Below are 56,280 nucleotides of genomic sequence, written 5' to 3' on the forward strand. Positions count from 1 at the left end.
GCTCGATTGGCGAACGAATCGAAATTCCTTTTGACCGGCTGAATTCGTGAATTCGCCATGACGCAATCGAAAAAAGGGCCGTCCAAAAGCGAAAACGTCCCGCACTTTCCCTGTCGGGTCAGGCCACCATCACCCGGGCCGAGCCGCGACGAGAACCCTGCGGCCGGTCGCGTACGACGGACCACGCGGTCGCGATCCGGCGCACGGCCTCCTCGAGCTCGTCGCCTGAGCGGGTCCAGGGGATCCGCACGAACTGGTCGAGCCCGCCCTCGGCTGCGAAGACCGGGCCCGGCGCGATGATGACGCCGCGGCGCTCGGCCTCGTCGGCGAGCGCGGTCCCGAGCGGCCCGGGCAGCTGGCACCACAGGGCGAGCCCGCCGCCGGGGAGCCGGAAGCGCCAGTCGGGGAGGTGCTCGGCGACCGCCGCGGCGAGGCGGTCACGCTGGGGGCGAAGCCGGTCGCGCTGCGCGTCGACCACCTCCTCGCCCCGGGCCAGCAGCCGGGCGAGGACGAGCTGCTCCATCACCGGCGCGCCGAGGTCGAGGCCCACGCGGGCGCCGGTGAGCCGCTCCATCTGCCCCTCGGGCGAGCGGATCCAGCCGAGCCGCAGACCGCCCCAGAAGGTCTTGCTGGCGCTGCCGATGGTGATCGTGTCGGGCGCGAAGGCGGCGAAGGGACGCGGCATCGGCTGGCCGTCCAGCGCCAGCGCCTGGTGCGCCTCGTCCACGACCGCGACCGTGTGCGCGCGCCGCAGCAGCGATGCGTACTCCTCGCGCTGCGCCTCGCTCATCAGGTGTCCGGTGGGGTTCTGGAAGTCCGGGATCAGGTAGGCCAGTCGCGGCGCGGTCTCGCGCAGCGCGGTCGCGACCGCCCCGAGGTCCCAGCCGTCGGGGTCGACGGGCACGCCGGCGAGTCGCGCCCCGCTCTGCCGGATCGACAAGGTGGCGTTGGGATAGACGGGCGACTCGACGAGCACGCGGTCGCCGACCCCGGTGAAGGCCCGGGCGACGATCGCGGCCGCCGAGAGCGCACCGGGCGTCACCATGACCTGCTCGGGCGCGGTCGGCAGCCCGCGGGCGTCGTACGTCGCCGCGATGGCGGCCTGCAGCTCGGGGAGCCCGGCGGGGAAGTAGCCGTGACCGCCGAGGTACGCCGGCAGCTCGGCGGCCGCCTCGGCGTAGGCCTGGGCGACTCCCGGCGGCGCGGAGGCCGCGGCGCAGTTGAGGTCGATGGCCTCGCGGTCGCCCGAGCTGGGCAGCAGGGACCGGTCGTGGGCGCGGGCCCGGCCACCAGGCACGCGGGTGAAGGTGCCGGAGCCCTGACGGGCCTCGGCGTAGCCGCTCTCACGCAGCGCGGCGTAGGCGCGGGTGACCGTGGTGCGCGAGACGCCGAGTGCCTCGGTCAGCTCGCGCTCGCTCGGCAGCCGAGTGCCCAGCCCGATGCGACCGTCGCCGATGAGCAGCCGCAGCGCGTCGGCGAGGCCGGCGTAGGCCGGGGAGCGGTCGAAGTGGCCGACCAGGGTGGCCGTGCGCGCGGCGGAGATGGTGGACGTGCTCATGCAGTCCACTGTCTCACGATTGGCTATTTGATCAAGGGCCAATCTGGCGCAGGCTGGACTCATGACACTCAGCCAGACACCTGCCGCCACGGTGCCGCTCGCCGAGCTGGGGCCGATCGCCCAGCTGCGCGCCGGCCGGCTGGCCGTGCGGCTGCCGCTGCTCTACGTCGGCCTGGTGGTCTACGGCGCCTCGCTGGCGATGATGGTGCAGGCCGACCTCGGCCTCGCGCCCTGGGACGTGCTGCACTCCGGACTGATCCGGCACGTGCCCATCACCCTCGGCCAGGCCGTCGTCCTGATGAGCTTCGTCGTGCTGGTGCTCTGGATCCCGCTCAAGGAGATGCCGGGTCTCGCGACGATCTCCAACGCGGTCGTCGTGGGCCTCGCTGCCGACGCGACCCTGCTGGTCCTCGACCGTCCCGACGCGATGGCGTTGCGGATCGCGCTGATGGTGGCGGGCGTGCTGACCTGCGGGCTGGCCACGGCGCTCTACATCGGCGCCCAGCTCGGCCGTGGCCCGCGCGACGGTCTGATGACCGGCCTGGCGCGGCGCACGGGACTCTCGATCCGGTTGGTGCGCACGCTGCTCGAGGTCGGCGTGGTGCTGATCGGCCTGCTCCTGGGCGGGGTGCTGGGCATCGGGACGGTCGTCTTCGCGCTCGCCATCGGTCCGATCACGCAGGTCCTGCTGCCGATCTTCGTCGTCGACCTGAGGCGATAGGGCGCGCTGGAGACGTCTCCTTCTCCGCCGTGACAGACTGCCGCCGACGGTCCAGTCGGCCAGTCCAGTCCGAGCACGCGGAGGCAGCATGACGACTTCACCCGGTCCCGAGAACGACGCTGCTGCCGCGGCGCCCGCGCCCCTGGCGCCGCCCGACGCGGTGCTCACCCTCACCGCCCCCGCACCGCCCGCCCTGGTGATCGAGACCCAGGCACCCAAGATGGCGCCCCAGGTCTCCGCCGAGGCGATCCCCGAGCTCGACACCAAGGTCGACACGTTCATGACCGCCCTGACCAGCGCCGCGAGCCGCAGCCCGGAGTTCGCCGCGCAGGCCGAGAGCGTGCGCACGATGGGCGACGCCGACATCCGCAAGGCGGCCGAGACGTCCAACCGGATGCTCAACCAGCCGGTCCGTGCCCTGAAGGAGGGCGGCCTCTCGCAGGGCTCCGAGGTCGGCAAGACGCTGCTCGAGCTGCGCCGCACCGTCGAGGACCTCGACCCCAGCGAGGCCAAGGGCGCCCGCAAGTTCATGGACTGGCTGCCCTTCGGCGACAAGGTCGAGGACTACTTCCGCAAGTACCAGTCCAGCCAGAGCCAGCTCAACGGGATCCTGCACGCCCTGCGCAACGGCCAGGACGAGCTGACCAAGGACAACGTCGCGCTCAACCTGGAGAAGACCAACCTCTGGGCGGTCATGGGCCGGCTCAACCAGTACGTCTACGTCGCCGAGCGCCTCGACGCCAAGCTGTCGGCCAAGATCGCCGAGCTCGAGCTCTCCGACCCCGAGGCCGCCAAGGCGCTCAGCCAGGACGTGCTGTTCTACGTGCGCCAGAAGCACCAGGACCTGCTCACCCAGCTGGCGGTGTCGATCCAGAGCTATCTCGCGATCGACATCATCATCAAGAACAACATCGAGCTCATCAAGGGCGTCGACCGCGCCTCGACGACGACGATCTCCGCGCTGCGCACGGCGGTCATCGTGGCCCAGGCGCTGGGCAACCAGAAGCTGGTGCTCGACCAGATCACGGCGCTCAACACCACGACGTCCACCATGATCCAGCGGACCTCGGAGATGCTGAAGGAGAACAGCGCGGCGATCCAGGAGCAGGCCGCATCCTCGACGATCGGCATGGAGCAGCTGCAGGCGGCCTTCGCCAACATCTACGCCACGATGGACTCCATCGACGAGTTCAAGCTCAAGGCGCTCGACACCATGTCGGCGACGATCGGCGTGCTCGAGACCGAGGTCGTGAAATCGCGCTCCTACCTCGAGCGGGTCCAGGCCCACGACGCCCGCAACGCCACCGGCACCCTCGACCTCTCCTCCGTCCCGACGCTCTGAGCAACCCCCACCCCCGAGGCCCGAGGACAGCGTGAGTCTCAAGTCATGGCTCCAACGACGACGCAGGAGCGACGAGCCGGTGTCGTCGGTGCCCGCCGCGCCGACCGAGCAGGACATCCTCGCCTCGCTCAACCGGGTCAACGCGATGCTCAGCGAGGGCAACGCCCCGCCGGTGGTCACCTCGCGCGTCATCCGGATCGCTCGCACCATCAACGACACGCTGCCGCGCCTGCGGCACCTCGGCCTGGGCAGCATGGAGAGCTACTCGGTCGTCGCGACGGCGACCGACTACCTGCCCGAGGCGGTGGGCGGCTACCTCCGGCTGCCGCGCGAGTGGGCCGACACCCGCCCGATCGACGGCTACAAGACCTCGTTGATGGTGCTCATCGACCAGCTCGAGCTCCTCGGCGCCACCATGGACCAGATCTTCGACGCCGCCAACCGCGCCGACGCCCAGGCGCTGCTGGCGCATGGCATGTTCCTCGAGAGCAAGTTCGGCCACTCGGGTGGCACCGACCTCACCCTGGGATCCCCGCATGACTGACGCCCTCAGCCTCTCCTCCGCCCTCGACGCGCTGGCCGCGGTCGCCGCCAGCGCCGGCGTCGACGCCGCGACGGCCCGCCGCGAGGGGGAGTGCCTGGCCGCGACCATCGCCGAGCCTGCTCGGGGCGCCTTCGTCGACTGGTGCGAGCAGACCGGGCGCGCCCGCTCGTCGGAGGACTTCATGGACGCGGCGTCGCGGGGGCGGCGCTACCGCTCGGCTCCCACCCCGGCCATGAACGGCCTCGCGCTCGGTCGCTCACCTCACGCTCCGTCGTACGCGAAGGCGCTGGCGGACGTCGCCCTGGCTGCTGCCTCGCTGGGCGAGGAGAACCCGCGCACCGTCGGCAACGCCGCAACGGCTGCGGCCGCCCAGCTCGGCGAGGCCGCGCCCACCCCGGTGCCGACCACGACCGACGGCGCCGGTCTCGACCTCACGCAGCCGCACGAGCAGGCGCGCGCCGGTGACCACTTCCTCGCGCAGATGATGGACCAGCTGGAGAACGTCCAGGACAAGCTGCTCAACCTCGACCTCCAGCAGGACGACGTCCGCCCCCCGCTGGTGGTGCCCGGGACGCCCGACAGCGACCCCGTCGCCACGCAGCCGCCTCCCGCCGAGCCGGCAGAGCCCGAGGAGCCTGCCGAGCCTGCCGAGCCCACCGAGCCGGAGCCCAAGAGTGTCGAGGAGCTCCTCGCCGAGCTCGACACCCTCGTCGGCCTGACCGACGTCAAGGCCGAGATCCACCGCCAGGCAGCCATCCTGCGCGTCGAGGGGCTGCGCAAGGACGCCGGCCTCACCTCGCCCACCATCACACGGCACATGATCTTCAACGGCAACCCCGGCACCGGCAAGACCACGGTGGCCCGGCTCGTCGCCGGCATCTACCGCGCGCTGGGCCTGCTCTCGAGGGGTCAGCTCGTCGAGGTCGACCGCTCCGAGCTGGTCGCCGGCTTCCTCGGCCAGACCGCGATGAAGACCGCCGAGGTCGTGAAGTCCGCCGAGGGCGGCGTGCTCTTCATCGACGAGGCCTACTCGCTCGCCGGGGACCAGTACGGCCAGGAGGCCGTCGACACGCTGGTCAAGGAGATGGAGGACAAGCGCGACGACCTGGTCGTGATCGTCGCGGGCTACCCCGTGCCGATGGAGGTCTTCATCGCGCAGAACCCCGGGCTCGAGAGCCGCTTCCGCACCCAGATCGACTTCGCCGACTACACCGACGACGAGCTCGTGAAGATCTTCGGCGTCATGGCCGCCGGTGCCGAGTACGACGCCGGCGAACCGGTCCTCGACCGGCTGCGCGAGCTGCTCGGTGCCGTCCAGCGCGGCCCGCAGTTCGGCAACGCGCGGTATGTCCGCAACGTCCTCGAGGCCGCCATCGGCCGCCACGCCTGGCGGCTGCGCGACATCGACGCCCCGACCCTCGAGCAGCTGCGCACGCTCGAGGCCGACGACCTCGACCCGGTCGTCGCCGACGGCCCGAGCGAGCCCGTCGACTGGGACCCCGCACCGGAGGCGACCGACGTCGCACCGGTCGAGGCCGCTGAGCCCACCGTCGAGACCACGCCCGTCGAGACCACGCCCGTCGAGGAGGAGCCCACATGAGCCAGGCCCAGGCCCCGAGCCCGGCCCCCGTGCCCCGGGCGGCCCCGATCCCGGCACCCCCCGGTGTCGCGACCCCGGCCACGCGCGCCCAGGCGAGCGCCGGCCTCGCCGGTCGCCCGACCCCCACGACCGAGGACGTGCCCCGGCTGCTCAACCGCTGGCAGGCGATCGCCGTCGCCACGTGCGTGGCCTTCGGGGTGCTCGCGGCGCTGTTCCAGCTGCTCGCCTGGCAGGCCACCGGTCGCGCCGCCGACAACACCGAGCAGCTGGTGCGGGTCCAGCAGATCCAGTCCTCGCTGTTCCGCGCCGACGCGCTCGCCACCAACGCCTTCCTCATCGGCGGCCTCGAGCCGGCCGACCAGCGGGCGGAGTACGACGCCGCGCTCGACCAGGTGCTGCGCCAGATCACCGACGCCGCGGAGGCACAGCCGGCCGACCGCGAGGCGCTGGCGGCCCTCAACACCGAGGTGGCGGCGTACGCCACGACCAACGCGCAGGCCCGTGACAACAACCGGCAGGGCTTCCCCGTCGGTGCTGAATACCTCAAGGGCGCCAGCGCCGGTCTGCGCACCGACGCGGTGCGGATCCTCCAGTCGCTGGTGCGCGCCAACACCGAGCGGGCCGACACCGAGCTCGACGGGCAGAACACGCTGCCGCTCCTCCTCACCGGTGCCGTGGCGATCCTGCTGCTGTGGTGGGTCAACCGCCAGCTGGCGCGCCGCTTCCGCAGAGCCATCAACCGGGGCCTGGCCGCCGCCGCGCTGATGATCCTGGTCGTCACGCTCCTCGGCACGTTCGTGAGCGCCCAACGCTCGGGCAGCAACGACGACCTGCGCGCGGGCGACTTCGCCCTCGCGCTCGACGAGGCGTCGGCCCGCACGGCGGCCAACGACGCCAAGGCCAACGAGAGCCTGCGCCTGATCGCCCGCGGGTCGGGTGACGCCTACGAGTCGGCCTGGACGACCGCCGCCGACCAGGTCGACGGGGCGGCATCGCCGGAGACGCTGCCGTTGTGGGAGGCCTACGTCGCCCGCCACGAGGAGGTCGTCTCCCTCGACGGGGCCGGCAGCTGGGACGACGCCGTGGCGGAGGCCACGACGACGGAGGCCGGCGGATCGTCGCAGGCGCTCGACGCCTTCGACAGCGCGTCGCAGCAGGTCATCGACGACGCCGCCTTCCGCACGACCGACAGCCTGCGCTCCGGTGCCTTCACGGCGCTGATGCTCGTCTCCGTGAGCCTGCTGGTCGGGCTCGCGGCCGCGGGAGCCGCGACGTGGGGCATCGCCCAGCGACGCAGGGAGTACGCATGAGCGCGCGCCGATCCACCCGGGCCCCGATCCTCACCGGGCTGCTGCTCCTCTCCGGTCTGCTGGCTGGCTGCGGGGGCTACGACGCCACCCGCGTGCCCGAGCCCCCGGCCGCGGAGGGCACGCCCATCACCCAGCCGACCACGCCGCCGGAGTGTGGCGAGGCCACCGCCTCCTACGCCCCGACCGGCGCACTGCCCGGACCCAGCGAGCTCCCGGCCGGCTCCACGATGGCCGCCATCCGCGAGCGCGGCCGCCTCATCGCGGGCGTCTCGGCCGACACCTACCTGATGGCCTCGCGCAACCCGTTCAACGGGCAGATCGAGGGCTTCGACATCGACTTCGTCCAGCAGGTCGCTCGCGCGATCTTCGGCAGCGACGACCCGAGGTTCATCCAGCTGCGCGTCATCACCGCCGGCGACCGGATCCCGCTGCTCCAGGCGCAGGACGTCGACATCGTCGTGCGCAACATGACGATCAACTGCTCACGCTGGGAGGACATCGCGTTCTCGGCCGAGTACTACCGCTCCGGCCAGAAGCTCATGGTCCGCCAGGACCTGGCCGACGAGGGCGTCGACTCCGTCGACGAGCTCGACGGCGTGCGGGTCTGCGCACCGTCCGGCACGTCGAGCCTCGACAACATCGAGCGCCTCGCCCCCGGGGCGGTCGTCGTGCCGGCGGGCAGCCACACGGGCTGCCTGGTGAAGTTCCAGCAGGGCGACGTCGACGCCATCACCGGCGACGACACCGTGCTCGCCGGTCTCGCGGCCCAGGACCCCTACGCCGTCGTGCCCGAGCAGGAGACCTTCACCGACGAGCCCTACGGCATCGGCATCAACGCCGACGACGTCGACCTGGTGCGCTTCGTCAACGGCATCCTCGAGCGGATGCGCACCGACGGAAGCTGGCGGGCGAGCTATGTCCGGTGGCTCCAGCCGACGCTGGGCCAGGGCGCCGGGCAGCCCCAGCCGATCTACGGACGCACCCCGTGAGCGTCCCGACGACCCTCACCGCGCCCGTCGCTCCTGGTCGGATCGGCCAGGCCGTCGAGCCGGCGCTGCTCCAGCACTACCTCGGCGACCTCGAGGCCTGGGTGCGCGGACGGCGTACGGAGCTCGACGACCTCGACTCCGCCGCGCTGGCCGCCAACCGCGGCGCCGACGTGGCGGCCGACATGGCCCTGTCGCTGGCGCTGTGGAAGGCCGTGTCCGACCGCTACCAGCTGGTCTTCGCGACCTGGGACGGCGGCCGCGTGCTCGAGGCCGAGCGGGCCAAGATCGCCACGCTCATCTGGGGACGCCTCGACGGTGCCACCACACTGCCCGGCGACCTCGTGGTGTCGCTGCCCGAGGCGTGCCGGCTCTCCGACGCGCTTGCGGGACAGCTGCGCACCCGCCTCTCGCTGGTGCCCGGTGCGGACGCCTCGGCGGCCCGGATCAAGCAGCTGCGCGCGCAGGTCGAGCGGCTGCGCGACCAGGTCGGCCTCGAGCCGGCCGCCCAGCGCGACGCGGCCGTCGACGAGCTCGCGAGCCTGATGGCCCGGCTCGAGGAGATCGCCGACAAGGCCTCGCGCGGAGCCGACGTCGGAGGCCTGCTCGGACCGATCGAGATCGACGCCACCCGCTTCGAGCGCGACCTGATCGTGGGCAACGCCCGCCGCCGCGACGCCCGCGACCAGGTGCAGAAGGCCCGCGAGCTGCGCGCCGACCTCGAGGCCCGCGAGGCCGCGCTCACCCACCTCGCCGACACCTGCGTGCGCACCGTCGACCCGGCCCCGCGCTACGCCGTCCCCGACGTCGACATGCTCGGACCGATCCCCAACACCCCCGAGGCGATCGGTCCCTACCTCGACCGCCTCGACCGTGTCGGCCAGGCCATGTCGCTCGCGCAGGAGAAGTACGCCGCCGCGCTGGCCGAGCGCACCGACCTGCTCGAGCTCCTCGACGCCTACGTCGCCAAGGCGACCGCGCTGGGGCTCGTCGACCGGCCCGACCTGCGCGACAGCGAGCAGCGGGCCCGCGACGTGCTCGCTCGCGAGCCGGCTCCGATGGCGGTGTGCCGTCAGCTCGTCACGACCTACCAGACCTGGCTCACCCAGCTCGGCGACGCCGCCGCGAGATCGAGGGAGACCGCATGAGCGCCCCCACCTGCACCCAACCCGGTTGCACGGGCACGATCGCCGACGGCTACTGCGACGTGTGCGGCATGGTCGCCGCACCGGGTGCGGCCGCAGCCTCGGCCGCCCCCGCCTCCTCCTTGCCGTCGCCGGGGATCGCCCCGGTCGCGGTCGCGGCGAGCGACGGCGCTCGGTGCACCCAGCCCGGATGCAGCGGCACCATCACCGACGGCTACTGCGACACCTGCGGCATGGCCGGCGCGCCCGGCGCCTCGGCCTCCGTCGCGGCGGCGGCGGGGGAGAGCCAGCCGCTGTCGGGTGGTGAGGTGTCGGTCGCGACGTCGGCCAGCAAGGTGCAGTCGGCCGCGATCGGGTCCGCCCGTGCCCGCGGCACGTCGTCCACGCGGCGCACCCGCGCCGGCTCCCAGCGCATGCGTGCCGCCCGCCTCGGGGCCGGCCTGACCGTCGTACCCCCGGCACCGCCGGTCGACGCCAGCAAGGCGATCAACCCGGACCCTCAGGTGCCCGAGGACAAGCGCAGCTGCTCCAAGTGCGGCACCAAGATCGGCCGCTCGCGCGACGGCCAACCCGGACGCACCGAGGGCTTCTGCCCCCAGTGCGGCCAGGAGTTCTCCTTCTCGCCCAAGCTCCAGCCCGGCGACCTCGTCGGCGGTCAGTACGAGATGGTCGGTGCCATCGCCCACGGTGGCCTCGGCTGGATCTACCTCGCCAAGGACCGCAACGTCTCCGACCGCTGGGTGGTGCTGAAGGGCCTGCTCAACTCCGGCGACCCCGACGCGCTCGCCGCGGCGATCGCCGAGCAGCAGTTCCTCGCCCAGGTCGAGCACCCGCTGATCGTCGAGATCTACAACTTCGTCACCCACGAGGGTGCCGGCTACATCGTCATGGAGTACGTCGGCGGCAAGTCGCTCAAGCAGATCCTCAAGGCGCGCATGACCGCCAACAACGGGGTCTACGACGCGCTGCCGGTCGACCAGGCACTCGCTTTCATCCTCGAGGTGCTGCCCGCCTTCCAGTACCTCCACGACCTCGGGCTGGTCTACTGCGACTTCAAGCCCGACAACCTGATCCAGGTCGGCGACGCAGTGAAGCTGATCGACCTCGGCGGCGTGCGTCGCATCGACGACGAGGAGTCGGCGATCTACGGCACCGTCGGCTACCAGGCGCCCGAGGTCGCAGAGGTCGGGCCGAGCGTGGCCTCCGACATCTACACGATCGGTCGCACGCTCGTGGTGCTGTGCATGGAGTTCCGCGGCTACCAGGGGACCTACCTCCATACCCTGCCTCCGCCGGCGACCACCCCGCTCTTCGCCCGCTACGACTCGTTCTACTGGCTGGTCGCCAAGTGCTGCGCGGCCGACCCGGCCGACCGCTTCGCCTCGGCCGACGAGCTGCGCACGCAGCTGCTCGGCGTGCTGCGCGAGGTCGTCGCGTCGCGCACCCAGGGCACCGCGCTCACCTCGGCCGCCTCGCTGCTCTTCGAGCCGCCGTCGTCCTCGACGTCCGCCCTGTCCTGGGCGCAGCTGCCGGCGCTGCGCGAGGACACGACCGACGACCAGCACGCCTGGCTGGCGACGATCGGCTCCGACGACCCGGCCCAGCGGCTGGAGGACCTCCAGGACGCCCCCGAGAGCAGCGCCGAGGTGTGGCTTGCCCGGGCGAAGGCGTCCCTCGAGCTGGAGCAGCCGGCCCAGGCCCGTGGCTACGCCGCCGACCTGCTCGCCCAGGACCCGTGGGAGTGGCGGGCGCTGTGGGTCGACGGCCTCGCGGCGCTGCAGCTCGAGGACTGGGACACCGCCACGTCGTCGTTCAACGCGGTCTACCAGCAGGTGCCCGGCGAGCTCGCCCCCAAGCTCGCGCTGGCGGTCGCCTGCGAGCGCGGCCAGCAGGGCGACGTCGCCGAGGGGCTCTACGCCACGTGCGCCGCGACCGACGCCAACTACGTCGCTCCCGCGGCGTTCGGCATGGCCCGGGTGCGCGCCCGCCGCCACGACATGACCGGCGCGATCGCGGCCCTCGACCAGGTGCCCTCGACCAGCCGCGGCTTCCCCGAGAGCCGTCAGCTCCGCGCCGACGTGCTGCTCAGCGGCGGCTCGGGCGACCTCGCCCTGCTCGACCAGGCGATGGGCAGCATCGGCTCGGTGCCCATGGATCCACGCACGCGCGAGACCTACACCGTCAAGATCCTCACCCAGGCGCTCGACGTGGTGCTGGCCGGCAGCCCACGCCCGGATGCGAAGGTGGGCACCCACCCGGCCACCGAGGCCGGGCTGCGCGACGGGCTCGAGCGGTCCTACCGGGCGCTGGCGCGCGACGCGACCGACGTCAAGGCCCGCGTCGAGCTCGTCAACCAGGCCAACGCCGTACGGATGTGGACGCTGACATGACCCCGACCCCGACCCCCGCTGCCGCTCCGGTGCCCGGCGGGCAGACCTGCCCGTCCTGCGCGGCCGCCATGCCGGCCGGCACGCTGTTCTGCGAGAACTGCGGCGCCGCCCTCGGCGCGCCGGCGCCGGTCGACCCCAGCGCCCGCCCGGTGTCGCTCCAGGGCGCTGCCCCCGACGGCCCGAGCCCGATCGACGAGCTCGCGCCGATCAGTGCGGTCACCCGCCCGGTGCCTGCGTCGCCCGCCGCTGTCGCCGTGCCGGAGCGGGTGCCGTGCCGCAGCTGCGGTGGAGTGGTGGGGGTCGAGGGCTACTGCGAGCAGTGCGGGACCAAGGCGCCCACCGAGCGGGACCACTTCCGGGAGCAGCCCGCCGCCTGGGTGGCCGGGGTCTGCGACCGCGGCATCCGGCACACCCGCAACGAGGACGCGATGGCGCTCTCGGCATCGGCCACGGCGGGGGAGCGGGCCGTGCTCGTCGTCCTCGACGGCGTGTCCAGCTCGCTCGACTCCGACGTGGCGTCGCTGGCCGGTGCCCGGGCCGCCCGTGACCACCTGCGCAGCCCACTCCCGCAGGGGATGGGCACGCCCGACGGTCGGCTGGCCGCGGTCACCAAGGTCTTCGCCGACACCGTCGGTGTCGCCAACGCCGCGGTCATCGCCGCCACCGCCCCCGACTCGCCCAACCCGGCCTCGGCGACGTTCGTCGTGGCCGTCCTCGAGCACGGCCTGGTGTCCTACGCCAACGTCGGCGACTCGCGTGCCTACTGGCTACCCGACGGCGGTCCCGGCGTGCAGCTCTCCGAGGACGACTCGGTGGCCCAGCAGATGATCGCCGCCGGCATCCCACGCGCGCAGGCCGAGACCTCGCCGCAGGCCCACGCGATCACCAAGTGGCTCGGGCGCGACGCCCGCGACCTCGCCCCGCGCGTGGGGCAGCTCCAGCTCCCCGGGCCAGGGTGGCTGCTCGTCTGCTCCGACGGCTTGTGGAACTACGCCTCGGAGCCCGAGGCGCTGCAGGCGCAGATCCGGATCAGCGGCGCGACCGACCCGGCCTCCCTCGCCCTCGCCCTCACCGACTTCGCCAACGCCCAGGGCGGGATCGACAACATCACCGTCACGCTCGCACGCGTGGACGGGCCCGCTGCTGGGCAGCATGTCGAGACCGCCGACCCTGCCGTCGTACCCGCACCCCAGGAGGAGACCCATGGCTGAGTTCACCGCCGCCGTCTACCAGAACGAGTTCCTGCCCGACGGGGGCACGGACGTCAACGCGATCGTCACCGTGACCTGTGCGGGTGCGGGGACGGCCGGTCAGTCGGGCGGGGGAGCAGCCGGCGAGATCATCATCGTGGACACCTCCGGCTCGATGGGTCCGCAGACGATGGCCGCCGCCAAGCAGGCCGCCCAGGCCGCGCTCGCGGAGATCCTCGACGGCACCTGGTTCGCCGTGATCGCGGGCTCCGACCGCGCGATGCTCGCCTACCCGCAGGTCTCCTCGGGTCCCGGTCTCGTGCAGATGGACGCCCGCACGCGTGAGGAGGCGAGGGTCGCCATCGGTCGCTTCGTCGGCAGCGGCGGCACCGCGATCGGCACCTGGCTCGACCTCGCGGGCACGCTCTTCGCCTCCGTCCCCGGGGTCACCCAGAAGCACGCCATCCTGCTCACCGACGGCGAGAACCGCGAGCAGCCCGGGGCTCTCGACGCCGCCATCCGGCGCGCCACCGGCGTCTTCCAGTGCGACTGCCGCGGTGCCGGCACCGACTGGCAGGTCGAGGAGGTGCGCCGCATCTCGCAGGCGCTGCTCGGCACCGTCGACATCATCCCGGAGCCCTCGCAGATGAAGGCGCAGTTCGAGGAGATGATGCGCAGCTCGATGGCCCGCGGCGTCTCCGACGCGCAGCTGCGGGTGTGGGCTCCCCAGGGCGCCGAGGTGCTCTTCGTCCGCCAGGTCTCTCCGACCGTCGAGGACCTGACCGACCGCCGGGTCGTCGTCAACCCGCTCACGGGTGGCTACCCCACCGGTGCGTGGGCCGACGAGTCCCGCGACTACCACGTCGCGGTCCGGGTCGCGGCCAAGGCGATCGGCCAGGAGCAGCTGGCGGCGCGGGTGCAGGTCGCCCTGGGCGACAACGTCGCGGCGCAGGCGCTGGTCAAGGCGACCTGGTCCAACAACTCCGAGCTCACCGCGCGCATCGACCAGCAGGTCGCCCACTACACCGGGCAGACCGAGCTGGCCTCGATGATCCAGGAGGGGCTGGCCGCCAAGGCCGCCGGTGACGCCGCGACCGCGACCACCAAGCTCGGGCGCGCCGTCCAGCTCGCGGCCGAGACGGGCAACGACGAGGCGACCTCCAAACTGCGCAAGGTCGTCGACATCGACGACGAGAGGGAAGGCACCGTCCGGCTGAAGGCGGCCGTCGAGAAGGCCGACGAGATGGCGCTCGACACCGCGTCGACCAAGACCACGCGGATCAAGAAGTGAACGTCTGTCCGGCGGGCCACGACACCGCAGCCACCGACTACTGCGACGTCTGCGGCATCGCCATGGGCGTGGCACCGGCCGCCTCCTCGACGTCGGCCGAACCCGCCGCTCCTCCTGTGCCGGGTGAGGCGACGGCGACCCTACCCACCTCGTCGTCGACCTGCCCGCACTGCTCCACGGTCAACCCGGTCAACGCCCTGTTCTGCGAGGCGTGCGGCTATGACTTCACCACCGGCACCGTGCCGCGGCCGCTGACCCCGCCGAGCGGCACGGCTCCTGCTGCTTCGACCGATCCTGCTCCGGCCGCGCCCGTGGCGCAGCCTGCGGCACCGGCGGATGCCAACCCGGCGCCGAAGCTGGCCGACGCGTGGGTGGCGGAGGTCTGGATCGACCCCGACTGGTACACCGACCAGAAGTCGACCGACCCGCTGCCCTCACCCGGTCTCCCGGTCGTGGTGGCGCTGAAGCACACCTCGATCCTGGTCGGGCGGGCCTCCCGCAGCCGCAACATCACCCCCGACATCGACCTCTCCTCCGACAACGGCATCAGCCGTCGCCACGCCCAGCTCACCACCGACGGCACGCGCTGGTGGGTCGAGGACCTCGGCTCCTCCAACGGCACCTATGTCGGCAGCTCGGTCGGCCCGCTCCCCGGCACCCCGGTGCCTCCGGGGCAGAAGAAGGAGATCGCCGGCGACGACCGGATCTACGTCGGCGCCTGGACCCGGATCGTCGTACGACGGGCGACCGACGGCGAGGTCTGACGCCGACTCGGCGCGATGTTGCACCGCGGGGGCCGAGTCGGCGCGATGTTGCACCACGCCGCGGACTGCGTCAGCGGCGGGTGGCGATGAGGGTGGAGGCGTCGGAGGCGACCATGACCTCGACGGTGGTGAAGCGGTCGTCGGTGAGCCACTGCTCGCGCAGGGTGTCGACGCGGCCGCTGGTGATCGGGGGCCACACCTCGCACGGGGTGAAGTCGTCGAGCACGACGATGCCGCCCGGCTCGACCAGGTCGGCGACGGCGTCGACCCCCACCTCCCCGGGCTGACCCGAGTCGAGGAAGAGCAACGAGAACGGGCCCTTGTCGAGGAGCGTGGACCAGTCGGCTGCGAGCACCTCGACCTGGGGGTCGTCGACGAAGATCTCGGCGGCCGCCGTGGCCAGCTTGGCGTTGAGCTCGGCGCTGATGATCTTGGCCTCCCCGCGCACGCCCGAGCGCAGCCATGCAGTGCCGACCCCGCAGCCGGTGCCGAACTCGGCCATCGTGCCTTCGCGGGTGGCGGCCAGCGTGGCCAGCAGACGGCCGGTCTCGTTGCGGCAGAAGGAGACGTATCCGGCCTTGCGGGAGACAGCGAAGGCGCGGTGCACCACGTCGGGGAGGTCAGGCGGGGCGCTCATGGATCGAGTCTTTCATCATGGGACGCGCGTCTCGACATGCGGACACATCGTGAAACCCATGGCCGGGGTGTGTCGGGTGCCCCTAGGCTGACGCCATCATGCGGAGCGTATTCGTACTCATCGAACGCCGCGGCGAGGCCCAGCAGTAACCACTGCTCACAAGAGGCCACCTCGTCGCGGTGAGCGGCGTCGTTCGGTCTCTTGCCCGGTTTCGGGCTCAGTCTCTCGCTCCGCCGCAGGATCCCGATCAGCCACCGCGCGATCCGCATCCTGCTTCGGTCTGCTCCTCTCACGCGATCCGTGAGCCCGCACCCACCTGCGGCGGGGCGAAGACGACCTTCCCTTCACGTCTTCCGATCACGAGATCCCCAGGAGATCCGCCATGTACGACATGTACCCCGAGTGGGGCCCGGCCAGCCACGACCCCGAGAACCCGCGCAGCCACGAGGCCGTCCAGGCGTCGCTTGACCTGCGAGACAACGGCGGCCAGCGCCCCGACGACAACTAACGTCTCCGTCCATGACCACCTCTGACTCTCACGCGCCCCTCTCGGAGGGCACCCTCAAGCTCGCCGTCATCCCGGGCGACGGGATCGGTCAGGAGGTCACCGCCGAGGCCCTCAAGGTCCTCGAGGTGGCGGCTCCGGCTGACGTGAAGTTCGAGCCGACCCGCTATGACCTCGGTGCCGAGCGCTACCTCGCGACCGGTGAGGTGCTGCCCGACTCCGTGCTCGCCGAGATCCGCGAGCACGACGCGATCCTGCTGGGGGCGGTCGGTGGCAAGCCCAACGACCCCAACCTGCCGCCGGGCATCCTCGAGCGCGGGCTGCTGCTGCGCCTGCGCTTCGAGCTCGACCACTACGTCAACCTGCGACCGTCGCGCATCTTCCCGGGCGTTGTGTCGCCCCTGGCCAACCCCGGGGAGATCGACTTCGTGGTCGTCCGCGAGGGCACCGAGGGCCCCTACACGGGCAACGGTGGCGCCCTGCGCGTCGGCACGCCGCACGAGATCGCCACCGAGGTCTCGGTCAACACCGCTTTCGGTGTCGAGCGCGTCGTGCGTGACGCCTTCGCCCGGGCGCAGCGCCGACCGCGCCGGAAGCTGACGCTGGTCCACAAGACCAACGTGCTCGTCAACGCCGGGGCCGTGTGGTGGCGCCTGACCCAGGAGGTCGCCCGAGAGTTCCCCGAGGTCACGGTCGACTACATGCACATCGACGCGGCCATGATCTTCATGACGACCGACCCGTCCCGTTTCGACGTGATCGTCACCGACAACCTCTTCGGCGACATCATCACCGACCTCGCCGCCGCCATCACCGGTGGCATCGGGTTGGCCGCCTCGGGCAACGTCAACCCCGACCGCACCTCGCCGAGCATGTTCGAGCCCGTCCACGGCTCGGCGCCCGACATCGCCGGTCAGCAGAAGGCCGACCCCACCGCAGCCATCCTGTCGGTCAGCCTGCTGCTCGACCACCTCGGTCACGTGGGTGCCGCCGCGGTCGTCGAGGCGGCGGTCATCGCCGACCTCGCCGAGCGCGAGGCCGGGACCACTCGTCGTACGTCCGAGGTGGGCGACGCGATCGCGGCCCGCGTAGGCGGCTGACGCCTGCCCCCACCCCTTCGTCGGACGCCGGGCACGCACCGCGTGCTCGGCGTCCGCCATTTCCGGAAAGGTCGACTAACGTTGCCTCCCATGCAGATCAGCACGACCCTCTCCAGCGACCTGACCAGCGACGACCGGCTGTCGGAGATCCTCGCCAACCCCGGTTTCGGCCTGCACTTCACCGACCACATGTTCCTGGTCGAGTGGACGCCGGAGACCGGGTGGGCCGACGCCCGCATCGAGCCCTACGGGCCGCTGAGCCTCGACCCCGCGACGGCCGTCCTGCACTACGCGCAGGAGACCTTCGAGGGGATGAAGGCCTACCAGCACGAGGACGGCTCGGTGTGGTCCTTCCGCCCCGAGGAGAACGCCGCGCGCATGGTGCGCTCGAGCCAGCGCCTCGCCCTGCCCGAGCTGCCCGTCGAGGAGTTCGTGCAGGCCGTCGACGCGCTCGTCGAGGTCGACCGGCGCTGGGTGCCGGACGCGGCGGGGGAGAAGAGCCTCTACGTGCGGCCCTTCATGATCGCGAGCGAGAAGTTCCTCGGGGTCCGTCCCTCGCAGCACGTCACCTTCCTGGTGATCGCCAGCCCTGCCGGGTCCTACTTCAAGGGCGGCATCAAGCCGGTCTCGCTGTGGCTCACCGAGGACTACACGCGCGCCGGTCGCGGCGGCATGGGCGCGGCCAAGACCGGCGGCAACTACGCCAGCTCGCTGGTCGCGCAGCAGCAGGCCACCGCTCAGGGCTGCGACCAGGTCGTCTTCCTCGACGGCCAGGAGGGGACCTACGTCGAGGAGCTCGGCGGGATGAACATGTACTTCGTCTTCGACGACGGCACCATCGTCACCCCGCAGACCGGCACCATCCTGGAGGGCATCACCCGCGCCAGCGTCATCGAGCTGGCCGGCAAGCTCGGCCACCAGGTGGTCGAGCGCAAGATCTCCATCGACGAGTGGCGCGAGGGAGTGACCAGCGGCCGGATCACCGAGATCTTCGCCTGCGGCACCGCGGCGGTCATCACGCCCGTCGGCTCGCTGAAGTGGGACGGCGGCGAGGCACCCGCTCCTGCGTCGACCGACCTGACCATGCAGGTGCGTCAGGCGCTGGTCGACGTGCAGTACGGCAGGGCCGAGGACACCTTCGGCTGGATGCACCGCATCTGCTGAGCCTCACCGCTGGCTGGTCCGGGTGAGCCACGTGTCCGCGCCTGCTCGACACGGCCGGCCGGCTGCCGGAGCGGGCGACGTCCGCGCAGGTAATCTCGTGGCGTGACGACCCAGCCCGGAGACGCGATGCGTGCTGCTCCCTCACGCCCGCGCACGGTGGGCGACTACACGCTGCTCTCCAAGATCGGCGAGGGCGGGATGGGCGTGGTCCACCTGGCCCGCCGCGAGGGTGGCGACCGGGTGGCGCTCAAGGTGCTACGTCCCCACATCGTCGGCGACGACGAGGGGCGCGCCCGCTTCGCCCGGGAGATCAGCTCGCTGCAACGGATCCGCTCGCGGTGGGTCGCCGAGATCGTCGACGCGGACCCGTGGGCGGAGGTGCCCTACGTGGCGACGCGCTACGTGCCCGGGCTCTCGCTGCACGACCACGTCATCGAGGAGGGCCCGATCGAGGGGCGCAACCTGACGTGGTTCGCCGGTTGCCTGGCCGAGGGGCTGGCGTCGGTCCACGAGGTCGGCGTGCTGCACCGCGACGTCAAGCCCTCCAACGTGCTGATGGAGGGTCGCACCCCGATCCTCATCGACTTCGGCCTGGCCCGGGTCGCCGACGACCCCAAGCTCACCCACACCGGCTGGCTGCTCGGCACGCCGGGCTACCTCGCGCCCGAGATCCTCTACGGCGACGACGCGACCACGGCCTCCGACATCCACTCCTGGGCGGCCACCGTCGCCTACGCCGGCACCGGGAGCCCGCCCTTCGGCCGCGGCCCGAGCATGGCCGTGATGGACCGCGTGCGTCGTGGCGAGCACGACCTCTCGGGCCTGCCCCACGACCTGCGCCAGCTCATCGAGGCGGCGCTGGACCCCGAGCCGTCCCAGCGCCCCGACCTCGCGTCGATCCTGGCGTGGCTGCGCCCACAGACCACCCAGCCGCACCCCGTCGTGCCGCCGGTGCCCACCGGCCCCGAGGACATCTTCACGATCCCGCTCGCCCTGGCGGGGTCGCACGCCGCCGATGCCCTGACCGACCGGTTCGCAGAGCCGCCGACCCAGCGGCTGCCCGAGGACCCGCCGACCCGGCCCTACACCGAGGTCGCGCGGGCCGCGCCGCCCGTAGCTCCACCGGTCACTCCGGTCGCTCTGGTCCACCCGTCACCCGCGCCGTCCCCGGTGGGGCCGGTCGGGCAGTGGGAGCAGGACTGGGACGAGCGGGTCGCGGCACCGCAGCCGACGCCGTTGGTCGAACGACTGCGTCGCGGCACGCTGCTGCTCGGCGCAGCGGGGGCTCTCGGCGCCGCGCTCACCGCCGCGCCGTGGGTCGCCTGCGCGGTGATCTTCGTGGCCGTCTGGCTGCTGCGCAGCGGCTCGTTGGCCGCCAGTGCGGCCGGTGGACGTCGGCTGCGCCGCGGCCGCAAGTGGTACGACGGCGCCCAGTTCCTGCTCGGCGCCCCGTGGGACCTCGTCCGCTCCATCCCCGGCACCCTGATGCTGCTGCTCTGGAGCGCCGGGCTCGGTGTCGCCGGCGCCCTGGTCTGCTACGCGGTGGCCGCCAGCGTGCCGACCACGCTGTTCGTCAGCGGGCTGGTCTTCGCGGTCTCGCTGTGGTGGGGCCCCGGCGGCACCCGCGTGCGCGGCCCGGTCTCGCGGGTCGTGGTGCCGATCTCGCGCAACGTCGGTCCGTGGCTCGTCGCGGTCGTGGCCGTCCTCGCGCTCGGTGCGCTGCTCGCGCTTCGGGTCTCGGGCAGCGGCGTCAGCTGGACGCCGGACGACCAGCGTCCCTTCGCGGGCTTCACTCCGCCGACCACGGGCATCACCGGGCGCTGAGCGCCTCTGTACCGTCGGGAGCACCATCGAGCGGGAGGACCTCACGTGATCGAGCTGAGCAAGGGCCAGGAGCTGGCGCTGACCACCGAGGACGGGCGCCCGCGCACCCTCCTGCGGCTGGGCCTGGGCTGGGACAAGGTGCCGACGGCGGGGATGATGGGCACCGGCGCCCCCGACGTCGACCTGGACGCCTCGGCCCTGCAGTTCATGGGGCAGCAGCTCTTCGACCTGGCGTTCTACAACAACCTGCGCACCCGCGACGGCTCGACGGTCCACCTCGGGGACAACAAGACCGGCAGCGGTGAGGGTGACGATGAGACCGTGACCGTCGACCTGGCGAAGGTCTACTCGAAGGTCGACACGATCGTCCTGCTGGTCAGCAGCTACCAGGGTCACAGCCTGACCTGGGTCGACCGCGCCTACGTGCGGCTTCTCGACACCGACGACGTCGAGGTCGCCCGCTTCCGGATCACCGCCGGCGTCGACGAGACCGGGCTGGTCATGGCCACGCTGGTCCGCTCGGGCGAGCACTGGGTGCTCCGCGCGATCGGCGACGGGATCGCGGTCCGGAAGCCGACCGACTCGCTCGCGGCGCTGACGCCCTACCTCTGAACGAGCCCGTCGTACGACGGCGGCCGGTCGCCCGGAGCCGTGCCCCACTCCGGGGCGGGGTCGTCGGTCGTGACCACCCTGAGGAGTGCTGGTCGGGCCCCCGGGCCGAACGGGAGCCACGACGCAGACCGCTCCGCACCGTCGATGAGGACCGTGGCCACGTGTCTCCCCGACCCGACGCGCTCGATCACCGTGGCGGCCCCGATGGAGGGGTGCACCTCCACCCGGTCGAACGCCGGTGTGGTGAGGCCGACGTCCGAGGTGCCGGGTGTGAGGGGATAGAGACCGAGCGACGCCCAGACGTACCACGCCGAGAGGGAGCCGAGGTCGTCGTTGCCGGGCAGACCTCCGGGTGCGACCGACCAGAGGTCGTGTCGTGCTCGGGCGACGACCTCTGCCGTCCGTGTGGGCCGCCCGAGCCACAGGTACGTCCAGGGCGTGAGGAACGAGGGCTGGTTGCCCAACCAGGCGTGGGGGCTACCGGCCCCCGCCGACAGCGATGCGTGGAACTCGTCGAGACGCTGCAGCACCGCGGCAGGGGTGCCGAGCGAGGCGAGGAGTCCAGCCACGTCCTGCGGCACGCCGCCGAAGGTGTACTGCGTCGGGTTGCCCTCCTGGAAGCCGTCACAACAGCCGCCGGGATCGAGGTCGGGCCCCGGGAACGCGCCGGCGCCGTCGCGCGGCAGGAGCAACGCGCGACCCTCGTCGAGGAGGTTGCGCCAGGACCGGCTGCGCTCACCGAAGCGAGCCGCCAGGTCGTCACGTCCTGCCGCGCTCGCGAGGCGAGCGACGGCGAAGTCGTCCACCGCGTACTCCAGCGTGGTCGACGCCCCATGGGGTTGCGGCCAGCCACGCTCCGCCGTGGTGTTGGGGACGTAGCCCAGACGGAGGTAGTCCGCGAGCCCGGGTCTCGGCCTGAACCAGCCCTGCCCCGGCAGGCCGTCGGTCTGCTCGCCCTGCCGAGCCAGGCGCGTCACCAGTGGCCCGAGTGCGAAGTCTCGTGCTCCGAACGCATGGGCCGCCGCGATCACAGGCGCAGCCGAGTCGCCGTTCATGACCCCCGTGTAGGACGCCACGAGCGGCCATCGGGGCAGCCAACCGCCCTGAGCGGCCATGCGAGCCAGCGAACGGACGACCGCCGAGGCGATGTCGGGGCGCAGCCAGGCGAGCAGCGGCAGGTGTGTGCGGTAGGCGTCCCACCCGGCGAGAGCGCTGTAGTGCCGCTCGTTCGTCGGCAGCCGGTGGACCTCGCCGTCGAAGCCGGGATAGCGGCCATCGGCATCGCTGACCAGGCTCGGGTGCAGCAGCGCGTGATAGAGCGCGGTGTCGAGAAGTGTCCGCTCCACGGCTGTTCCGCCGCTCACGCTCACCCTGTCCAGCTCACGGGCCCAGGCAGCCGCGGCCCGTGCCCGAAGCGCGGTGAACGACCAACCGGGACGCTCTGACGCAAGGTTGCCCCGGGCGCCAGTCTGATCGACGAACGAGACGCCGACCTGCACCTTGCTGGTGCCACCTGCACGATCCAGGGTCACCCAGGCGCCGGGGCGGGCGCCGCCCCAGGTGCCGTGCGCGACCATCGGACGGTCGAGCCGGAGCACGACGTGCACGCGATACGTCCCCGGTGACCCGCAGAAGCGGCCACTGGTGGTGGACACCGAGATCTCGCGACGACTCGGGAACGTGATCCGGGTGTCGCGCGCCCCGGTCAGGCTGTCGCTCCCCTTGACCAGAAGCCTCGCCGTTCGGCCGCGTGGGAAGTCGAGGACGGCGAGCCCGGAGCGAACGTCAGCTGCCAACGAGACCCGGATCCCGTTGCCCAGCCTCGCGCGGTAGGAACCGGGGGCGGCCGTCTCGTCGGCATGGTCGAGCCCGGCGGTGGCGCTGGCCGGGTCGGCGGGGAGCCGACCTGCAACCGGAAGGAACGGCACGTCGCCCAGGACCGGGCACCCGGCCCCCGAGAGGTGGGTGGCCGAGAAGCCTCTGACCCGGTCGTCTCCCCACCCGTAGCCCGAGGCGGTCGTCGAGGGGTGGCCGTCGCGAGAGGACGTCGTGTCGGGGCCGAGCTGGAGGAGGCCGAACGGGCGGGCGGCCGCGGGGGTCGTGTTGCCGCTGTGCCACGGTGCGTCACCGCCCGTGCCGACGAAGACGTCGACGTCGCGCTGTGAGGCGGCCGGGTCGACGGTCGTCGGAGCGGCAGCGGTCGCTGGTATGCCGCCGGCAAGGGTCGCCGCCAGCGCCGGCCCCACGACGTACCTCGCCCAGCGCCAGCGTCTCCGGACCGTCACCCACCGACCGTACGCCGACACGGGCCCAACTGCCGCCCGGATCGCGAGACCGCTGTCCACCTGCCGGTCGCCGTGGCACGATGGGGACATGCAGCACCGCAGCATCGTCATTCGCTAGCGCATCGAGCCTCGCTCGATGCGCCACCTCTCGTACTCCGAGAGGTTTTTTTGTGCCCCGATGTTTCCAGTCGTCCCCAGAACGAGAGATCCCCGATGGACCTGCACGGCGCCTTCCACGTCTACGACACGACCCTGCGCGACGGCGCGCAGCAGGAGGGGCTCAACCTCTCCGTCGCCGACAAGCTGTCGATCGCGCGGCAGCTCGACGGGCTCGGGGTGGGCTACATCGAGGGCGGGTGGCCGGGCGCCAACCCCAAGGACACCGAGTTCTTCCGGCGTGCGACCCGGGAGCTCGAGTTGCGCCACGCGAAGCTCGCGGCCTTCGGCGCGACCCGCAAGGCCGGCGTGCGCGCCGCGGACGACCCGCAGGTGGCCGCCCTGCGCGACAGCGGCGCCGGTGTCGTGACCCTGGTCGCCAAGTCGCACGACCGCCACGTCGAGCTCGCGCTGCGCACCACCCTCGAGGAGAACCTCGAGATGATCCGCGACACCGTCAGCCACCTCAAGGCCGAGGGCCAGCAGGTCTTCCTCGACGCCGAACACTTCTTCGACGGCTACCGCGCCAACCGCGACTACGCCCTCGAGGTCCTCCGCACGGCGTACGGCGCCGGCGCCGAGGTCATTGCGCTCTGCGACACCAACGGCGGGATGCTGCCGCCCTGGGTCTCCGACGTGGTCCACGACGTCATCGACTCGACCGGCGTGCGCGTCGGCATCCACTGCCACAACGACACCGGCTGCGCCGTGGCCAACACGCTGGCCGCCGTCGACGCGGGGGCGACCCACGTGCAGGGCTGCATCAACGGCTACGGCGAGCGCACCGGCAACGCCGACCTCGTCACGGTCGTCGCCAACCTCCAGCTCAAGCTCGACCGCCAGGTCCTCCCGGCCGGCCTGCTCGGTGACTCGACCCGCATCGCGCACGCGGTCGCCGAGGTCACCAACTTCCCGCCGGCCTCGCGCCAGCCCTACGTCGGCACGTCGGCCTTCGCCCACAAGGCCGGCCTGCACGCCAGCGCGATCAAGATCGACCCCAACCTCTACCAGCACATGGACCCGGTCGGCGTCGGCAACGACATGCGCCTGCTGATCTCCGACATGGCCGGGCGTGCGTCGATCGAGCTCAAGGGCAAGGAGCTCGGCTTCGACCTCTCCGACGACAGGGACCTGGTGGCCCGCGTGACCGGTCGCGTCAAGGAGATGGAGCAGCGCGGCTACACCTTCGGGGCGGCCGACGCCTCCTTCGAGCTGCTGCTGGTCGAGGAGGTCGAGGGCGCGCGCCCCTCCTACTTCGAGGTCGAGTCGTGGCGCGTGATCACCGAGACCCTCACCCACGCGCAGGCGGGGGAGGAGGCGGTCTCCGAGGCGACGGTCAAGCTCAAGGCCGCCGACGTGCGCTACGTCGTCACCGGCGAGGGCAACGGCCCGGTCAACGCCCTCGACTCCGCGCTGCGCTCCGCGATCGTGCAGGCCTTCCCGGAGGTCGCGAAGTTCGAGCTGATCGACTACAAGGTGCGCATCCTCGACCAGGGTCACGGCACCGACGCGATCACCCGCGTGCTCATCGAGACCAGCGACGGGGCGTCGTCGTGGGTCACCGTCGGCGTGGGCCACAACGTCATCGAGGCGTCGTGGGGTGCGCTCGTGGACGGGCTTACCTACGGGCTGCGGCGTCACCACGCGGAGTAGGCCGGGCCAGGACGGCGCTCGTCCGGATTGCCGGGGCGGGCCCGTGGGCGCTTGTGAGAGGGGTCCACGTGGCCCCTTCTCCCTAGCGTGGAGAGGGTGTCGTCAGGGTCGGGTGGGGCGCGCGGTCATCGAGGCGCCGTGGGGTGCGTTCGTGGGCGGGTTGACTTACGGCCAGGAGGGCGCTCATCTCGATCGCCGGGCGGGCCTTTCGGGCGCTTGTGAGAGGGGTCCACGTGGCCCCTTCTCCCTAGCGTGGAGAAGGTCAGGGTCGACCGGGCGCGCCTGGCTGGGCATCGGCGGCTACGACCCGCCGCACGAGGTCGTCCCAGGCCCGCTCGATCCGGTCGACCGGGATCTGCTCGATGTGGGTCTGCTGCTGGAGGATGACGATCTCCAGGGGCGCCAGCAGCGACGTCGCCAGGATCGGGACGTCGCCGCGGACGCCGAGCTGGGTGAGCAGGTAGCGCACGTGCATGGCCGCGAAGCTCATCGCGGCATAGGCCCGTGCCCCGGAGTGACCGGCCGCGTTGATCAGGTCGCCGTGCTTGAGGTTGGTCTCGATGCGCGAGCGACCGAAGGCGAGGAGCCGCTCCATCGCCGGTGCTCCCGGTCCGAGCGGCGCAGGACCCGAGAGGACGGCTGCCTGCCACGCGGTCTCGGAGTGGTTGAGCAGCGCGGCCATCAGCCCCTCGCGGCTCTCGAAGCGGCGGTAGACGGTGCCCTTGCCGACACCGGCGCGCGCGGCGACCGCGTCCATCGTGACGGCCTCGACCCCACAGTGGTCGACGAGGTCGGTGGCCGCGCGCAGCAGGGCCTCCCGGTTGCGGGCGGCGTCGCTCCGCTCGGGCGGGGGACCGCCCAGGAGGGGCAGCGACCGGTGCTCGCTCATGGCCGAACTGTAGGGGTCGGAGAAAGTCCGGATCTCCGGGAATAGAAACCGGACTGCGGTCCGTTTAGTCTCCTATGACCACTCAGACCCGCATCGTCGCCCTCGTCGGCAGCCTCCGCGCCGACTCCCTCAACCGCCGCATCTCCGAGGCCCTGCGCGACCAGGCGCCCGAGGGTGTCGTCGTCGAGATCGCGGAGGGGCTCGACTCCCTCCCGTTCTACAACGAGGACCTCGACGGCGAGGCCGTCCCCGCAGCCGCCGCGACCCTCCGCGAGCTCGTCGGCAACGCCGACGCCGTCCTCGCCGTGACGCCCGAGTACAACGGCACCATGCCGGCCGTGCTCAACAACGCCATCGACTGGCTCTCGCGCCCCTACGGCGCCGGTGCTCTGGTCGCCAAGCCGTTCGGCGTCGTCGGCGCCACCCCCACGCCGTACGGCGGCAAGTGGGCGCACGCCGACACCGCGCGCTCCGCGGGCATCGCCGGCGCGATCGTCGTCGACGGTGCCGTCCACTCCCAGTCGGCCCTCGAGGTCGACGTGCTCGAGGACGTCGAGGTGCTCGAGCGCCTCCAGGCCGTCGTCGCGTCGCTCGCGGCCTTCCAGCCTGCTGCTGCCTGACGCGCCGGTCAGCCTAGGGCGCGCCCACGGGTGGTGACCCGTGCCGGGCGGCGTACTCCTGTGCGTACGCCGCCACGGCCACCGGCAGCGTCGGGTAGACGTGATCGGCGCCGATCGCCTCGGTCAGCCCGACCCGGTCGAGGTCCAGCCGCAGGTCCTGCTTGACCCGGGCCAGTGCGAGCACGACCCCGCGGGCGGCCAGCTCGCCCCGCACGTCCTCGAGCGAGTCGAGCGCGGTGAGGTCGACCTCGACGTTGCTCTCCATGTTGACCAGCAGCCACTCGACCGGCTGGTCGAGGGTCCCAGCCTCCTCGACGGCAGCGAGCGCCCGGTGCCGGAAGTCCTCGGCGTTGGCGAAGAACAGCGGGGAGTCGTAGCGGTAGACCACCAGCCCGGCCACCGTCGTCGCGTCCGGGTGGTCGTCGACGTCGTGCATCCCGGCGAGCCCCGGCACGAAGCCCAGGATCCCGTCGTGGCCCCGCGCCACGCGCCGCAGCAGGTCGAGGATCGAGAGCCCCACGGCCAGCGCGATGCCGGGCAGGATGTCGAGCAGGAGCACGCCGCCCACGGTGGCCAGCACCAGCACCAGCTCGCTGCGGCGGAAGCGCCCGATCCGCCGGATCTCCGCCCCGTCGACCAGCCGGATGGCGGCATAGGTCACCACCCCGGCCAGGGCCGCGTCGGGGAAGGCCTCCAGCACGGGTCGCAGGACGAACATCGCGACCAGCACCGTGGCCAGGGCGACCAGCGAGTGAAGCTGGGTCCTGACCCCGAGCGAGTCGCCGATGACGGTGCGGCTGCCGCTGCTGCTGACCGGGAAGCCCTGGGTCAGTCCGACCGCGACGTTGGCCGCACCGAGTGCGAGCAGCTCCTGGTCGGCGTCGACGTGCTCGTGGTGGCGCGCCGCGAAGGCGCGTGCGGTCAGGACGTTGTCGGTGTAGCCCACGACGGCGATGCCGACGGCGGGCAGGGCCAGCTGGAGCAGCACGTCGAGGTCGACCGACGGGAGGCCCGGCACCGGCAGCCCGGCCGGGATGGCGCCCACGGTCGAGATGCCATGGGTCTCGAGCGAGAAGAGCGCGGTGACCCCTGCCGCCAGCAGCATCGCGATCAGCGGGTGCGGCCAGTGCGGACGCAGACGTTGCGCGACCAGCAGGCTGCCCGCGACCACCAGCGCCATCGTCAGGGTGGGAGGCGCGACGTCGTCGAGGTGGGTGAGGACGAAGCGCACCTCGCTCACCGGGTCGCCGCCCTCGACGTCGATCCCGGTCAGCCGGTCGAGCTGGCCGACGACCATCAGGACGGCGACCCCGGCGAGGTAGCCGATCAGCACCGGCCTGCTCAGCAGGTCGGCGACGAAGCCCAGGCGCACGAGCCGGCCGACCAGGCACACGACACCGACGAGCACCGCCAGGGCGGCCGCGGCGCCGGCGTAGGTGGCGGGGTCACCAGCGGCGATCGCGCCCACGCTGGCCGCACTCATCAGGGCGGTGGTCGACTCCGGCCCGACCGAGAGCCGCCGCGACGAGCCGAGCAGCGCATAGACCAGCAGCGGCGCCAACGCTGCCCACAACCCGGTGACCGGAGGGAGTCCGGCCACGGCGGCGTAGGCCATCACCTGGGGGACCAGGTAGGCCGCCACGGTGATGCCGCCGAGCACGTCGCCGCCCAGCCAGGCGCGGTCGTAGTGGCGCAGGTCGTGCAGCCCCGGGAGGAGCCGGCCGTGCTGCCCGCGGTCGCGGGAGAGCTCGTGTGCCACGGGCACAGTCAAGCGTGACGAGCGGGCCAGCGGGGTGGAACGTCCCAGAGTGGGTCCCGGTCGCTAGGTTCGACCCATGGCCGAGCTGCACGACCTGACCGCCCTGGAGCAGGGTGCGCTGGTCGCCTCCGGGGAGATCACGTCTCGCGAGCTGACCGAGCACTACCTCGAGCGAGCCGCCCGACTCGACGACGTCGGTGCGTTCGTCACGCTCATCCCCGACCTGGCGCGCGAGCGGGCTGCGTCGCTCCCGGCGGGCACGGGCCCGCTGCACGGCGTACCGACCGCCATCAAGGACCTCAACCTCACCGCCGGCGTGCCGACCTCCTTCGGCTCCCCGGCCTTCGCCGACTTCGTGCCCGAGGTCTCCGACGCGGTGACGCTCGCGATCGAGGCCGCCGGGATGGTGAGCATCGGCAAGACCAGCACGCCCGAGCTCGGCTCGCCCTGCTACACGGAGCCCGAGGGCCTCCCACCGGCCGTCACGCCGTGGGACCGCACTCGCATGGCTGGCGGCTCGTCGGGCGGTGCGGCCGCGGCCGTCGCCGCCGGGCTGGTCCCGGTCGCGCAGGGCTCGGACGGCGGCGGGTCGATCCGGATCCCGGCCTCGTGCTGCGGCCTGGTCGGGCTCAAGCCGACCCGCGGTCGCATCTCCGGCTTCCCGACGTACGGCGACCCGGTCGGGCTCTCCACCTCGGGCTCGATCGCCCGCACGGTCCGGGACGCGGCCGCGCTGCTCGACGTGCTGGCAGGTCGCCGCGCGGGCGACCCGACCTGGGCGCCGTCGCCGTCCGGGACCTTCCTGGAGGCCTGCGACCGCGAGCCCGGCCGGTTGCGGATCGCCCGGTTCGTCGAGCCGGTCATCGCCGACGTGGTGGTCGACCCCGAGTGCGTGACCGCCTGGGAGATGGCGTCACGAGCGCTGGAGGCGATGGGCCACGAGGTGGTCGACGTGCCCGTCCCGCTGCCGCCGGAATCGGTGCCCGTCTTCGAGACCTGCTGGGCGGTGCTGACCGCGCTGTCCGTGGTCCCGCCCGAGCGCGAGCACCTGCTGCGGCCACTCACCCGCTGGCTCTCCGGTCGCGGCCGGGCCGTGAGCGGCCCCGACTTCGGGCTGGCCATCGGGGCGATGCGGCGCTTCGCGGCGCAGGCGCTGGTCGCGCTGGCGCCGTACGACGCGGTGCTGACGCCGACCCTCGCCGCACCGCCGCTGCCGGTGGGCGCCCTGCGCGACGACGCGGACCCGGCCGCGGACTTCGAGGCCCAGAAGGCCTTCACGCCCTGGACGTCGGCGTGGAACGTGACCGGCATGCCGGCCGTCTCGCTCCCGCTGCACTGGACCCCGGACGGGCTACCCGTCGGCGTGATGCTCGCCGCGCGCCCGGCCGAGGAGGAGCTGCTGCTCTCGCTCTCGGCGCAGGTGGAGGCGGCGGTGCCGTGGCAGGCGCGGAGGCCTCCCCGATGGTGACCCAGTGGTGACCCGATGGTGACCCAGTGGTGAGCCGGCTGATCCTGTGTCACTCCGCCGAGCTCGCCGCCGACGAGCTGGCGGCGGTGCGGGCCCTGATGGACGCGGCGTTCGACGACTTCACCGACCACGACTGGTCGCACGGGCTCGGCGGGATGCACGCGCTGGTGGTCGACGGGGACGATGTGCTGGCCCACGGCTCGCTGGTGATGCGCCGGCTGCTGGTGGAGGAGAGGTCGCTGCGGTGCGGCTACGTCGAGGCGGTCGCCACCGCGCCGAACCGGCGCAGGGTGGGACACGCATCGACGGTGATGACCGCGCTCGAGGGCCTCGCGCCCGCCTACGACCTGCTCGCCCTGTCGACGTCCGCGGCGGGGCAGGTTCTCTATGCCGGCCGGGGCTGGCAGCCTTGGCGCGGGCCCAGCGCGGTGATGACGCCCGAGGGCACCGTGGCCACGCCCGAGGAGGACGGCACGATCCTGGTGCTGGACCGGACGGGCTCCGGGCTGGACCTGGATGCCCCGATCACCTGCGACTGGCGCGACGGCGACGTGTGGTGAGCGCTCGCGGCGTCAGGCGATGCCCCACCGCGAGCGAAACTCGTCAGGCGCCTGGGTCTCCAGCTGCTCCCTGATCTGGTCGAGCGCCAGCGCCGCGTCCTCGCCGGGGACGAGCGGGACCCGCAGCTCCTCCACCCCGTCCGAGCGTCGTCGTACGACGATGTCCCCGGCGCGGGTGAGCTCCAGCAGGCCGCCCTGGGTGGCGCACCACAGGTCGAGCGCCCCCAGCAGCACCCGCCGCACGGGGCCACGACGGCGCGGCTCGAGTCGGTGCACGTAGACCTCGTCGGCGCTCACCGGCTCGAGGGGCGGCTCGAGGGTGGTGGTCATGGGTCCAGCGTAGGACGGTGTGGCAACGTGCGAGCCACAGCGACCTTGTCGATCGACGACTGAACCCCTGGGACGCCGGGCAGCGTCACCAGGGCATGGGTCCACGACAGACGGGAGGCGCCGACGTGCGTGACGAGTCGCGCGCGGGTGCCGCGGAGACCACCTACGAGGAGTTCGTGGTGGCACGTTCGCCTGCGCTCTACCGCACCGCCTACCTCCTCACCGGGCAGCAGGCCGACGCCGAGGACCTCCTCCAGACCGCGCTGGTCAAGGTCTACGTGGGGTGGCGCAAGGTCGCAGCGGCCCGCTCGCCGGAGGCCTACGCCCGCCAGGTGCTCGTCAACGCCTTCGTGTCCGGCCGTCGCCCGGCGCGCTTCACCCGGGAGCGGCTGGTCACCTCGCTGCCCGAGCGGGGGACCGAGGACCTGGACCCCACGGACCGGCTGAGCCTCTGGCCGCACGTGGAAGCCCTGCCGCCGCGGCAACGAGCCGTCGTGGTCCTGCGTTACTACGAGGGCCAGAGCGAGGCGGAGATCGCCGAGACCCTCGGCTGTGCCCGCGGCACCGTCAAGTCCACCGCGTCGGCCGCCCTGGCCACCCTGCGCACCCGGATGGGAGAGTCGTCATGAGCATCGAGGACCGCCTCGCCGCCGAGCTCGGCTCCCGCGCCGACCGGCTCGGCACCCCGCACGTCGAGGTCTCCGGCCTCGAGCGGTTGGGACGGCGCGAGCGTCGACGCCGTCGTACGGCGTGGGCCTCGGCCGGCGCTGCCGTCGCGGCCGCCGTCGTGATCGGCGGCGTCGCCGTGCTGGCCCAGCCGGACGCCCGCACCGCCCCGGGGCCGGATCCCGCCACTGACCCGCCGTCGCAGGTGGTCGAGGAGCCGGGGGCGCTGCCCTACCTCCTCGACGGGACGCTGCACCTGGGGGACCGCCGCATCGCGGTCGACCCCGACTGGCAGATCGCCTTCGCAGGAGGCACGACCCTCGTCGGCCGTCAGTGGGAGGGGCCGTGGGCCGTCGTGGAAGGTGACCGGCTGGTCGGGCTGCCGACCGGGATCACCACCCCCGTCGGTGTCATCCTCTCCGACGACGGGACGTTGGCCGCGTGGGTCAACACCCTGGGCCGCACCGCCCAGCGGGTCGTGCTGTGGGACCTGGTGGCCGACGCGGAGATCGACCGTGTCGAGGTGGAGGTGGAGCCCGACTTCCGCGACCAGCTGTCGCTCACCGGGATCGACCTGCTGGGTCGGGTCACCTGGTCGACCAACGTCCTCGAGAACCTCACCGTCTGGCGACCCGGCTCGGAGCCGGTGCTGGTCACCGGCCTGCCGGGTTTCTACCAGCGGGCCTGGCCGGGTGGGGTCGTGGCCGGAGGACGCTATGGCGGGATCGGCGACGACGGGCGCTTCACCGTCGTGGGTCGCGTCGAGGACGCCAACGGCTCGTCGTCGCTGTGGTCACCCGACGGCACCACCCGGGTGCAGGTGAGCGGCACCAGTGCGGTGCTCCTCGACCTGCGCCAGGACGCCGTCATCCAGTTCCCCGACCTCGGCGTGCGGCTGAGCTCTGTCAGTCCCCGCGGGTGGGTGTCCCCGACCCAGGTGGTGCTGGCGGGGCCGCTCGCCGACTCCGACGACGGTCAGCAGGCACTGGTGCTCTGCGACGTGACGACGGTCCTGTGCGAGCCGGTCGACGAGGACGTGCCCGGCGATGCGCAGCTGCCCGACCGCTGGTGGTGAGGCGGTCGTCGGCGCTGTGCTCCGCGGGCAGTCTGTCGCTTGGTGGGTGTTGCAACACCCCTCAAGCGCCAGGGTCCCCGGACATCCGGGGACTCATGCACCCCTCGGCCAGCCCCACGAACTCCGCCGGCGACACGGAGCCGGCGCCAGCCGGCAGCACGCCGAGCAGCGGCAGGCCGGTGACGCGGGGCAGGTCATCGAGGTTGCAGGTCTCGGCGAGGCCGGGGCCGGCGGGCCAGGAGCCGATGACCAGCCCGGCCGGCTCGAGGCCCCGGGCGCGGAGGGCGCCGACGGTGAGCTCGGTGTGGTTGAGGGTGCCGAGGCCGGCCGATGTCACCACGACGAGCTCGACCGTGTCCGTCGGGAGCGCCTCGGTGAGGAGCGATGCCAGGTCGAGCAGCGTCTCGCCGTCGGCGTCGAGCCGCACGAGCAGCCCGCCGGCGCCCTCGACGATCACCGTGTCCCATGCACCGCAGCGCGCGAGCTCCACGACCCGCTCCGCGTGCTCTGCCACCGACGGGATCGCGACCCCCTGCCGTCGCGCGGCGGTGTCGGGTGCGAGCGGCTCGTCGAGGCGCACCCACTCCTCGACGGCACAGCCGCTCAGCGCGGTCACCACGTCGACATCACCCGCCGAGCCGTCGCCGATGCCGGTCTGCACGGGCTTGACGACCACGACCGACCCCGACGCACCCGCCAAGACCGCGAGCGCCGCGGTGACGATCGTCTTGCCGACGTCGGTCGACGTGCCCGTCACCACCACGACCTTCATGCGTGCTCCTTGACGACCGCCACCAGGATCTCGGTCGCCCGCTCCCACGCGTCGTCACCGACGCCGGCGTTGACCGTGATGCGCAGCCTCGAGATCCCGTCGGGCACCGAGGGCGGGCGGAAGCACCCGACCCGCAGGCCGTGCTCGAGCGCGGCGGCCTGGGCCGCGACCGCGACCTGCGGCGAGGGCATCGGCACCGACAGCACGGCACCGGCCGGCGGCTCGACACCGAGGGCGGCGGCGAGGTCCACCACGCGGCGTCGTACGACGGCAGGCAGCTCGGGCCGCGCCCGCAGCACGCCCAGCGCGGCCAGCGCCGCGGCGGTCGGGGCAGGTGCCAGCGCGGTGTCGAAGATGAAGGGGCGGGCGTTGTTGACCAGGTGCTCGACCAGCGCGGGCGAGCCGAGCACGGCGCCGCCCTGGCTGCCCAGCGACTTGGACAGCGTCATCGTGACGACCACCTGCTCCAGCCCGGCCAACCCACGCTCGTGCACCAGCCCGGGGCCGTGCACCCCGAGCCCGTGCGCCTCGTCGACGACGAGCATCGCGCCGTGCGCGGCGCAGGCCTCTGCGAGCTCGACCAGCGGAGCCTCGTCGCCGAGCACCGAGTAGACCGACTCGGCGAGCACCAGCGCCCGCTTGTCCGACCCCGCGAGGGCGGCCGACACCGCGGCCACGTCGCTGTGCGGCACGACGACCAGCTCGGCGCGGGAGAGCCGCACGGCGTCGACGAGGGAGGCGTGGATGTGGGCGTCGGAGACGACCAGGGTGTCGCGGTCGGCCAGTGCGGTGACCAGGGCGAGGTTGGCGTGGTAGCCGGTCGACATGACCAGCGCCGCCGGCTGCCCGGTGTAGGACGCCAGCTCGGTCTCCAGCTTCTCGTGCAGCCGCAGCGTCCCGGTCACCAGCCGCGAGGCGCCGGCGCCGGCCCCCCACATCAGTGCCGCGTCGGCGGCCGCAGCGGTGACCACGGGGTCGCGCGACAGCCCGAGGTAGTCGTTGCCGGCCAGGTCGATCGTCTCGTCGGTCGCCGGCCGCGGCCGCAGGACCCGCCGCAGCCCGGACTCCTCGCGCGCCGCCGCCTGGTGCGCCAGCCATGCCGACCAGGTGCTCACGACACCTCCGCCGCTCGGGTGACGGCGGCGCAGATGCGCGCGAGGTCGTCGTCGTCGGTGACGTAGGGCGGCATCGTGTAGATCAGGTCGCGGAAGGGCCGCAGCCACACGCCCAGCTCCGCCGCCGCGTCGGCGGCCTTCGCCGTGTCGACCGGGTGGTCCAGCTGCACGACGCCCACGGCACCCAGGGTGCGTACGTCATCCACGCCCGGCAGGTCGCGTGCCCCGGCCAGGCCCTCGGTCAGCCCGGCCTCGATCCGCGCGACGTCGGCGGCCCAGTCGCGGGACGTCAGGAGGTCCAGCGACGCCAGGGCCACGGCGCACGCGAGCGGGTTGCCCATGTAGGTCGGGCCGTGCATCAGCACGCCCGACTCGGAGGCGGAGATGCCGCGCCCGACCGCCGCGGTCGTCAGGACGGCCGCGAGGGTCAGGTAACCACCGGTGAGCGCCTTGCCGACGCACATGATGTCCGGGGAGACGCCGGCCGCGTCCGCGGCCCACATCGTGCCCGTGCGACCGAAGCCGGTCGCGATCTCGTCGAAGACCAGCACGAGGCCGAGATCGTCGGCGACCTCGCGCATCACGCGCAGGCAGGCGGCAGGATAGGCGTGCATGCCGCCGGCGCCCTGGAGCAGCGGCTCGACGACGATCCCCGCCAGCGACGACGCGTGCTCGCGGGCCAGGGACGTGAAGGCCTGTGTCCACGCGGCGATCTCGTCCTCGCCCGCGCAGCGATCGGGCGGCCGCGGCGCGAAGACGTGCTCGGGCAGGGCGGCGGAGAACATCGAGTGCATGCCGCCGACCGGGTCGCACACGCCCATGCAGCCGAACGTGTCTCCGTGGTAGCCGCCCTGCACGGTCAGCATCCGCGTGCGCTCGGGGCGACCGAGCCCACGCTGGTGCTGCAGGGTCATCTTGAGCGCGACCTCGACCGACACCGAGCCGGAGTCGGCGAGGAAGACCTTCTCCAGACCCTCCGGTGCCAGGGCGACCAGCTTCTCCGCCAGCCGGATCGCCGGTGCGTGGGTCAGCCCGCCGAACATCACGTGCGCGAAGTCCTGCGCCTGCTCCGCGAGCGCCGCGTTGAGGACCGGGTGGTTGTAGCCGTGGATCGCGGCCCACCACGACGACATCCCGTCGACCAGCACGCTGCCGTCGGCCAGTGTCAGCCGCACGCCCGAGGCGCCGGTCACCAGCCGCACCGGCGCCGGCGCGGTCATCGAGGTGTAGGCGTGCCACAGGTGCTCGCGGTCGAAGGCGAGCAGGTCCTCGGGGGTGGTGAGCGGCGGGACGGGCACGGTCAGGGGATCAGGCGTTGGGGCGCTCGGTGGTGCCGGCGCCGCGGCGGCGCTTGGCGGGGTCTCGCGAGCCCTCGGTCCCGACGGGGCGGGGGTCCTCCTCGGCGCCGAGGACGACGAAGCCGTTGTCGCGGATCATCTCGAGGTCGGCCTCGGCGGCCTGGCCCTCGGAGGTGAGGTAGTCGCCGAGGAAGATCGAGTTGGCGACGTTGAGGGCCATGGCCTGGAGGGAGCGCAGGTGCATCTCGCGCCCGGCGGCGATCCGGATCTCGCGGTCGGGGCACACGAAGCGCGCCATCGCGAGGATCTTGAGGCAGCGGGTGGGGGAGAGCTCCCAGGTGTTCTCGTAGGGCGTGCCGTCGAAGGGCATCAGGAAGTTGACCGGGATGGAGTCCGACTCCATCTCGCGCAGCGCGAAGAGTGCCTCGACGAGCTGCTCGTCGGTCTCGCCGAGTCCGGCGATCAGGCCACTGCACGGGGAGAGGCCGGCGCTCTTGGCCTTGGTGACGGTGTCGACGCGGTCGGCGTAGGTGTGGGTCTGCACGATCGTGTCGTGGTGGGACTCGGCGGTGTTGATGTTGTGGTTGTAGGCATCGACACCGGCCTCGCGCAGTCGCTCGGCCTGGCCGTCCTTGAGCAGGCCCAGGCAGGCGCAGATCTCGACCTGCGGGTTCTCGGCCTTGATGGCACCGACCATGTCGGCGACGCGCTCGACGTCCTTGTTGGTGGGGCCGCGGCCACTCGAGACCATGCAGACGCGGGTCGCGCCACCGCGCAGGCCGGCGGCGGCCTGCTGCATCGCCTCGTCGGTGTTCAGCCACTTGTACTTCAAGATGTCGGCCGTGGAGCCCAGGGCCTGTGAGCAGTAGTTGCAGTTCTCGGGGCACAGGCCGGACTTGAGGTTGACCAGGTAGTTGACCTTGACGGTGTTGCCGAAGTGCTCGCGGCGCAGGCGACCGGCGGCGGCGACGAGGTGCACCAGCTCGTCGTCGTGGGCACGCAGCACGGCAAGGGCGTCGTCCTCGGTGGCGGGCTTGCCCTCGAGGATCGAGGTGGCGAGCTGGTCGAACGACGTGGTCATCGGGATCTCCTGGCGGGTCGACATCGGGACTCAGTATGAGGCCGGATCCGCGGATGCTGGTCCTCGGACCGCCACCTGAACGGTGGTCAGGTGAACGGCGTTCAGGTTAGGGTCCGGAGCGATCCCGGTCAACGTGACCCGGCCCGCCTCAGGAGGGACATGCGCTATCAGCGCCACGACGTGGTCGAGCGGGCGGTCGACGTGCTCGACCGCTTCGGGTTGGCCGACCTCACCATGCGACGCCTCGGCAGCGAGCTCGGCGTCCAGCCCAGCGCGCTCTACCACCACTTCAGCAACAAGCAGTCCCTGCTCGCTGCCGTTGCCGACGAGCTACTGCGCCGCGGCGAGCGGCCCGTGCCCGACGGCCCGTGGGACGTGCGGGTCGCGGCGGTGTGTGCCCAGCTCCGTGACGCGATGCTGGCCTACCGCGACGGCGCCGACGTGGTCGCCACCGTCCACGCGTTCGGGCTGGGCGCGAGCGCGCCGTACGACGCCCTGGTCGGTGCGCTGGCCGATGCCGGCTTCCCCGCGGAGCTCTCCCGCACCGCCGCCCGGACCCTGCTCCACTTCGTCTTCGGCCACGCCGCCGACGAGCAGACCCACCTCCAGGCCGGCAGCGCCGGCGCGATCTGGGACGGGCCCCGCGGCGTCTCCGACTTCGAGGTCGGCCTGTCGCTGGTCATCGACGGGATCCGGCTGCGGCGGCCGGCCGACCTGCACCGGGTCTGACGTCCAGCGCCCTCCTTCCTGCACTACCGAGAGGGGGCCACGTGGCCCCCTCTCGGTAGTGCAGGAGCACCCCACTCTCGGGCCCCGTCAATCGACCCGACGTGCGACGTGCAGCATCAGGTCGGCGCGCAGCTCCACCTCGTCGGGCAGCACCGCGAGGATCGCCTCCAACGCCTGCTGGCGGTCGTCGGCGGGCAGCATCAGGTAGGCCGAGACCGTGGCGAGGTGGCCCAGGTAGTCGGCGGCCGAGACGACCGGCCGACGCCGAACGACGTGCTGGACGACGTCGGTGAAGAGGTCGGAGCGCTCCAGCTCGCTGCCGGGCCACCGCATCGGAGCATCAGCAGGCGTGCCGTCGGGGGAGGGGAAGCCGTCGTCGAGCAGCCACGGCGACTGCGCCTCGTGCGCCGCAGCCTGGAGCGCCGGGTCGGCCAGGTCCAGCGGCCCGCCGAACGACGCGAACACGCCGCGCGGCTCGAGCAGTGCCGCGACCCGCTCCCATCGCTGCGTCGGCTCGGTCCAGTGCAGGGAGGCGGCCGCGAAGACCACGTCGTACGACGAGGAGGCAGGCAGCTCCTCGAGCGTCGCCTCGACGGTGGTCACCGTCGGCGGCACGTGCCGACGCAGCTCGGCCAGCATGGCCGGGTCGGGGTCTGTCGCGGTGACGGCGATGCCACGCGCGGCGAAGACCCGGGTGGCCTTGCCGGTCCCCGCACCGATCTCCAGGGCCGTGCTCACCGGCAGCACGGCGTGCGCGAGCACGAGGTCGACGACAGCGTCCGGATAGCCGGGGCGGTGGCGCTCGTAGGCCTGGGCGACGGAGCCGAACACGAGGGCGCGCCCCGGCTGGTCCGCGGCGCTCACGGCACGTCCACCACCGCGCCGTGCAGCTCGGCGAGCAGCAGCGCTCCGGCGAGGTCGAGCTGCGTGCGTCGCAGCCGGGCCGCGGCGAGGTCCACGCCGTCGAGCGTCGCCCCGCGCAGGTCGGTCGCGCTGAGGTTGGTCTCGCGCACGGACGCCCCGGACAGCTGGGCGCCGCGCAGCACCGACGACGTGAGGTTGCACAGCGACAGGTCGGCCTCGCGCAGGTCGAGGTCGGCGAGGTCGAGCTTGCTCAGGTCGGTGCCGCGCAACGACACACCGCGCCACTGACCACCGCTCACCTTCATCGGCCGCATCGTGCACCGGACGAAGACCGAGCCGGTCATCTTGCAGCCGTCGAAGGTGGCGTCGAAGAGGTTGCTCCCCTCGAACTCGCAGGTGACGAATGCGCTCGCTCGGTGGACCGAGGAGTTGAACCGCACACCCGCGAAGACGCACCGCTCGAAGACCGCGCCCGACGAGCGGGCCTCGCTCAGGTCGACGTCGATGAAGGTCGACTCGACATGGCGTGCGCCGCCGAGGTCCTCGGCATACCAGTCCTCGCCGCGGAAGGTCGCGCCGTGCGAGCCGTCGGGTCCCTCAGGCATCGACCGACCCTCCGCTGCGCCAGTAGGAGCCGTCCTCCCGGGTGAGGAACCCGTCCTCGACGAGATAACGACGCAGCGCGGCGCAGTCGGGGTGGAAGCGCTTCAGCACCTCGTTGACCTCCTGCTCGGGATAGGTGCGCCCGAGGTCGAAGGACTGCGCGAGGTGGTCGAGGACGACCAGCAGCTTGGCCCGTTTGCTCGGGATGGTCCTCAGGCTGCCGTCGGCGGCGAGGAAGTTGGCCAGCACGCGTTCGTCCACGGCCCCACCCTCACACGAGGCTCGACGTGAGCGCGATGGGGTTGTGCCGTCAGCAGCGACGACCACGTCCGCCAACGTCTCGGGGCGCACCAGCCGCGCGTAGTCGTGCCCCTCGGGGACCCACTTCGTCCGCCACAGGTCGAGCTCGTCGGAGGAGTCGCCCTGCTGGCGGTTGCGCGCGACGGCACGGCGACCGGCGACCTCGGGCGACAGATCGATCCAGACCGCCAGGTCCATCAGGCCCAGGGTCTCGGGGCGGAGCAGCCGGATGCCCTCGACGACCACCACCGGCGGCATCGGCACGTCGCAGGTGCGCTGCGCGCCGTCGTAGGCGCGCACCGGGTAGGTGAGGCGTCGCGCAGGTGGCGTGGCGCGCAGGCGCCCGAGCAGGTCGAGCAGCACAGCCCAGTCGTGGAGGTCGAAGAGCCCGGAGCCCGGGCCGGCCCCGGCGGCGTAGAAGCAGTCGGTGCGCACCACCTGCTCGGAGGTGCCGCCCAGGTCGGTCATCAGCCGAGCCGCGAGGGTGGACTTGCCGGCGCCCCCGTGGCCGGAGATCGCGACGACCGGCGGTCGCTCCGCGCCCGTCAGCATCCCCACGACCCGGCCGCGCAGGTCGTGGTAGGACGTCACGGGCACAGCAGGCGCTCGCACTCGGCGATCAGCCGCGAGCGGATCGGCGCACCCCGTTGCGCGAAGTCGCGCTGCGCCTCGACGTAGACCGCCTTTCCCTCGGGCGTCTCGATCGGCACCGGCTCGAAGCCCAGGTCGGCCAGGTCGTAGGGCGCGGCGCGCATGTCGAGCTCGCGGATGTCGCGGGCCAGCTCGAAGGCGTCGGCGACGAGGTCCGAGGACACCATCGGCGAGAGCCGGAAGGCGTGCTTGTAGAGGTCCATGCCGGCGTGCAGGCAGGCCGGCTGCTCGAACGCCGGCCGGTCGTCGCGGCCGGGGGAGAGGGTGTTGAGCGGTCGGGCCGGGTCGGTGAAGAACCGGAAGGCGTCGAAGTGCGAGCACGCCACCTTGTGCGACTCCACGACCGCGTCGGTGCCGTCGGGGCCGAGGCGCAAGGGCCAGTCGGCGTGGCGGGTCTCGTCCTCGGCCAGCCGGTAGACCATCGCCCACTCGTGCAGCCCGAAGCAGCCGAAGTGGGCGGGTCGTGCGGCCGTGGCGGTGAGCAGCGCGTGCAGCGAGCCGACCAGCGGCCGCTGCTTCTCGACGTACGACGACGCGACGGTGACCACGTCGCCCACCTGCTCGTAGCCCTTGAGCCCGGCATGCTCGGCTGCCCCCACCAGGGCGACACCGAAGCCGGGGTGCCAGCGGCGCAGCTGGGCCGGACGCTGGGAGTAGTAGGTGAAGAGGAAGTCGTGCACGGGGTGCTTGATGGCGGCGTCGCGTCGCGCGAGGTGCGGTGCGGTGAAGGCGTCGACGCGCGCTGCGTGCGCGTCCGAGCGCGAGCGCCAGGTCGCCTCGTCCAGCACCGCGTCGAGCGCGTCGACGTCCTCCCGGGTCTCCACCCGCCCAGGGTAGGTGCCGCGTGCCTGGCCGATAGGGTCGAGGGCGTGCGCATCGCAAGGTTCACCACCGGATCAGAGCCCTCCTACGGCGTCGTGACGGGGGAGGTCGACGAGTTCGGCCAGCCCGCCGAGGACAGCGTCGTCGTCGCCCTCGCGGGCGACCCCCTCTACGTCGGCATCAAGCTGCTCGACCAGGAGCACCGCCTCGCGGACGTCAAGCTCCTCGCGCCGGTCCTGCCGCGCAGCAAGGTCGTCGGCATCGGCCGCAACTACGCCGCTCATGCCGCCGAGATGGGCAACGACCTGCCCTCCGAGCCCCTGATGTTCCTCAAGCCCAACACCAGCGTGGTCGGTCCGCTCGACCCGATCTTCTACCCGTCGCAGACGCAGGACCTCCACTACGAGGGCGAGCTGGCCGTCGTGATCGGCCGGATCTGCCGCGACGTCCCGCCCGAGCAGGCGACCGACGTCATCCACGGCTACACGATCGCCAACGACGTGACCGCCCGTGACCTGCAGAAGTCCGACGGGCAGTTCACTCGTGCCAAGGGCTTCGACTCCTTCTGCCCGCTGGGTCCCTGGATCGAGACCGACCTCGACCCGCAGCACTTCATCGACGGCGTACGCCTCCAGACGCACCTCAACGGCGAGGTCGTCCAGGACGGCTCCACCGCCGACATGATCTTCGACATCCCGACGCTGATCGCCCACGTCTCCAGCGTCATGACGCTGCTGCCCGGCGACGTCATCCTCACCGGCACCCCCGAGGGCGTCGGTCCCATGGAGGTCGGTGACGAGGTCGAGATCTCGATCGCCGGTCTCGGCACTCTGACCAACAAGGTGGCCACCCGATGAGCACCCCCCCGACTGCCGGCCCGACTGCTGGCACGACCGACCCCTCCGTCCGCGTCCGCTTCTGTCCGTCGCCGACCGGGTCGCCGCACGTCGGCCTGGCGCGCACGGCCCTCTTCAACTGGGCCTTCGCGCGCCACCACGGTGGCACGATCGTCTTCCGCATGGAGGACACCGACAAGGAGCGCAGCACCCAGGAGTCCTACGACGCGATCCTCGAGCTGTGGCGCTGGCTCGGCCTCACGTGGGACGAGGGCATCGAGGTCGGGGGCCCGCACGGCCCCTACAAGCAGAGTGAGCGCGGCGAGATCTACGCCGACGCCCTGGCCAAGCTGCGCGAGTCCTCCTACACGTACGAGTGCTTCTGCACCAACGAGGAGGTCGACGCCCGCCGCAAGGCGTCGGGCTCCAAGATCATGGGCTACGACGGCTTCTGCCGCGAGCTCTCCGACGAGCAGCGGGCGGCCTTCGAGGGCGAGCAGCGCAAGCCGATCGTCCGCTTCCGGATGCCCGACGGCTCGATCACCTGGACCGACCTCGTGCGCGGCGAGATCTCCTTCGAGTCCGAGAACGTCCCCGACTACGCGCTCTGCCGCGCCAACGGCGACCCGCTCTACACGCTGGTCAACCCGGTCGACGACGCCCTCATGGGGATCACGCACGTGCTGCGCGGCGAGGACCTGCTCTCCAGCACTCCTCGCCAGCTCGCCCTCTACGACGCGCTCGTCGCGCTCGGCATCGCCCAGGCGACCCCGCAGTTCGGCCACCTGCCCTACGTGATGGGTCAGGGCAACAAGAAGCTCTCCAAGCGCGACCCCGAGGCGCACGCCCTGGCCTACCGCGACCAGGGCTTCCTGCCCGAGGGCCTGATGAACTACCTGGCCCTGCTCGGCTGGGCGATCTCGGGCGATCGCGACATCTTCTCGCTGGAGGAGATGGTCGAGGCGTTCGACATCAAGGACGTCAACCCCAACCCCGCCCGCTTCGACCTCAAGAAGGCCGACGCGATCAACGCCTCCCAGATGCGCCTGCTGTCGGTCGAGGACATCACCCACCGGGCGCTGCCGTTCCTCAAGAGCGCCGGCGTCGTCTCCGACCCCGTGTCCGACGCGGACGCCCAGCTCCTCGAGCTCGCCATGCCGCTGGTGGCCGAGCGGATCAACAAGCTCACCGAGGCCGTCGACATGCTCGGCTTCCTCTTCGTGCAGGAGCAGGACTTCACGCGCGACGAGGCCGACGTCGACAAGCTGCTCACCGAGGACGGCAGGGCCATCGTCCAGGCGTCGCACGACGCGGTGGCAGGCCTGCACGAGTGGTCCACCGCCGCGATCCAGGAGGCCCTGCAGCAGGCGCTGGTCGAGGAGCGCGGGCTCAAGCCGCGTGTGGCCTTCGGTCCCGTGCGCGTCGCGATCACGGGCCGTCGCGTCTCGCCGCCGCTGTTCGAGTCGATGGAGCTGCTCGGGCGCGAGCGCAGCCTGGCCCGGCTGCAGAGCGCGCTGGGCTGAGAGGACGCACGATGGGCCACGGCTACGACGAGATCCTGCGGGGTGCCCCGCGGCGCGGGTGGGGCTGGACGCTGCTCGGCGTGACGACGTACGCCGCCGGCTTCATCCTCGCCGCACCGCTGCTGCTGCTCGGGGTCTTCGCGCTCTACTTCGCGGCGATCGGTGACCTCAGCGCCGACCGCATGACGGCTCTGGGCGATCTCGACGACGTGACCCCGGCGATGCTGGCCTACCTCAACCTGTCGCTGGCCGCCGCGATCCCGATCGGCTGGTTCGTCATGCGCTGCGTGCACGGGCTCAAGCCGCGATGGCTCTCGTCGGTCATGCCGCGCATCCGCTGGCGCTGGATGGGGGTGTGCTTCGGGCTCTCGGTGCTGGCGCTGATCGCGACGGTGCTCGTCTCGGCGGTGCTGCCGCAGCAGGAGGCCGGCCTCACCGGTGACGTCAACGCCTTCACCGACACCACGCGCGACTTCCTGCTCGTCGTGGTCCTCCTCACGCCGCTGCAGGCCGCGGGGGAGGAGTACGCGTTCCGCGGCTATCTCACCCAGGCCTTCGGTGGTCTCCTGCGCAGTCGCACGGCAGCGGTGCTGGTGCCGTCGCTGCTCTTCGCGCTGGCGCACGGCGCCCAGGACCCGCCGATCTTCTTCGACCGCTTCGCCTTCGGCGTCGTCGCCGGCATCCTCACGATCGCCACGGGGGGCCTCGAGGCCGCGATCGCGATGCACGTGCTCAACAACTGGCTCGCCTTCGGCTCCGCGCTGGCCTACAGCGACATGACCTCGGCGATGAACCCCACCGGCGGCACGTGGTGGAGCCTTCCGGTGACCCTGACGCAATCGCTGAGCTACCTCGCGCTGGCCGTGTGGGCAGCCCGCAGGCTGGGCGTCCGGAGCACCATCGACGGGGCCGTTTTGGAACCCGTCGGGCCACGCGTGTAACGTTTCTCCTCGGCCGCCGGACCTCGGTGCGGAGGGCCTAAGAAGAGTAAGACCATTGGGATATGGTGTAATTGGCAACACGACTGGTTCTGGTCCAGTTATTCTAGGTTCGAGTCCTAGTATCCCAGCCAAGATGCCGGTGGAGACCGGGATTTTGTGCGGCAGAGGGGCTTTCGCTAGTCTGTCGCAGCACCAAATAGCAACACCAGCACCATCTCTTGCCCCCGTTGTGTAGCGGCCTAGCACGCCGCCCTCTCACGGCGGTAGCGCCGGTTCGAATCCGGTCGGGGGTACAGATCACGCAGGGCCGGTCCACCAGGACCGGCCCTGCGTGCATTTCTGCCGAGTCGGCGCGATGGTGCCACCGGAGAGGCAGTCGTCAGGCGCAGAGCCCGGCGGCGAGCCGCGCGGTGGCCTGCTCCTGGGCGGCAGCGGTCTCCTCCGGGGTGGGCGAGGTGCCGTCGGTGGGCGATGCGCCGTCCGACGGCGAGCCGCTCGCCGTGCCGACGGGGTCGTCGGCCTTGATGCTCTCCTCGCTGAAGTCGCGCCCGAGACGGCGGTCGTTGCGGATCCGCTCCCACAGCCGGTCGGCGTCCTCGGTCCACACCAGCCGGTTGGGGTCGGGCTCGTACTCCGCGAACGGCACGGTGATGAAGCGGATGTCGTCGAGACCGGTGTTCTTGAACTGCATCGCCAGGTCGACGAGCGCCGGCAGGTTGGCCAGCTCCTTGTCCAGCTTCAGCGAGCTCGTGGCGGCGTCGAGGAAGGAGAAGACCCGGTCGGGTCGCGACAGCGTCCCCGCGGAGACGACCTTGTTGATCATCGAGGCGATGAAGGCCTGCTGACGCGTCATGCGGCCGATGTCGCCGGTGACCGAGAGCACGGATCGCTCGCGCACGTAGTTGAGCGCCTGCTGCCCCGTCAGCGTCTGCGTGCCGGCGTCGAAGAAGATGTTGTGCTCGGGGTCGTCGACGTCCTTGGGGAGGCAGACCTCGACCCCGTCGACCGCGTCGACCATGTCCTTGAAGCCGTTGAAGTCGACCACCACCTGGTGGTCGACGCGCACGTCGGTGAGCGCCTCGAACATCTGGGTCGTGCACAGGGCGCCGCCGAGCGTGAAGGCCTCGTTGAACATCACGAGCTCCTCGCCCGGGATCTGCTCGCCGTCGGGCATCATGCAGTCGGGACGGGTGACCAGGGCATCTCGAGGCAGGCTGACGCCATAGGCATCCTTCCGGTCCGCCGAGATGTGCAGCAGGATCGTCGTGTCCGAGCCCTCGCTCGCCTGCGCCCCGTCGATCCCGTTGCCCTCGCCCTCGCGGGTGTCGGAGCCCATGATCAGGATGTTGATCGGCTGCTTCGGGCCCTCGACCTCGACGACGTCCGGGCGATCCACCTCGTCCGGGATGCCCGGCAGGGTCTCGATGTTGCCGTTGAGCTGGTGGAAGGCGACCGAGACGCCGATCCCCGTGAGCAGGGCGAGCACGAGGTGCGTGACCAGGATGACCCGCAGGACCGTGCGACGGTGCTCGCGTGCCACAGGGCGCGTGCGCGCCACCGGGGTGGGGTGGGTCGCCGGCTCGGCCGGCGGCGTCTCGTCGTCGGCCACGTTCACATCATCACAAACACCTGGTTGAATCCTCGGCCCTTCCGTGAGATGTCCACCAGATCCCTGTGAGATCCCCGTGAGCGTGGCGTGGAGGTGGGTCACGGCGGTGTCCGATTCCCGCTAGCAACCGGTCGCGCGCTCGACCATGATGGAGGCATGTCCCCGACCGAGCAGCTCGACCCCGAGTCCTGCTACGGCGCGGTGAAGTCGCGAGACCGCCGCTTCGACGGTGTCTTCTGGACGGCGGTCCGCACGACCGGCATCTACTGCCGACCCTCGTGCCCGGCCCGCACCCCCGCGCTCGCCAACGTCAGCTTCCACCCGAGCCCGGCCGCCGCCCAGGCCGCGGGCTACCGCGCCTGCAAGCGCTGCCTGCCCGACGCCTCACCGGGAAGCCCCGACTGGGACGTCGCCGCGACGGCTGCAGGTCGGGCGATGCGGCTGATCTCCGACGGTGTCGTGGATCGAGAAGGCGTGGACGGACTGGCGCGACGGGTCGGCTACACCCCGCGCCACCTCTCACGGCTCCTGGCCGGCGAGCTCGGGGCCGGCCCGCTCGCCCTGGCTCGGGCCAAGCGGGCGCAGACCGCGCGGGTGCTCCTCGAGACCACGGCCCTCAGCTGCGCCGACATCGCTTTCGCCGCGGGCTTCTCCAGCGTGCGGCAGTTCAACGACACGATCCGCGAGGTCTACGCCGCCAGCCCGACCGACCTGCGTGGCCGCCGCGGTGCACGACCGACCACGGGCACCGTCACCATGCGGCTCGCGGTGCGCACCCCCTTCGCGGGGCGGGCCCTGCTGGCCTTCCTCGCCTACCACCTCGTCCCGGGCGTGGAGGTCGCCGGCGACGGCTGGTACGCCCGCACCCTCGACCTGCCGCATGCGCCCGGCACGGTCCGGCTCGTCATCGACGACGCCCTCGACGAGGGCGAGACCGCCTTCGTCTCGGCGACCTTCGCGCTCCAGGACCTGCGCGACACGGCCGCGGCGGTCGAGCGCGCGCGACGGCTGCTCGACGCCGACTGCGACCCGGTCGCCGTGGCCGACCACTTCGCCGGTGACCCCGTGATCGGACCCTTGGCGCGGGCCACGCCCGGCCTGCGGCTCCCGGGCCAGGTCGACGGTGACGAGACCGCCGTACGCACGGTGATCGGGCAACAGGTCAGCGTCACCGGCGCGCGGACCGTGACCGGGCGGATCGTCGCGGAGCACGGGCGTGCTGTCGAGACGAGCATCCCGGGTCTCACCCACCTCTTCCCCGACGCCGCCACCCTCGCGGGGGTCGATCCCGAGACGCTGCCGATGCCCCGGGCCCGCGGGAGGGCGCTGGTCGGTCTGTGTGCCGCCCTGGCGTCCGGCGACGTGGCGCTCGACCGTGGTCCGGACCGCGACGACGTACGCCGTGCCCTCGTGGCGCTGCCCGGGATCGGGCCCTGGACGGCCGACTACGTCGCGATGCGCGCGCTGGGTCACCCCGATCTCTTCCTGCCGACCGACATCGGGGTCCGCAATGCCGTCGCCGGTCTGGGCCACGACCTGCCCGCGGCCCTCGCCGCGTCCGAGACCTGGCGGCCCTGGCGCTCCTATGCCCTGATGCACCTCTGGAACACCCTCATGCCACCCGTGCCCACCGACCCCCAGGAGGTCTGAGATGTGGACCGTGATCGACAGCCCTATCGGCGAGCTGCGCCTCGTCGAGAACGGCGGTGCCATCACCGCCATCGAGTTCTCCCCGTTCGGCGACCCCGACGGCCGTGTGCGCGGTCGGCGCGAGGACGACCACCCCCTGCTCGCCGAGGCACGACGTCAGCTCACGGCCTACTTCGCCCGTGAGCTGTTGGAGTTCGACCTCCCGCTCGCCCCCGGTGGCTCGGTGTTCCAGACGCAGGTCTGGGAGCAGCTCCAGCGCATCGACTACGGCGAGACCGCCACCTACGGCGAGATCGCAGTGCGACTCGGCCGCACCAACGCGGCGTCGCGCGCGGTCGGACTTGCCAACGGGAGCAACCCGATCCCCATCGTCATCCCGTGTCACCGGGTCATCGGCGCCAACGGGACGCTCACGGGCTACGCCGGGGGAGTCGAGCGCAAGCAGGTGCTCCTCGAGCTCGAGCAAGACGCGCTCTTCTGAGGCCCGAACTCGGCGATGTCTCGGGGGTGCTCACTCAGCGGCGGCGCGGCGCAGCGACTCGGAGAGCCGCTCGGCGGCGGCGAGCACCGCGGGGGCGTGCATGCGACCGGGCTGGCGCGAGAGCCGCTCCAGTGGGCCGGAGACGGAGACGGCGGCGATGATCTTCCCGCCGGGGGAGCGCACCGGGGCGGAGACCGACGCCACGCCCTGTTCGCGCTCGCCGACCGACTGGGCCCAGCCGCGCCGGCGGATGCCGGACAGGGCGGCCGCGGAGAACGCGGCGTTCTGGAGGCCGCGGTGCATCCGCTCGGGGTCCTCCCAGGCCAACAGGACCTGGGCGGCGGAGCCGGCGCGCATCGTGAGCTGCGACCCGACCGGGATGGTGTCGCGCAGGCCGGAGGGGCGCTCGGCGGCGGCGACGCAGACACGGTGGTCACCCTGGCGACGCCACAGCTGGGCCGACTCCCCAGTGATGTCGCGCAGTCGTGCGAGGACCGGGCCGGCCGTCGCGAGGAGGCGGTCCTCTCCGGCAGCGGCGGACAGCTCCGCGAGGCGGGGGCCGAGGACGAAGCGGCCCTGCATGTCGCGCGCGACCAGGCGGTGGTGCTCGAGGGCGACGGCCAGGCGGTGGGCGGTGGGTCGGGCGAGCCCGGTGCCGGCCACGAGACCGGCCAGGGTCGCAGGTCCGGACTCGAGCGCGGTGAGCACGAGCGCGGCCTTGTCGAGAACGCCGACACCACTGGAGTTGTCCATATGGCAATACTGCGGTCTCAGATCATGGGATGCAAGACCCTCGCGGTGTGACCTGGTCGTGACGCCGGGTGGTCCAGGCCGGTCCGACCTGCACCCCGGTCCGACCTGGTTGTCGCCAGGTCCGCGGCGGGGCGGTCACAGACGTGGGTCCAAGCGGGGATGTCCATATATCGAGATCGATATCTCAGATCATGGGACGACGGCGTAGCGTTCTCCGGGCAGGATCACCACCGGTCACGAAGGAGTGAAGACATGGGCAAGACCTTGTCCGAGAAGGTGTGGGACGAGCACGTCGTCCGCTCCCACGAGGGAGAGCCCGACCTTCTCTTCATCGACCTGCACCTCATCCACGAGGTCACCAGCCCACAGGCCTTCGATGGACTGCGCCTCGCTGGTCGCACGGTCCGCCGCCCCGACCTCACCCTTGCGACCGAGGACCACAACGTCCCCACGCTCGACTGGGACAAGCCCATCGCCGACCCCGTCTCCCGCACCCAGGTCGAGACGCTGCGCAAGAACGCCGAGGAGTTCGGTGTGCGCCTGCACCCGCTCGGCGACATCGAGCAGGGCATCGTGCACGTGGTCGGCCCCCAGCTCGGACTGACCCAGCCCGGCATGACGATCGTCTGCGGTGACAGCCACACGAGCACCCACGGCGCCTTCGGCGCGATCGCCTTCGGCATCGGCACCTCCGAGGTCGAGCACGTCCTCGCGACGCAGACCCTGATGCAGGCCAAGCCCAAGACGATGGCCGTGACCATCAACGGCAGCCTCCCGCCGGGCGTCACCGCCAAGGACATGGTGCTCACCCTGATCACCCACACGGGCACCGGTGGGGGCCAGGGCTACATCGTGGAGTACCGCGGCCAGGCCATCGAGGAGCTCTCGATGGAGGGCCGCATGACGGTCTGCAACATGAGCATCGAGTGGGGCGCCAAGGCCGGCCTCATCGCCCCGGACCAGACGACCTTCGACTACATCGAGGGTCGTCCCGAGGCGCCCCGAGGTGCCGACTGGGACGCCGCCGTCGAGCACTGGAAGACGCTCGTCACCGACGCGGACGCCGAGTTCGACGCCGAGATCGTGCTCGACGCCTCCGAGATGACCCCGTTCGTCACCTGGGGCACCAACCCCGGCCAGGGCGTCCCGCTGGGGGGCTCGGTCCCCGACCCCGCCCAGTTCGAGGACGTTCAGGACCGCGTGGCTGCCGAGAAGGCCCTGCAGTACATGGGTCTCGAAGCCGGCACCCCCATGCGTGAGGTCAAGGTCGACACCGTCTTCGTCGGCTCCTGCACCAACGGCCGGATCGAGGACCTTCGCCTCGCGGCCCAGATCATCGAGGGTCACAAGGTCGACGCGGACACCCGGCTGCTCGTCGTGCCCGGGTCGGTGCGCGTGCGCATGCAGGCCGAGTCCGAGGGCCTCGACGTGATCTTCAAGGAAGCGGGCGCCGAGTGGCGCGGCGCTGGCTGCTCGATGTGCCTGGGCATGAATCCCGACACCCTCGAGCCCGGTGAGCGCAGCGCGTCGACCTCCAACCGCAACTTCGAGGGCCGCCAAGGCAAGGGTGGCCGCACCCACCTCGTCTCGATCCCCGTCGCAGCCGCGACCGCCATCCGCGGGACGCTGTCGTCCCCGGCCGACCTGGAGGCCTGAGTCATGGAGAAGTTCTCGTCGCACACCGGCGTCGGTGTCCCGCTGCGTCGCAGCAACGTCGACACCGACCAGATCATCCCGGCCGTCTACCTCAAGCGCGTCACGCGCGACGGCTTCGAGGACGGGCTGTTCAGCGCCTGGCGCAACGACCCGGAGTTCGTCCTCAACAACCCGGTCTACGCGGCCGGCTCGGTGCTCGTCGCCGGACCCGACTTCGGCACGGGCTCGTCGCGCGAGCACGCGGTGTGGGCCCTGCAGAACTACGGGTTCAAGGCGGTCATCTCCTCGCGCTTCGCCGACATCTTCCGGGGCAACTCCGGCAAGGCCGGACTGCTCGCAGCCCAGGTCGACGAGAAGGTCGTCCAGCGGCTGTGGGACCACCTCGAGGCGACCCCCGGTGCGGCGATCACGGTGGACCTCGAGTCCCGCACGGTGCGCGCCGGCGAGGGCGAGGATGCCATCGAGGACTCCTTCGACATCGACGACTACACCCGCTGGCGCCTGCTCGAGGGTCTCGACGACGTCGGGATCACCCTGAGCCACGCCGACGACATCACCGCCTACGAGGCGTCGCGCCCCAGCTGGAAGCCGGCCACGATCCACGGCTGAGCAGGTCCGCATCGTGGTTCGGGCGGAATAGGGGACGTGTCAACATCCTTGTGACGGGTACCGGGTGATCGTGTCCTGCGGGGGCACCGATCACCGCATCCGTCGACGAAAGGACTGACATGCCCAGCATCTCGGCCAACGGCATCAACCTCAGCTACACCGACTCCGGCGGCGACGGCCGACCGGTGGTGCTCATCCACGGCTGGCCCCTCAGCGGCGCCTCCTGGAGCGAGCAGGTCCCGGCGCTCACCGATGCGGGCTACCGCGTGGTGACCTACGACCGTCGCGGCTTCGGCGACTCCGACAAGCCCGGCACGGGCTACGACTACGACACCTTCGCCGCCGACCTCGGCGGGGTTCTCGACGGACTCGACCTCCAGGACGCGAGCCTCGTGGGTTTCTCCATGGGTGGCGGCGAGGTCGCCCGCTACCTCGGCACCGCCGGTGACGCCCGTGTGCGCTCGGCCGTGTTCGCGGCCGCCGTTCCCCCCTACCTGCTGAAGACCGACGACAACCCCGACGGCGGGCTCGGCGAGGACGACGTCAAGGGCATGATGGACGCCGCCTCCTCCGACCGCGAGGGTTTCCTCGACGGGTTCACCACCGACTTCTTCTCTGCCGGGGGCGAGCTGAAGGTGACCGAGGAGCAGCGCCACGAAGCCCTGGCCCTGGCGGCCAAGGCCGAGGACGCTGCCCTGGTCGCGTGCATCGAGGCCTTCGGGACGACCGACTTCCGTCGGGATCTCGCCACGATCAAGGTCCCGAGCCTCGTCATCCATGGGGACTCGGACGCCACCGTGCCCTTCGAGGTCTCCGGAAAGCGGACCGCTGACAGTGTTGCGGGTGCCGAGCTCGCCGTGATCGATGATGCTCCGCACGGTTTGAACGTCAGCCACGCAGCGGCCTTCAATCAGCACCTCCTCGCATTCCTGGAGAAGTGATCTGGACCGCCGGCTATCGAGATATCCCAAGCAGGTAAGGGATATCGGATAACCACAGCACGCACCACGTTGGCGCACGTCAGGCGATTGCCGGGCGTGCGCCGACGTGTTCGCGGTCTAGCGCCGAAAAATAGGTCCCGTGATCCACGGCGTGGTGATTGTGACAATGGCCACCAATGCCTAGCGTGCATTGATGAAAGTCGGGCAAAGCTCGACGCCACCAGTTCATTGGAAGGGAAGCTAGTGAACAAGTCACAGCTCATCGACGCACTCGCGACGCGTTACGAGGGGAACCGCAAGCAGGCAGCACACGCACTCGAGTCCGTCTTGGACACGATCACGCGTGAGGTCGCCAAGGGCGAGAAGGTCGCCATCACGGGCTTCGGCTCCTTTGAGAAGAGGATCCGGGAGGCCCGGTGGGTCCGCAACCCGCAGACCGGTGCCCGCATCAAGGCCAAGAAGACGGCGGTGCCGAAGTTCAGTGCCGGGGCCGACCTGAAGAACGTCGTCTCCGGTGCCAAGAAGCTCCCGAAGCTCACGATCGCGGCCCCCGCGGCTGCGGCGAAGAAGGCGGCGGCTCCGGCGAAGAAGGCCGTGGCTGTTGCCAAGCAGGCGGCACCTGCTGCCAAGCAGGCGGCTGCGGCCAAGAAGGCGGCTCCTGCTTACAAGTCGGCGGCTCCGGCCAAGAAGGCGGCTCCGGCCAAGAAGGCGGCACCTGCTGCCAAGAAGGCGGCTCCGGCCAAGAAGGCGGCACCCGCTGCCAAGAAGGCGCCAGCGAAGAAGGCTCCCGCCAAGAAGTCCTGACGCACCACGCACGGGCCGTCCTCCCTCAGGGGGACGGCCCGTGCGTCATGTCAGGTGCAGGTCGGCGACGAGCGCAGAGGTCTCCGGGCCGAGCCCCAGGGACCGCGCGTCGCGCAGGTCGTCGAGGTCGTCGACGTCGCGCCTCAGCGAGGGCAGGTCGAGTCCGACCTCGGCGCCGCCGGAGGCCCGGTGCGCGCGACGCGAGCCCAGGCCGAACTCCGGGTCGAACCCGTCGTACGGTGCGGTGTAGAGCGTGGTGCCGACACCCTCGGCGTCAGGCACGTACGACGGCCCGCCCGGCACCACCGACGCGAGGACCTGACCGAGGTCGGCGGAGCGCAGCGCCGGCAGGTCGGCGCACAGCGCCGCGGGCGTGAGTTCGGGGAAACGGCGCCGCGCCTCGGCCACGGCCTGGCGCAGCGCGGCATTGAGGTCGTTGGTGTCGCCGTCGGGGATGGTCAGGCAGCCGAGGCGCTCGAGCTCCCGGGAGAACGACGCGTCGTCGGTCGCGACCAGCACGGCGTCGACGTGATCCGCAGCCAGGCAGGCTCCGACGGTGTCGAGGGCGAAGGCGCGCGCGAGGGCTCGACGCTGGGGGTCGTCGAGACCCGTCATCCGGGACTTGCCGTGCGCCGGGGGCTTGACCGGCACCACGACGACGTAGGACGTGACCACGCCTCGATCCTGTCAGGAGACTCGGCGCGGCGAGACGGTGGCCTCGGTCACGTCGGCGAGTAACCTGCACTCCCGTGAAGGTTCGCACAATGCAGGACAAGCGCCGCCCTGGCTTCGCGTTCGCCGTGACCATCGTCAAGCCGGTGCTGCTCGCCACGACGACCCACGACTGGATCGACGGCGAGAAGCTGCCTGCGGCCGGGGGGTGCGTCGTGGCGCTCAACCACGTCTCGCACGTCGACCCCCTCACGGCTGCGCACCTGATCTACGACCACGGGCGGGTCCCGCACTACCTGGCGAAGTCCAGCCTGTTCCACAACGTGGTGCTGGGCTTCCTGATGAGGGCGGCCGGCCAGATCCCCGTGGAGCGTGCCAGCAGCAAGGCCGTCGGTGCCTTCACCGCGGCGGTTGAGGCGGTTCGCGCGGGCAAGGTCGTGGTGGTCTACCCCGAGGGCACCATCACCCGCGATCCCGAGCTGTGGCCGATGACGGGCAAGTCCGGTGCCGCCCGCATCGCCCTGGAGACCGGCTGTCCGGTGATCCCGGTCGGTCAGTGGGGGGCGCACGAGATCCTCTACCCCTACGCCAGCAAGCCCGACCTCTTTCCGCGCAAGCTGATCCGGATGAAGGTCGGCGACCCCGTCGACCTCCACGACCTGGTGCAGCGCCCTCGCGACCACAGCGTCTACACGGAGGCGACCGAGCGCATCATGGCGGCGATCACCGGCCTCGTGGAGGACGTCCGCGGCGCGACCGCGCCCGCGGAACGCTTCGACATGCGCAGGGCCGGCATCCGCCCGACCCGCACCCCCGACCCGAAGGACGAGCAGTGAGCACGAAGGTAGCGATCCTCGGAGCCGGTTCCTGGGGGACCGCCTTCTCCATCGTGCTTGCCGACGGCGGCAACGACGTGACGATCTGGGGTCGGCGTGAGGAGGTCTGCGCCACGATCAACGACCAGCACGAGAACGTCGACTACCTGCCCGGCATCGAGCTGCCCCCGACGGTCGGTGCCACGCACGACCCCGAGCAGGCCCTGGCCGACGCCGACGTCGTGGTGCTCGCGGTCCCGTCCCAGTCGTTGCGGGCCAACCTCGTCGAGTGGGCGCCGTACGTCGGCAAGGACGCTGTCATGGTCTCGCTGATGAAAGGCGTGGAGCTCGGCAGCCTCAAGCGGATGAGCGAGGTGATCGCCGAGGTCACCGGAGCAGGTCCGGAGCGGATCGCGGTCATCAGCGGCCCCAACCTCGCCAAGGAGATCGCCCGTCGCGAGCCCGCGGCGTCGGTGGTCGCGTGCGAGGACGAGGACGTCGCGCGGATGCTCCAGGCTCGCGTGCACTCACCGGCCTTCCGGCCCTACACCAGCGTCGACGTGCTCGGCTGCGAGCTCGGCGGCGCCTACAAGAACGTGGTCGCCCTCTCGGTCGGCATGGCCGTGGGCCTCGGTTTCGGCGACAACACGACCGCCTCCGTGATCACCCGGGGGCTCGCGGAGACTGCGCGCCTCGCGATGAAGCTCGGCGCCAACCCCCTGACCCTGATGGGGCTCGCGGGCCTCGGTGACCTCGTCGCGACCTGCTCGTCGCCGCTGTCACGCAACCGCACCTTCGGGGAGAACCTCGGCAAGGGCATGACGACCGAGCAGATCATCGCCTCGACCCGTCAGGTGGCGGAGGGGGCCAAGTCCTGCTCCTCGCTGCTGGCGTTGGCCAACCAGTCCGGCGTGGACGCCCCGGTCGCGCACCACGTCGACGCGGTCGTCGCGGGCACCATGACCGCCAAGGACATGGTCGACGCGTTCATAGCGCGCGACACGAAGGCAGAGACCGACTGACCCAGGCACGGGTCGAGCCCGGAGCTGGCTGGTGGGAGCGGTGAGATGGGGGGTGTTTCAGGTGGCGGATCGCCCGTAGGTCACCGCTCGACGCGTGGCGGGCCAGGCAGTCCGCGAGGGCGGTGAGCCCTGGGTGAACCGATGGCTGCCGGATCGCCCGCAGGTCACCCCTCGCCAGCAGCCGACCAGCAGCCGACCCTCAGACGACCAGGGTGTCCAACGCGCCGACCAGGTCGCGCCACAGGTCCTCGACGTCCTCGATGCCGACCGAGAGCCGCACGAGCCCCTCGGGGATCGTGGCGGGCTCCGCCTTCCAGCGTCGGCGACGCTCGAAGGTCGACTCGACGCCCCCGAGGCTGGTCGCGTGGACCCAGAGGCTGGTCTTCTGCACCAGCAGGTCGGCGGCCAGCGCCTCCCCGACCAGCACGATCGACACGATGCCGCCGAAACCGGGGTAGCGGACCTCGGAGACCGCCGGGTGCTCGCGCAGGCGCTCGACGAGCGTGGTGGCGTTGGCCTGGGCCCGCTCGACGCGCAGGTGGAGCGTGCGCAGGCCGCGCAGGGCGAGGTAGGCCTCGAGGGTGCCCGGGGTCGACCCGAGGAGGTCACGGCGGCCCTTGAGCACGGCGTGGAGCTCGTCGTCGGCGGTGACGATGGCGCCCATCAGCACGTCGCTGTGACCCGCGAGGTACTTGGTCACGGAGTGCACGACGATGTCGGCGCCGAGCGACAGCGGCTGCTGGAGCAGGGGAGTGGCGAAGGTGTTGTCGACGACGACGTAGGCACCTGCGTCGTGCGCGGCTGCGGCGATCGCGGCGATGTCGGCGATCTCGAGGGCGGGGTTGGTCGGCGACTCGAACCACACGAGTGCGGCGTCGACGCACGCCGCCGCGACGGCCGCGGTGTCGGTGATGTCGACCAGCTGGGTGGTGATGCGGCCACGGGACTCGAGGTCGGCCAGCTGGAGGAGGGTGCCGGTGTAGGAGTGCTCGGGCGCGACGACCTTGCCGCCCTGGCCGACAAGGTCGAGGACCGTCGTGACCGCGGCCATACCGCTGGCATAGCTCAGGCAGCGGCCACCCTCCAGGGCACCGAGGGCGTCCTCGAACGCGGTCCACGTGGGGTTGCCGTAGCGGCCGTACTCACGGTCGCCCCCGGCGACGTACGTCGAGGTCATCGTGATCGGGGTGTTGAGGGGCTCGTCGGACACGTGCGGGGGACGGCCGGCGGTCACCGCGATCGTCGCGGGCTGAAGGTCGGGCGAGTCCTCGGTCATGCACGGAAGCCTAGGCGGATAGGGTCGTGGCGATGAACGCGACCACCCCCGACAGCACCCCCGACAGCACCCCCGAGAGCCGCGCCGAGAGCCGCAAGCCCCGCGTCGCCGTCGTCTTCGGCGGGCGCTCCAGCGAGCACGCGATCTCCTGTGTCACCGCCGGCAGCGTGCTGAAGGCCATCGACCGCGACGTCTACGACGTGGTGCCGATCGGCATCGCGACCGACGGGCGCTGGGTGCTCGAGAGCGGCGACCCCGACCGGCTGCGCATCGAGGGCGCCGACCACCTGCCGAGCGTCGACGGCGAGCGGGC

53 protein-coding genes and 2 tRNA genes (1 of these 55 only partly in view) are annotated in these 56,280 nt (G+C 71.9%); 37 read left to right on the forward strand and 18 right to left on the reverse strand.

All coding sequences use genetic code 11. The features are described from left to right. Positions 1 to 118: 118 nt before the first annotated feature. A complete protein-coding gene (locus tag RMN98_RS05725; protein ID WP_309647844.1) occupies positions 119 to 1,558 on the reverse strand; it encodes a PLP-dependent aminotransferase family protein in 1,440 nt (479 codons plus the stop codon). 61 nt (positions 1,559 to 1,619) lie between these two features. Here RMN98_RS05725 and RMN98_RS05730 point away from each other — a divergent pair, with 61 nt between their 5' ends. The 11 genes from RMN98_RS05730 to RMN98_RS05780 all read left to right on the forward strand — a co-directional run bounded on the left by RMN98_RS05730 (position 1,620) and on the right by RMN98_RS05780 (position 14,841). Further along, positions 1,620 to 2,279, forward strand: coding sequence for a hypothetical protein (locus tag RMN98_RS05730; RefSeq protein ID WP_309647845.1), 660 nt, complete (start codon positions 1,620 to 1,622; stop codon positions 2,277 to 2,279). 88 nt (positions 2,280 to 2,367) lie between these two features. Next, positions 2,368 to 3,621, forward strand: a complete 1,254-nt coding sequence (locus RMN98_RS05735) for a toxic anion resistance protein (RefSeq protein ID WP_309647846.1) — start codon at positions 2,368 to 2,370, stop codon at positions 3,619 to 3,621. Between the two features lie 31 nt (positions 3,622 to 3,652). After that, on the forward strand, positions 3,653 to 4,165 hold the full coding sequence (locus RMN98_RS05740; RefSeq protein ID WP_309647847.1) for a hypothetical protein: 513 nt from the start codon (positions 3,653 to 3,655) through the stop codon (positions 4,163 to 4,165). Beyond that, positions 4,158 to 5,765 carry an AAA family ATPase gene (locus RMN98_RS05745; protein ID WP_309647848.1) on the forward strand — a complete coding sequence of 536 codons (1,608 nt, stop codon included), beginning with the start codon at positions 4,158 to 4,160 and terminating at the stop codon, positions 5,763 to 5,765. The genes RMN98_RS05740 and RMN98_RS05745 overlap by 8 nt, the downstream gene beginning before the upstream one ends. After that, positions 5,762 to 7,075 carry a hypothetical protein gene (locus tag RMN98_RS05750; protein WP_309647849.1) on the forward strand — a complete coding sequence of 438 codons (1,314 nt, stop codon included), beginning with the start codon at positions 5,762 to 5,764 and terminating at the stop codon, positions 7,073 to 7,075. The genes RMN98_RS05745 and RMN98_RS05750 overlap by 4 nt, the downstream gene beginning before the upstream one ends. After that, positions 7,072 to 8,064 carry a glutamate ABC transporter substrate-binding protein gene (locus tag RMN98_RS05755; RefSeq protein ID WP_309647850.1) on the forward strand — a complete coding sequence of 331 codons (993 nt, stop codon included), beginning with the start codon at positions 7,072 to 7,074 and terminating at the stop codon, positions 8,062 to 8,064. The genes RMN98_RS05750 and RMN98_RS05755 overlap by 4 nt, the downstream gene beginning before the upstream one ends. Further along, entirely contained in the window at positions 8,061 to 9,209 is a 1,149-nt protein-coding gene (locus RMN98_RS05760; protein WP_309647851.1) for a hypothetical protein, read from the forward strand. Before RMN98_RS05755 ends, RMN98_RS05760 begins: the two co-directional genes overlap by 4 nt. After that, complete coding sequence (locus tag RMN98_RS05765; RefSeq protein ID WP_309647852.1) at positions 9,206 to 11,596, forward strand: tetratricopeptide repeat protein; 2,391 nt, start codon at positions 9,206 to 9,208, stop codon at positions 11,594 to 11,596. Before RMN98_RS05760 ends, RMN98_RS05765 begins: the two co-directional genes overlap by 4 nt. Beyond that, complete coding sequence (locus RMN98_RS05770; RefSeq protein WP_309647853.1) at positions 11,593 to 12,807, forward strand: protein phosphatase 2C domain-containing protein; 1,215 nt, start codon at positions 11,593 to 11,595, stop codon at positions 12,805 to 12,807. Before RMN98_RS05765 ends, RMN98_RS05770 begins: the two co-directional genes overlap by 4 nt. Then, positions 12,800 to 14,077, forward strand: coding sequence for a VWA domain-containing protein (locus RMN98_RS05775; RefSeq protein ID WP_309647854.1), 1,278 nt, complete (start codon positions 12,800 to 12,802; stop codon positions 14,075 to 14,077). The genes RMN98_RS05770 and RMN98_RS05775 overlap by 8 nt, the downstream gene beginning before the upstream one ends. After that, complete coding sequence (locus RMN98_RS05780) at positions 14,074 to 14,841, forward strand: FHA domain-containing protein (RefSeq protein WP_309647855.1); 768 nt, start codon at positions 14,074 to 14,076, stop codon at positions 14,839 to 14,841. Before RMN98_RS05775 ends, RMN98_RS05780 begins: the two co-directional genes overlap by 4 nt. A gap of 70 nt (positions 14,842 to 14,911) precedes the next feature. Here the strand turns inward: RMN98_RS05780 and RMN98_RS05785 are convergent, their stop codons facing one another. Further along, positions 14,912 to 15,478 carry a class I SAM-dependent methyltransferase gene (locus RMN98_RS05785; protein ID WP_309647856.1) on the reverse strand — a complete coding sequence of 189 codons (567 nt, stop codon included), beginning with the start codon at positions 15,476 to 15,478 and terminating at the stop codon, positions 14,912 to 14,914. 382 nt (positions 15,479 to 15,860) lie between these two features. Here RMN98_RS05785 and RMN98_RS05790 point away from each other — a divergent pair, with 382 nt between their 5' ends. The 5 genes from RMN98_RS05790 to RMN98_RS05810 all read left to right on the forward strand — a co-directional run bounded on the left by RMN98_RS05790 (position 15,861) and on the right by RMN98_RS05810 (position 20,683). After that, positions 15,861 to 15,986, forward strand: coding sequence for a hypothetical protein (locus RMN98_RS05790; RefSeq protein WP_309647857.1), 126 nt, complete (start codon positions 15,861 to 15,863; stop codon positions 15,984 to 15,986). A gap of 11 nt (positions 15,987 to 15,997) precedes the next feature. Then, positions 15,998 to 17,083 (forward strand): 3-isopropylmalate dehydrogenase, encoded by a 1,086-nt coding sequence (locus RMN98_RS05795; protein WP_309647858.1) that lies wholly within the window; start codon positions 15,998 to 16,000, stop codon positions 17,081 to 17,083. Between the two features lie 90 nt (positions 17,084 to 17,173). Next, positions 17,174 to 18,247: a branched-chain amino acid aminotransferase gene (locus tag RMN98_RS05800; RefSeq protein ID WP_309647859.1), complete on the forward strand. Its 1,074-nt coding sequence runs from the start codon at positions 17,174 to 17,176 to the stop codon at positions 18,245 to 18,247. A gap of 102 nt (positions 18,248 to 18,349) precedes the next feature. Next, complete coding sequence (locus tag RMN98_RS05805; protein WP_309647860.1) at positions 18,350 to 20,071, forward strand: serine/threonine-protein kinase; 1,722 nt, start codon at positions 18,350 to 18,352, stop codon at positions 20,069 to 20,071. Positions 20,072 to 20,116: 45 nt separating this feature from the next. Further along, a complete protein-coding gene (locus RMN98_RS05810) occupies positions 20,117 to 20,683 on the forward strand; it encodes a TerD family protein (RefSeq protein WP_309647861.1) in 567 nt (188 codons plus the stop codon). Here RMN98_RS05810 and RMN98_RS05815 read toward each other — a convergent pair. After that, positions 20,674 to 22,968 carry a GH92 family glycosyl hydrolase gene (locus RMN98_RS05815; RefSeq protein WP_309647862.1) on the reverse strand — a complete coding sequence of 765 codons (2,295 nt, stop codon included), beginning with the start codon at positions 22,966 to 22,968 and terminating at the stop codon, positions 20,674 to 20,676. The genes RMN98_RS05810 and RMN98_RS05815 overlap by 10 nt on opposite strands. Before the next feature lie 213 nt (positions 22,969 to 23,181). Here RMN98_RS05815 and cimA point away from each other — a divergent pair, with 213 nt between their 5' ends. Then, positions 23,182 to 24,777, forward strand: a complete 1,596-nt coding sequence (gene cimA, locus RMN98_RS05820; RefSeq protein WP_309647863.1) for a citramalate synthase — start codon at positions 23,182 to 23,184, stop codon at positions 24,775 to 24,777. Between the two features lie 262 nt (positions 24,778 to 25,039). On the opposite strand, the gene RMN98_RS05825 is transcribed toward cimA, so the two are convergent. After that, complete coding sequence (locus RMN98_RS05825; protein WP_309647864.1) at positions 25,040 to 25,666, reverse strand: helix-turn-helix domain-containing protein; 627 nt, start codon at positions 25,664 to 25,666, stop codon at positions 25,040 to 25,042. 74 nt (positions 25,667 to 25,740) lie between these two features. Here RMN98_RS05825 and RMN98_RS05830 point away from each other — a divergent pair, with 74 nt between their 5' ends. After that, complete coding sequence (locus RMN98_RS05830; RefSeq protein ID WP_309647865.1) at positions 25,741 to 26,286, forward strand: NAD(P)H-dependent oxidoreductase; 546 nt, start codon at positions 25,741 to 25,743, stop codon at positions 26,284 to 26,286. Positions 26,287 to 26,299: 13 nt separating this feature from the next. On the opposite strand, the gene RMN98_RS05835 is transcribed toward RMN98_RS05830, so the two are convergent. Next, positions 26,300 to 28,045: a sulfate permease gene (locus RMN98_RS05835; RefSeq protein ID WP_309647866.1), complete on the reverse strand. Its 1,746-nt coding sequence runs from the start codon at positions 28,043 to 28,045 to the stop codon at positions 26,300 to 26,302. A gap of 76 nt (positions 28,046 to 28,121) precedes the next feature. On the opposite strand from RMN98_RS05835, the gene RMN98_RS05840 reads away from it, so the two are divergent. Further along, the gene (locus tag RMN98_RS05840) at positions 28,122 to 29,513 is read left to right on the forward strand and encodes an amidase (protein WP_309647867.1); all 1,392 of its coding nucleotides are present in this window, start codon (positions 28,122 to 28,124) and stop codon (positions 29,511 to 29,513) included. Between the two features lie 29 nt (positions 29,514 to 29,542). Then, complete coding sequence (locus RMN98_RS05845; RefSeq protein WP_309647868.1) at positions 29,543 to 30,073, forward strand: GNAT family N-acetyltransferase; 531 nt, start codon at positions 29,543 to 29,545, stop codon at positions 30,071 to 30,073. Positions 30,074 to 30,085: 12 nt separating this feature from the next. On the opposite strand, the gene RMN98_RS05850 is transcribed toward RMN98_RS05845, so the two are convergent. Further along, complete coding sequence (locus RMN98_RS05850; protein WP_309647869.1) at positions 30,086 to 30,403, reverse strand: hypothetical protein; 318 nt, start codon at positions 30,401 to 30,403, stop codon at positions 30,086 to 30,088. A 95-nt stretch (positions 30,404 to 30,498) separates the two neighbouring features. Here RMN98_RS05850 and RMN98_RS05855 point away from each other — a divergent pair, with 95 nt between their 5' ends. Further along, positions 30,499 to 31,032, forward strand: coding sequence for a SigE family RNA polymerase sigma factor (locus RMN98_RS05855; RefSeq protein ID WP_309647870.1), 534 nt, complete (start codon positions 30,499 to 30,501; stop codon positions 31,030 to 31,032). Then, positions 31,029 to 32,144: a hypothetical protein gene (locus tag RMN98_RS05860; RefSeq protein ID WP_309647871.1), complete on the forward strand. Its 1,116-nt coding sequence runs from the start codon at positions 31,029 to 31,031 to the stop codon at positions 32,142 to 32,144. Before RMN98_RS05855 ends, RMN98_RS05860 begins: the two co-directional genes overlap by 4 nt. 61 nt (positions 32,145 to 32,205) lie before the next feature. Here the strand turns inward: RMN98_RS05860 and bioD are convergent, their stop codons facing one another. From bioD to bioB, 4 genes are read right to left on the reverse strand one after another with little or no spacing between them, the layout of a single operon-like run. Then, positions 32,206 to 32,916 (reverse strand): dethiobiotin synthase, encoded by a 711-nt coding sequence (gene bioD, locus RMN98_RS05865; RefSeq protein WP_309647872.1) that lies wholly within the window; start codon positions 32,914 to 32,916, stop codon positions 32,206 to 32,208. Further along, a complete protein-coding gene (locus RMN98_RS05870) occupies positions 32,913 to 34,031 on the reverse strand; it encodes an 8-amino-7-oxononanoate synthase (protein ID WP_309647873.1) in 1,119 nt (372 codons plus the stop codon). Before RMN98_RS05870 ends, bioD begins: the two co-directional genes overlap by 4 nt. Next, complete coding sequence (locus RMN98_RS05875; RefSeq protein ID WP_309647874.1) at positions 34,028 to 35,329, reverse strand: adenosylmethionine--8-amino-7-oxononanoate transaminase; 1,302 nt, start codon at positions 35,327 to 35,329, stop codon at positions 34,028 to 34,030. Before RMN98_RS05875 ends, RMN98_RS05870 begins: the two co-directional genes overlap by 4 nt. A 10-nt stretch (positions 35,330 to 35,339) precedes the next feature. Continuing rightward, the gene (gene bioB, locus RMN98_RS05880) at positions 35,340 to 36,410 is read right to left on the reverse strand and encodes a biotin synthase BioB (protein ID WP_397208964.1); all 1,071 of its coding nucleotides are present in this window, start codon (positions 36,408 to 36,410) and stop codon (positions 35,340 to 35,342) included. Between the two features lie 159 nt (positions 36,411 to 36,569). Between bioB and RMN98_RS05885 the strand changes: the two genes are divergently transcribed. Continuing rightward, positions 36,570 to 37,139, forward strand: coding sequence for a TetR/AcrR family transcriptional regulator C-terminal domain-containing protein (locus RMN98_RS05885; RefSeq protein ID WP_309647876.1), 570 nt, complete (start codon positions 36,570 to 36,572; stop codon positions 37,137 to 37,139). An 87-nt stretch (positions 37,140 to 37,226) separates the two neighbouring features. On the opposite strand, the gene RMN98_RS05890 is transcribed toward RMN98_RS05885, so the two are convergent. Genes RMN98_RS05890 through RMN98_RS05905 form a run of 4 tightly spaced genes read right to left on the reverse strand, consistent with a single transcriptional unit; the run spans position 37,227 to position 40,381 of the window. After that, on the reverse strand, positions 37,227 to 38,003 hold the full coding sequence (locus RMN98_RS05890) for a methyltransferase domain-containing protein (protein ID WP_309647877.1): 777 nt from the start codon (positions 38,001 to 38,003) through the stop codon (positions 37,227 to 37,229). Continuing rightward, complete coding sequence (locus RMN98_RS05895; RefSeq protein ID WP_309647878.1) at positions 38,000 to 38,608, reverse strand: pentapeptide repeat-containing protein; 609 nt, start codon at positions 38,606 to 38,608, stop codon at positions 38,000 to 38,002. The genes RMN98_RS05890 and RMN98_RS05895 overlap by 4 nt, the downstream gene beginning before the upstream one ends. After that, positions 38,601 to 39,497, reverse strand: coding sequence for a DUF2087 domain-containing protein (locus tag RMN98_RS05900; RefSeq protein WP_309647879.1), 897 nt, complete (start codon positions 39,495 to 39,497; stop codon positions 38,601 to 38,603). Before RMN98_RS05900 ends, RMN98_RS05895 begins: the two co-directional genes overlap by 8 nt. Beyond that, a complete protein-coding gene (locus RMN98_RS05905; protein WP_309647880.1) occupies positions 39,494 to 40,381 on the reverse strand; it encodes a 3-methyladenine DNA glycosylase in 888 nt (295 codons plus the stop codon). Before RMN98_RS05905 ends, RMN98_RS05900 begins: the two co-directional genes overlap by 4 nt. Before the next feature lie 45 nt (positions 40,382 to 40,426). Between RMN98_RS05905 and RMN98_RS05910 the strand changes: the two genes are divergently transcribed. The 5 genes from RMN98_RS05910 (at position 40,427) to RMN98_RS05930 (ending at position 43,972) form a co-directional block, all read left to right on the forward strand. Further along, positions 40,427 to 41,236 (forward strand): fumarylacetoacetate hydrolase family protein, encoded by an 810-nt coding sequence (locus RMN98_RS05910; RefSeq protein ID WP_309647881.1) that lies wholly within the window; start codon positions 40,427 to 40,429, stop codon positions 41,234 to 41,236. Next, positions 41,233 to 42,738: a glutamate--tRNA ligase gene (gltX, locus tag RMN98_RS05915; protein WP_309647882.1), complete on the forward strand. Its 1,506-nt coding sequence runs from the start codon at positions 41,233 to 41,235 to the stop codon at positions 42,736 to 42,738. The genes RMN98_RS05910 and gltX overlap by 4 nt, the downstream gene beginning before the upstream one ends. An 11-nt stretch (positions 42,739 to 42,749) precedes the next feature. Continuing rightward, complete coding sequence (locus RMN98_RS05920) at positions 42,750 to 43,679, forward strand: type II CAAX endopeptidase family protein (protein ID WP_309647883.1); 930 nt, start codon at positions 42,750 to 42,752, stop codon at positions 43,677 to 43,679. A 56-nt stretch (positions 43,680 to 43,735) separates the two neighbouring features. Next, positions 43,736 to 43,810 (forward strand) — tRNA-Gln (locus RMN98_RS05925). Positions 43,811 to 43,899: 89 nt separating this feature from the next. Next, positions 43,900 to 43,972 (forward strand) — tRNA-Glu (locus tag RMN98_RS05930). Positions 43,973 to 44,058: 86 nt separating this feature from the next. Here the strand turns inward: RMN98_RS05930 and RMN98_RS05935 are convergent. Continuing rightward, entirely contained in the window at positions 44,059 to 45,288 is a 1,230-nt protein-coding gene (locus RMN98_RS05935) for an LCP family protein (protein WP_309647884.1), read from the reverse strand. Positions 45,289 to 45,444: 156 nt separating this feature from the next. On the opposite strand from RMN98_RS05935, the gene RMN98_RS05940 reads away from it, so the two are divergent. Together RMN98_RS05940 and RMN98_RS05945 are read left to right on the forward strand one after the other, a co-directional pair. After that, positions 45,445 to 46,938, forward strand: coding sequence for an AlkA N-terminal domain-containing protein (locus tag RMN98_RS05940; protein ID WP_309647885.1), 1,494 nt, complete (start codon positions 45,445 to 45,447; stop codon positions 46,936 to 46,938). Position 46,939: 1 nt separating this feature from the next. Continuing rightward, entirely contained in the window at positions 46,940 to 47,419 is a 480-nt protein-coding gene (locus RMN98_RS05945; RefSeq protein WP_309647886.1) for a methylated-DNA--[protein]-cysteine S-methyltransferase, read from the forward strand. Between the two features lie 30 nt (positions 47,420 to 47,449). On the opposite strand, the gene RMN98_RS05950 is transcribed toward RMN98_RS05945, so the two are convergent. Further along, positions 47,450 to 48,172 carry an IclR family transcriptional regulator gene (locus RMN98_RS05950; protein WP_091110341.1) on the reverse strand — a complete coding sequence of 241 codons (723 nt, stop codon included), beginning with the start codon at positions 48,170 to 48,172 and terminating at the stop codon, positions 47,450 to 47,452. A 252-nt stretch (positions 48,173 to 48,424) separates the two neighbouring features. Between RMN98_RS05950 and leuC the strand changes: the two genes are divergently transcribed. From leuC to RMN98_RS05970, 4 genes are all read left to right on the forward strand, one after another. Further along, positions 48,425 to 49,828, forward strand: a complete 1,404-nt coding sequence (gene leuC, locus RMN98_RS05955; RefSeq protein WP_309647887.1) for a 3-isopropylmalate dehydratase large subunit — start codon at positions 48,425 to 48,427, stop codon at positions 49,826 to 49,828. 3 nt (positions 49,829 to 49,831) lie between these two features. Continuing rightward, positions 49,832 to 50,437, forward strand: a complete 606-nt coding sequence (gene leuD / locus RMN98_RS05960; protein WP_309647888.1) for a 3-isopropylmalate dehydratase small subunit — start codon at positions 49,832 to 49,834, stop codon at positions 50,435 to 50,437. A 119-nt stretch (positions 50,438 to 50,556) separates the two neighbouring features. After that, positions 50,557 to 51,378, forward strand: coding sequence for an alpha/beta hydrolase (locus tag RMN98_RS05965; protein ID WP_309647889.1), 822 nt, complete (start codon positions 50,557 to 50,559; stop codon positions 51,376 to 51,378). A gap of 243 nt (positions 51,379 to 51,621) precedes the next feature. After that, a complete protein-coding gene (locus RMN98_RS05970; protein ID WP_309647890.1) occupies positions 51,622 to 52,182 on the forward strand; it encodes an HU family DNA-binding protein in 561 nt (186 codons plus the stop codon). Between the two features lie 45 nt (positions 52,183 to 52,227). On the opposite strand, the gene cofC is transcribed toward RMN98_RS05970, so the two are convergent. Further along, the gene (gene cofC, locus RMN98_RS05975) at positions 52,228 to 52,857 is read right to left on the reverse strand and encodes a 2-phospho-L-lactate guanylyltransferase (RefSeq protein ID WP_309647891.1); all 630 of its coding nucleotides are present in this window, start codon (positions 52,855 to 52,857) and stop codon (positions 52,228 to 52,230) included. Positions 52,858 to 52,931: 74 nt separating this feature from the next. Here cofC and RMN98_RS05980 point away from each other — a divergent pair, with 74 nt between their 5' ends. Further along, positions 52,932 to 53,690, forward strand: a complete 759-nt coding sequence (locus RMN98_RS05980; RefSeq protein WP_309647892.1) for a lysophospholipid acyltransferase family protein — start codon at positions 52,932 to 52,934, stop codon at positions 53,688 to 53,690. Next, complete coding sequence (locus RMN98_RS05985; protein WP_309647893.1) at positions 53,687 to 54,691, forward strand: NAD(P)H-dependent glycerol-3-phosphate dehydrogenase; 1,005 nt, start codon at positions 53,687 to 53,689, stop codon at positions 54,689 to 54,691. Before RMN98_RS05980 ends, RMN98_RS05985 begins: the two co-directional genes overlap by 4 nt. Before the next feature lie 199 nt (positions 54,692 to 54,890). Here RMN98_RS05985 and RMN98_RS05990 read toward each other — a convergent pair whose 3' ends face one another. Continuing rightward, a complete protein-coding gene (locus RMN98_RS05990; protein WP_309647894.1) occupies positions 54,891 to 55,967 on the reverse strand; it encodes an aminotransferase class I/II-fold pyridoxal phosphate-dependent enzyme in 1,077 nt (358 codons plus the stop codon). 32 nt (positions 55,968 to 55,999) lie between these two features. Between RMN98_RS05990 and RMN98_RS05995 the strand changes: the two genes are divergently transcribed. Continuing rightward, positions 56,000 to 56,280, forward strand: the 5' end (the start) of a protein-coding gene (locus RMN98_RS05995) for a D-alanine--D-alanine ligase family protein (RefSeq protein WP_309647895.1). Its footprint extends 886 nt past the window's final position; 281 of the gene's 1,167 nt are visible here — the first part of the coding sequence; its start codon is at positions 56,000 to 56,002; the stop codon falls past the right edge of the window.

The organism is Nocardioides sp. (assembly GCF_031397825.1).
GTDB lineage: Bacteria > Actinomycetota > Actinomycetes > Propionibacteriales > Nocardioidaceae > Nocardioides.

Bases quoted from the DNA above. Each gene is read 5' to 3' on its own strand.
- RMN98_RS05850 (WP_309647869.1), bottom strand. From the start codon at position 30,403: ATGACCACCACCCTCGAGCCGCCCCTCGAGCCGGTGAGCGCCGACGAG.
- RMN98_RS05920 (WP_309647883.1), top strand. From the start codon at position 42,750: ATGGGCCACGGCTACGACGAGATCCTGCGGGGTGCCCCGCGGCGCGGG.
- RMN98_RS05825 (WP_309647864.1), bottom strand. From the start codon at position 25,666: ATGAGCGAGCACCGGTCGCTGCCCCTCCTGGGCGGTCCCCCGCCCGAG.
- RMN98_RS05730 (WP_309647845.1), top strand. From the start codon at position 1,620: ATGACACTCAGCCAGACACCTGCCGCCACGGTGCCGCTCGCCGAGCTG.
- RMN98_RS05840 (WP_309647867.1), top strand. From the start codon at position 28,122: ATGGCCGAGCTGCACGACCTGACCGCCCTGGAGCAGGGTGCGCTGGTC.
- RMN98_RS05860 (WP_309647871.1), top strand. From the start codon at position 31,029: ATGAGCATCGAGGACCGCCTCGCCGCCGAGCTCGGCTCCCGCGCCGAC.
- leuD (WP_309647888.1), top strand. From the start codon at position 49,832: ATGGAGAAGTTCTCGTCGCACACCGGCGTCGGTGTCCCGCTGCGTCGC.
- cimA (WP_309647863.1), top strand. From the start codon at position 23,182: ATGGACCTGCACGGCGCCTTCCACGTCTACGACACGACCCTGCGCGAC.
- RMN98_RS05940 (WP_309647885.1), top strand. From the start codon at position 45,445: ATGTCCCCGACCGAGCAGCTCGACCCCGAGTCCTGCTACGGCGCGGTG.
- RMN98_RS05945 (WP_309647886.1), top strand. From the start codon at position 46,940: ATGTGGACCGTGATCGACAGCCCTATCGGCGAGCTGCGCCTCGTCGAG.
- RMN98_RS05855 (WP_309647870.1), top strand. From the start codon at position 30,499: ATGGGTCCACGACAGACGGGAGGCGCCGACGTGCGTGACGAGTCGCGC.
- RMN98_RS05750 (WP_309647849.1), top strand. From the start codon at position 5,762: ATGAGCCAGGCCCAGGCCCCGAGCCCGGCCCCCGTGCCCCGGGCGGCC.
- RMN98_RS05885 (WP_309647876.1), top strand. From the start codon at position 36,570: ATGCGCTATCAGCGCCACGACGTGGTCGAGCGGGCGGTCGACGTGCTC.
- RMN98_RS05790 (WP_309647857.1), top strand. From the start codon at position 15,861: ATGTACGACATGTACCCCGAGTGGGGCCCGGCCAGCCACGACCCCGAG.
- RMN98_RS05965 (WP_309647889.1), top strand. From the start codon at position 50,557: ATGCCCAGCATCTCGGCCAACGGCATCAACCTCAGCTACACCGACTCC.
- RMN98_RS05785 (WP_309647856.1), bottom strand. From the start codon at position 15,478: ATGAGCGCCCCGCCTGACCTCCCCGACGTGGTGCACCGCGCCTTCGCT.
- RMN98_RS05745 (WP_309647848.1), top strand. From the start codon at position 4,158: ATGACTGACGCCCTCAGCCTCTCCTCCGCCCTCGACGCGCTGGCCGCG.
- RMN98_RS05795 (WP_309647858.1), top strand. From the start codon at position 15,998: ATGACCACCTCTGACTCTCACGCGCCCCTCTCGGAGGGCACCCTCAAG.
- gltX (WP_309647882.1), top strand. From the start codon at position 41,233: ATGAGCACCCCCCCGACTGCCGGCCCGACTGCTGGCACGACCGACCCC.
- RMN98_RS05895 (WP_309647878.1), bottom strand. From the start codon at position 38,608: ATGCCTGAGGGACCCGACGGCTCGCACGGCGCGACCTTCCGCGGCGAG.
- RMN98_RS05765 (WP_309647852.1), top strand. From the start codon at position 9,206: ATGAGCGCCCCCACCTGCACCCAACCCGGTTGCACGGGCACGATCGCC.
- RMN98_RS05770 (WP_309647853.1), top strand. From the start codon at position 11,593: ATGACCCCGACCCCGACCCCCGCTGCCGCTCCGGTGCCCGGCGGGCAG.
- RMN98_RS05775 (WP_309647854.1), top strand. From the start codon at position 12,800: ATGGCTGAGTTCACCGCCGCCGTCTACCAGAACGAGTTCCTGCCCGAC.
- bioD (WP_309647872.1), bottom strand. From the start codon at position 32,916: ATGAAGGTCGTGGTGGTGACGGGCACGTCGACCGACGTCGGCAAGACG.
- RMN98_RS05950 (WP_091110341.1), bottom strand. From the start codon at position 48,172: ATGGACAACTCCAGTGGTGTCGGCGTTCTCGACAAGGCCGCGCTCGTG.
- bioB (WP_397208964.1), bottom strand. From the start codon at position 36,410: ATGACCACGTCGTTCGACCAGCTCGCCACCTCGATCCTCGAGGGCAAG.
- RMN98_RS05830 (WP_309647865.1), top strand. From the start codon at position 25,741: ATGACCACTCAGACCCGCATCGTCGCCCTCGTCGGCAGCCTCCGCGCC.
- RMN98_RS05755 (WP_309647850.1), top strand. From the start codon at position 7,072: ATGAGCGCGCGCCGATCCACCCGGGCCCCGATCCTCACCGGGCTGCTG.
- RMN98_RS05725 (WP_309647844.1), bottom strand. From the start codon at position 1,558: ATGAGCACGTCCACCATCTCCGCCGCGCGCACGGCCACCCTGGTCGGC.
- leuC (WP_309647887.1), top strand. From the start codon at position 48,425: ATGGGCAAGACCTTGTCCGAGAAGGTGTGGGACGAGCACGTCGTCCGC.
- RMN98_RS05735 (WP_309647846.1), top strand. From the start codon at position 2,368: ATGACGACTTCACCCGGTCCCGAGAACGACGCTGCTGCCGCGGCGCCC.
- RMN98_RS05990 (WP_309647894.1), bottom strand. From the start codon at position 55,967: ATGACCGAGGACTCGCCCGACCTTCAGCCCGCGACGATCGCGGTGACC.
- RMN98_RS05800 (WP_309647859.1), top strand. From the start codon at position 17,174: ATGCAGATCAGCACGACCCTCTCCAGCGACCTGACCAGCGACGACCGG.